This window comes from Pseudomonadota bacterium (assembly GCA_026390555.1).
Classification (GTDB): Bacteria; Bdellovibrionota_C; UBA2361; order UBA2361; family OMII01; genus OMII01.
On sequence record JAPLFS010000055.1, the window covers coordinates 1 to 53,504 of the forward strand.

The following is a 53,504-nucleotide window of genomic DNA, read 5'->3' on the forward strand; positions in this document are numbered from 1 at the left end:
AAAGTTAATCCCTATGACTGGCTCAAAAATATCTTCCAGGTCATGCGCGCACATTCCGTAAATAAAATCCACGAGCTTCTGCCGCATAATTGGGGCAACGTCTTAAGCGCCTAAATGAGATGGGGATGGGGGGACGGATACGTCTATACCAACGCCAGCTGGAGAACGTAGTAGCAATACCCTCACATCGAGCGCTGTTAGAAACGCATCCGGAATTCGCGCCTCATAGTGTGCAAGGAGTGTCTTAATGAAGCTCTCTTCTCCTCCGAATCCGGTCAGTAGGGTCAGGTCAATATCATTTGTGGTGCGAAGATCTCCCCATCGTTGCAGGGCGAGTCCTCCTATAAAACAGAGGGAGAAACCCTATTTAGTTAAAAGGCTTGAAGCGCCACTACTTCTTCAAAGATATTCTTCATGAAAAAAGGGTCTTACGAAACACTCGTTGTTGCTCGATAAGTCCCGAGGAATTAGAGGGCTGTCGCTGCTCAATGCAACGGGTAAACGCAGGAAGAAGCGACTGTAAGCCCTTAACTGTATAGATCTTGGGCAGCTCACGCGCGCGCAGATCCTCTAGCACCTGAGAGGCGCGCTTACAGGCAGATATACGTTTCTTAGCATCGTCTGCTTGATTACGCATAAGTTTAGTATATCAGAAGCGTGAGTGAGCGCTAACATTTTTCTTAGTAAGTAGTTCAGATTATCGCAGCTATTTACAGGGTCAGATTGCAGAGCAATCTGGGGTAAATAGTTAAATAAAATCAGGGAACTCATGGCCCTGATTCTTCTCGCGCACGTACTTCTTCTCCCAGTCTGCGCTTAATAGCAGCACAGTGCGATCACGCGCATCGAGCGCTAGAAATGAACCCATCGGAAGGACTAATGTCTTTACATCCCCAAGAACGTAGACGCTATGGCGGTAGGGGAGATAATCTATCGCCGAGGTAACCCCGTACTCCTCCTTTAACCTAAACTGCAACACCTCAAACTGAAGCTTTCCGACCGCAGCAACCAGGGGTGGATCCTTTGGATTCTTTAGCGAGCGTAAAATCTGTACAGCACCCTCATACGCCAGTTGATTGATGCCCTTGTCAAACGACTTATGGCGTAAGACATCAGTTGGACGGATCTGTGCTACGATCTCTGGGGGAAACTGCGGCATAGGCTTAAAATTAAAGCCCCCCTCAAGTGAAACTGTATCGCCGATAGCGAACGCACCTGGATTAATTACGCCGATAATATCGCCTGGAAAAGCCTCCTCAACGGTGCTTCTATCCTGCGCTACGAGGCTATACGAACGGGAGAGTCGAATATCTTTGGCAGAGCGGTGATGCTTTACCACCATGTCGCGTTCGAACCTCCCGGAACAGACCCTCAGATACGCCATACTATCCCGATGACGGGGATTCATATTGGCCTGAATCTTAAAAACATAGGCTGAAAAAGGGCGCTCAATCGGATTAATTCGTACTATCTCACCAGCGCCGTTTATCGCCTCATAGGGGTGCGGGGGCGGAGCAAGCTCTGAAAATCGGTCGAAGAACGGCTCCACTCCGAAATTAGTTAGGGCCGAACCAAAAAAGACCGGCGTGACCTCTCCGGCCAGGAATTTTTCGTTGGTGAATGGATTACCAGCCGTTGCAAGAAGCTCCAGCTCTTCATTGAGTTGCGCATACTCCTCCTGCATGAGTGCGCCACTAGCTAACGCTTGATCGAGGCTTAAAGATTGATAGCTCGCCCTGGCTGCGCCGCCCTGCTCTGATTTTGTAAAGAGCATCACCTCACGCGTAGCGGGATAAACAACCCCCTTAAATGAGCTGCCGCTACCGATCGGCCAACTAATAGGAGATGCCAGGATTCCAAGCACCTGCTCAACCTCCTCCAGCAGCTCTAAGGGATCTTTGCTAGATAGATCCATCTTATTGATAAAGGTTAGGATCGGGGTGCGCTGCATACGACAGACCGCGAAGAGCTTGCGGGTCTGCGCCTCGACGCCCTTGGCTGCATCGAGCACCATCACTGCGCTATCGGCAGCCGTGAGGGTTCTGTAGGTATCTTCGCTAAAGTCCTGGTGGCCCGGCGTATCGAGCACGTTAATAATAGAGCCCTTGTACGGGAACTGCATGGCCGAGGCTGAGACCGAGATTCCACGCTCCTGCTCAAGGGTCATCCAGTCGGAGCTTGTAGCGCGCCCACCCTTTCTGGCGCGTACCATTCCTGCCACGCCGATCTGACCAGAATAAAGCAACAGCTTCTCGGTCAGGGTTGTTTTCCCGGCATCAGGATGGCTGATGATAGCGAAGGTCCTGCGCTTGGCTGTATGAGCTGCTAGCTCTTTTGTGGAAACGTCACTACTCACCATATTTTATAGTCATAATCTCTAACATAGTCGGAGTTTTATCGCACCTTTTTGTGCCGATCTTCGCTAAATTTGCCCGCTTAAGGGGTATTTCCCTAGCCCTAGGGCCCTGTGCTAGCCTTTGTACATTAACTAGTCTGCCGTGCTGCTGATTAACTGTGGCATAGCCATCGATAGGAGCCCTTATGAAAGATCTGCTGCTAGTATCAAAGGACACCGTAGTGTCGTTTCATTACACGCTTAAGAATGGAGACGGCGAGGTACTTGACTCATCTCAGGGTGGAGATCCACTTTCATACCTACACGGCTACGAGCAGATCGTACTCGGCCTTGAGAAGGCGCTGGTCGGCAAGACCGTGGGCGCGACGTTAAATGTTGTAGTAGCTCCCGAAGAGGGTTACGGCCCACGCCGCGAAGATCTCGTGATAACCGTCCCGCGTGAGCAATGGACCCTTCCAGATACAGTTGGGATAGACGAGATAGTGGAGCTTCAATCTGATGAGGGACAGAGCCTCCCAGCTCGCATAGTCGATATGCAACCTGATTGTATTATGCTCGATGCAAATCATCCTTTAGCTGGTGTGGTGCTACACTTCGATGTTGAGCTAACAGAGGTACGACCTGCCAAAGACGAGGAGCTCTCACACGGGCATGTGCATGGTCCAGGTGGACACGAGCACTAAAAGCGCTGTGTGATTATCCCGTATTCACTCCTAAGCCCAGCCGTACTGCAGGGCGTAATTGAAGACTTCGTACTTCGGGAAGGAACCGACTACGGAGAGCACCCGGCCGGTGCTCCGACCCTTGAGAGTAAGGTTTATCAAGTAAGGCGACAGCTAGAGCAGGGTGATGTAGTAGTGGTGTTCGATCAGGCCTCAGAGAGCTGCGATATAGTAAGCAAGGGTAGCGCCCGCTATAAAGCGGCGCTGATCGTAGAAACAACGCAGCAGGAATAGGAATAAGCGGGGTATCTGCATGTTAGGAGACTCCAATCAACGCTTAACACAACCACACTGGGCCGAGCTCCCAGATGAAGAGCTGCTCAAGATCAATATGTGCGACCTTGAGCTCTCTATCGAGGGCACGCCACTCGAGCACCGTATTGCGCTTATTAGACAGGAGCTGCGAGATCGCAACATACTTTTTGAACCGCACTTCTGGCTCTCTGACGAGTGGTTCTGCGCTGATGGTATACCCGGCATAGCTATTCCTTTCTATCTGGCGCACCCACGACTCGAGAAACTTGAGCGAGCACAACTCCTGGAGGTTGAGGGGGGCGAGGAGGCTTGGTGTCTAAAGATTTTGCGCCACGAGGTTGGGCATGCTATCGAGAACGGTTTTCGTCTAAGGCTTCTAAAGCAACGCAAAAAAGTCTTTGGAAGATCGTCTCTTACATATCCTGAGTACTACACCCCCAAGCCGTACAGTAAGAGCTTCGTCCTACATCTAGATCCATGGTATGCGCAGAGTCATCCGGACGAGGATTTTGCAGAGACCTTTGCCGTATGGCTTACGCCAAATTCAGATTGGCGCGAACGCTATAAGGGCTGGCCGGCCATAAATAAGCTCCTCTACATGGAGCGGCTAATGGGTGAAATCGCTGAAAAAACAGCGCCCGTACAGAACAAAAAGCTGCTTGACCCGCTACGCTCCATTAAAAAGACCCTTGCAGAGCACTATGCTATTCGAAAGGAGAAGTACAGCAAAGAGACCCCATGCTTTTACGACAAGGAGCTACTCACCCTATTTTCTGATCAAGCAGCATTTTCCAAAAACCTGCCTGCCTCAAGCTTTATTAGACGAAAGAGGCGTTTGATTCGTTCAACCGTTTCTCGCTGGACGGGAACCTATCAATATACTATCGATAGGGTACTTGAGGCGATGCTACGACGAGCCTCGGAGCTTGGCTTGCGCTTGACCCTCTCAGAGGAGGAGACTATCAAACAGTTTACGGTGCTGGTTACAGTTCAGACCATGAACTACCTGCATAGCGGAAGACACAGGGTTGCCCTATGAAAAAGCTCCGCATCCTCTGCCTGGCACACGAAGACCTTACCCCTCCTGAGCATGTGTCGAGCGATGCTGACTTTCACAATGAAGATTGGCGTACCGAACAATACGTGATCTCAACGCTTAGAGGGCTAGGACACGAAGTGACGATGCTTGGCGTACGTTCCGATCTTGAGCCTATCCGCACGACGGTCAGGGAATTTAAGCCAGATATAGTATTTAACCTGCTAGAGGAATTTAACGACCAACCGCTCTACGATCAAAATGTTGTTAGCTTTCTTGAGCTAATTCAGATCCCGCATACCGGATGCAATCCGCGTGGCATGATGTTGGCCCGCGATAAGGCGTTAAGTAGAAAGGTCTTGAGCTACCACCGTATACCCGGCCCAGATTTTGCCGTATTCCCAAGGGGTCGCAAGGTGCGACGCCCGCGCAAGCTCACATTTCCGCTCTTTGTAAAATCTCTGCTTGAGGAGGCGTCGCTTGGAATATCAGCCGCATCCGTCGTTGATAACGACAAGGAGCTGACGGAGCGTGTTGCGTTTATGCACGATAAGCATAATACGGACGTCATCGTAGAGGAGTATATCGAGGGCCGCGAGCTGTACGTTGGCATTATCGGGGAGGCGCGTTTAACGGTCCTTCCAATCTGGGAGCTTATTTTTGAAAATATGCCCGAGGGCGCGCCGCTAATCGCGACACGTCGGGTTAAGTGGAACGCCAAGTATCAGCAGAAGCACGGTATAGTAAGCCGAGCCGCCACAGACCTTTCGCCAGAGCTGGTGCTTCGCATCGAAAACATCTGCAAACGCACCTATCGTGCGCTTGAGCTCTCCGGCTATGCGCGTATCGATCTGCGCCTTAAGCCAAGCGGCGAGGTCTTTATCCTCGAAGCAAATCCCAATCCAGAGATCGCGAGCGGCGAGGACTTTGCCGACTCAGCTAAACAGGCCGGCTACTCATACGAGGAGCTACTGCAGAAACTTGTAGCACTTGGACTTAGGCGTAGTGAATAGTTTCGGCATATAGATAGCCCTACAGTTAATCAGTATCTATCTCCAAGACCCGGCGCTTTAGCTGGCTACGGGGCACTATACGCAGATCCTGAAACGAATTCATAAAACGTGGCAGTAATTCGTTCAGCCAGATAAGCTCTACATCTAGTGTAAGCACCGGATAGCTGCGATCGAAGAGCGCAAATGGAAGATCATGAATACGACATTCAAGGCTTCTAAGATCCAGTACGAAGTCTCCATCCGGCGAGTCAGAGTAGCTCAGAGTTTTCGCTGTAACCAGCATCGGATCGTGCTCTGATACCGGGCCACCCTCGGATTTAAGATACAGATGCCATTTTAACGCATCAAGCAACGGCCCAAGCGATGCCTCGTTAGCAACTAGATCTCCCTCATTTTCTGCCGGGGCAGGGGCCTGCATTAAGATCGAAGAGTGGTAGATCTCTCCCTGCGCAGAATTATCCTGTCGAAGCGAGTAGTCGCAACCAAGGCCGTACTCACCTGCAAAGCCCTTGTGGACCACGGCATGCGCAAGCCGAAACAGATCAAACAAATTAAGTGTCTCCATCAGATACCCAGCTATCTCTTGACCAATGCCGGAGGCCATCGTTAGGGGTGAGCCAACATCGACCGCAATGATTTTATCGCTCCTATTCTGTGCAAGAACTTCCTCTGGCAGTAACCCCATCCCATTTATATCTTGAACAGAGGAATTAATTTTGGCAGGATTCCAGCTTGACTGCCAATCCTTAAGGCAGGGGGAGAGCCTCTTCAGTAACCATGCGGAATCAACAAGCAGGGCCTTAATTAGGGATGTATTGTGGTGGTGATCGTTAAAGATCATAAGGGAGTAGTGTTGCGCAGAACCCCGACCGATGGCGATAGTATGCTCTGCAGGCCCATGAATAATCATTACTCCTCGGCATAACACAAGCTTCAGCTTTGTGAGATCCTCTATCTTACTGGCGAGGGATGGCCAGGCTTTTTTGTAAGAGATAAATGGATCTGTTGGACTATTAGGATCCATAACGAAGATCTTTTCGGTGGCGAGATTACTAAGCACTATCCCACTTCCTGGAAATCCTTCGTTGCTACTAGCATGTACGAGTTGGAGAGCTCCCAGTTCAAGACCAAATCTACCCAGCGGGCTGACCGTCTCATACGGCAGGCGCTTAAGGTCAAAACGGAGCGAATTTGCATAACCACGGTGAAGATCAGCTAATCGTCTATGGATCTCGTGTCGGTATGTGTTTGTTTGGCTCTCAACTAAGCCACCTGTAAGATCCCCCAGCAGACTCCAGGATACCTGCTGAGACTCGCTACGTTCGTAGCAACTAGCGAGCAAGCGCGCAAAAAGCTGTCCGACATTAGCGGCTCCATCCTGCTTAAGTGTCTCAATAAAGCTGCGACATGCCTGTTCATTCGGAGGTGTAGTAATCCAAGCTTGCAGGGCGGCGCTCACCAGCTCCGCAGTGTTTTGACCCGCGCGCTCTTGTGTCAGTCGTGGGATCGCTATAAGAAACGCCTCAATAATTATGGGGTTTATCTTGCTCTCAATAAGCTTAATAAAGCACCCAAAGAGTATCCTTGGCGACTCGAACCCCGCGGCTAGTGAGCAACTAACGAACTCGCGGCAGCGCTGCCACAAATGCGGATTATCTGCTTTTAGGTGGCTCATACTGGCTGAGAAGGTTCCCAGCGTCTTTAAGCGATCACGTTGGCCTAATTCTTTCTCTCTACATAGAAGATCCCTTAAAAGTTCAATATCTTGTAGCTCAGTATCCCTATTAAGCATGGGAGATAGCGCAAGAAAGACCCGCTGCTGTTGGCGAACAGACACGCTACCTAGAATCTCTCCAATGGCAGAGATAAGCGCTCCATGCGCAACGTTACGTAGCTGTGGTTGATTAAGCGCAATTGCTACCAGAGACTGAAATTTGGCGCTACCTCCTCCATCAATTTCTCCCTCACTACCACAGAAGAAACGGCGCTCCGTATTGAATGTTGCCAAGAGATCTTGCAGCGAGAGCTGCGAGGCGTGGTGGCACTGCTCTCTCACATTGATAAATAGGGCAGGAAGCAACTCTAGCTGGCCACCCTCGACTATAACCTTATCGATCGCCCCCCGGAGCAGATTAACGTCATTACTCATTAGTTGATGAGCGCCTAGAGCTATAATCTCTCTAACGATAGCCTCGCTAGGTATTTTGCGCTCATGACAGCTCTGAGTAACGTTAGCAGCTAACTCTGCTAACTGATCGATCTGAAAAGAGCTCTCTAGCGGATTATCGGGCAAGACAAGTGATAGATCCCATGAAGGAACCTCGCCTACCAGAGCCCGATTGGGCTCTGGTAATTTAAACTCTCGGCTCTGTTCCAAGTTGTTCCAGGTTAGCTGCCCCTATGGACAGTAGCGTAACACTTTATAGATTTCAGCCCAGTAGTTTTTAGGGTTCCTCACCGATAGGTGTGGGTACATTAGATGGAAAACCCCTGCGCGGGAACGTGAACCGCTTCCCGTTACCTGCTCCCGCTCCGATACCGACTAACCATTGAAAACCAGCTTTGACAGCATGGCCGCCAAATGGAGGTTGCGGCGCGGCGCAACTGGTTGACAATATCGCTATTTCTATTCGGGAGGAGGCGAATAACAATAATAACCTATTCAGTAATTCTACCGCCTTTTGATAGACTTCGAGATTTTCATGACAAAATATATCTTCTATTAATCGGTTCTTTTCGAAATAAGTTTCCGCTACCGGTGCGGGAGCAGGTAACGGGAAGCGGTTCACGTTCCAGCGCAGGGATTCAGCATCCATTATCTTACATTATTCGACCGGCTTTTCCTCCAACTGCCGCGCATAGTTATGCCATCATCCAGTAGCCTCCCACCCACGCTTATTGGTGAGGAACCGTTTTTAGTACTACCATAGATCGCTATTCTTGCTTATCTTAGTCTCTATATGCGCAGCATACTTATTATTATCGGGATCATACTTATCCTTATCGGTGGACGCGACGCCTTTAAGCTCTATAGCTTTATAAATAAAGCCGAGTCCGTAGAGGCATTGGTGATGGTAATAGAAGAGCTACGTGGCTCACCCAAGCCCCGACAACGAACACCGCTACACGTTGAGTACAGATTAAAGAACGGCTCTCAATACCGATCGATCACCCACCTCCCACTTCTACAGAGGATAGAGCAGGGTGATACCATTAAGCTGTGGGTAGACCCCCTCAATCCACAGGACGTACGACTGCCACTACTCTCTGAGCACCTAGCGCGACCGCTAACGCTGATAGTGATAGGGCTTGTGCTAATGATAGGAGCAGGCTTCTACTCCTCGAAATCACCACCATCATCACCCATATCATCCAAAGCTCCGGCGGAGTCCTCCTCTACGTGAGGCACGATAGCCTGCAGGGTTTTGGTGTCATCTAGATCGTCTTCATCATCACCATCGTCGTTATCAACGTGTAGCTGAGCTGTTGCGGCAGCACTCGATGGTGGAACAAGTGGGATCTCGATTATATTGGGGTTAATAGGTGGCACCGCTAGATCCAGATGCTTGGCTGACTGGTTAACGGCGGTCTCGGCAAACACAGGAGCGCACTCCACCAGCACCATTGCAAGTCCGAGTACTATATATGTGTATGTCGCTTTCATGCAGTTTCCTTATTTATTACCCACTATAAATACGCCTATTGCCTCATCTTTGCTCGCTCTCGGGGTTAGATCAAGGGCTTACCTTAACCTTAATATTGTGCAGCTAATCGCGCCAGACTAGACTAAAGATCTATAATTTTGGAGAGGGTCACCATGAACCATATAAAGCTTATATCCCTTGTCGTACTTAGCCTGCTGAGCGCCTGTACGGGGGCTCAATACCACCGTGACGCAGTCTCTGCCGACAGAAAATCCGCCATCACCGTCGGACAGGTGCAACGTGAGGTGCGGGTCGGTATGTCGGGAGCTGATGTGGCAGGGGTGCTAGGCTCACCTAACGTAGTTACATCAGACGAGGATCGACGCGAGACCTGGATCTACGACAAGATCTCAACGGAGCGGGCCTACTCTAGCGATTCTGGTGGAATCTCGAGCCTTATCCTTGGGGGAGCGGAGGTCGGAGCTGGATTAGTTGGCGCGGGTCTTGGCTCATCGTACGCAGCGAACAGCGGCGCTTCCGCCACAACGCAAAAAACCCTAACTGTTATAATTAAGTTTGATCATAACAAGCGGGTCAGGGACTTCGCCTATCACTCATCACAGTTCTAGAAATAGTTATGCGTTTACCGTTTCTATTGCTAGCTACTATCGCCAGCACCGTACTCCCTGCTCTATCAGGGTGCTCGTACCATATTCCGAAGGAGGCCCTGACGCTACAACCTGAGGCGGCCTCGCTACGTCGCCTTCAGACCCGCCGCTTCGATACCTCAGACGAATCGGAGCTGCTGCAAGCCTCACTCTCGGTGCTTCAAGATCTCGGTTTTGAGCTCGATGAATCTGAGGCCAAGCTTGGGCTCCTTGTGGCATCAAAGAATAGGAACGCTACGGACGCCGTGCAGATTACCAACAAGATTATAGTCGGTGTTTTTGTGGGCACCAATATCCCTGTAGACGTTACACAACGTATCAGGATCTCTCTAGTAACTCGCGCCATGAGCCCAAGGGAGTCCACCGTTCGCATCACCTTTCAGCGTATGGTGTGGAACGACTTGGGCCAGATCTCACGGATTGAGAGCTTAGAGGACCCTGCACTCTACCAGGAGTTTTTTTCAAAGCTCTCTAAATCACTTTTTCTTGAGGCTCACAACATCTAATGAAAAACCTAATGTGCGCTACCTTCGTTCTCACCCTCTGTAGCGGCTGTGTGCCGATGAACTCCGGCATATTAGATTCGGAGCAATCTCAGGTTCAGCTTCGCCAGATCCAGTCACGTGGATTTGATACGCAGGATCGTGAAAAAACTCTGCGCGCCGTTATTGCAACTTTGCAGGACCTAAGTTTCGTTGTTGATAAGGCCGACCTTGAACTCGGAACCGTCAGCGCAACTAAGCTTGATGGCTACTCAATGCGCATGACCGTTTCGGTGCGGCAGCGTGGCAATCGCGAGATAATCGTGCGGGCTAACGCCCAGTTTAATGACCGTCCGGTGCTCGATCCACAGCCGTATCAGAGCTTCTTCGTGGCGCTCGAGCGCTCGATATTTCTAAGCTCTCACTCGGTCGACTAACGCATACCCTACTCAATTACGAAGGTCTCCTTCGGGCTGTACTTACTCTTAATAGCGGTTCCGCTCGATGTTTCTCCCGTTACGCGATAACGTACGGTATAGCTGCCAGGGGAGAGCTTGCGTGCTGTAATCTGGTTGCGAGTTGTATTTCTAATGATCCTAGTTTTGGGTCTCGCTAAGCGGATCTCTACGTTGTATTTCACACTCGTAGCGAAGGTGCCAACGCTTAATGATCCTATATTAGCATCCGAGAACTCCTGCAACGTGAAGGTTGCCTTTCTCGAGGTAATCGCGATATCTGGTGGAGCGCCTAGAATAACGCCGCTAGTAAGTGGGGGTGGTGGCACATCAATATCAGCTCGATAGATCGGTGTATTAGTGCCCCCAGCCCCAATACTATTTAAGTTAAAGGCCCGCGAGGTAAACGATGTCCTGACCGCAAGCGAATTAAATCCAGCTCCACCGATTGAGACCTGGGCACTTGTATCGTCACCAGCCACTCCGCCTGAGGTAACGCTAGTACGAAAAACCTCTCCAGTGATCACGTTCTTTATGTAACTCTGCGCAAAGTTGCCGGTCGGACCCTGGGCAAGGTTCGTACCGGTATCAGAGAACGCCACATAAAATCCGTTCGGTGATATCCTGGCGCTTGTTGCTCTACCGTTACTGAGAGCTCCGTTAATAGATGTGTTGATAACTGTCGGAACTTTATTCATGCTGTTACTAATAGTGGCAACGGCATTAGTTGTACTACCGCCCAGATTAGAAGCCTGGGTTAGAAAGGTGCGAATATCACCCCGAAACGATAGGCTTGGCAGAGATGAATCACCATTACCAAGGGTCCCATCTGCAGCCCTACTAAGAACAAAGGTTTGCTCATTCCCCATGCTGTTCAGAAAAACCTGCTTGAACCCTCCGGAAAAATCTTCATCCCGTACCAAATTTGTAGCTGCACTGGAAAACGCTAAGTAGCTACCGTTTCCACTTAATACAAGATCAAAGCAATCCGCATCGGGCCGAATCCTAGGTGTCCTAATATCTTCAACAACGGCGAGACCGTCACGTTGTATCTTTACGCTAGCACCAAACGGAACCATCAATGGTATTAACCCTCCTACAACATCAGCTGAGAGAGCGATATTTGTAGCTTGCGAAAGAAAGCCTATCATAAACTTGGGAGGATTTGATGGAACAACCGTTACCGAGGGGAATCTACTCTCACCGTTACCGCCAAGCAAAGGAACTGGGTTTCTGGAGGCATCTAATGCGCGCGAAATAAGGATAGTTTCGCCGCTAGGCTCTAACCTCATATATATCTGCGTAGGGTTTAGACTCCCGCTCGGTGGTGGTGGTTGGTATCCGCTAACTATATCTCGTGCGTTGGATGCAAATACGATCGCATACCCACCATCTGGAAGTATGGGGCTAATAGCCGGATCCTTCGAATCGCCACTAGGAAAGCCTCCTGAGCTGCCCCTGCTTACCAGGGAAATAACGCCCTTAACGCTCTTAAAAATATCAGCAAGTTGGTTATTGTCATCTGCAACTAGGTTGCTTGCCTCGGAGCTAAATACGATTATATCACCGTTCGGTGCGATGGCCGAATTCTGACTTGCCCCGCTAGGTGCCTGCCCATCTATCGTAGTAGAAACGATCTGCGCCCCTGTCGTCGTAAGCTGCGCCTCTGCTGTTTGAACTACACAATAGAGCACAACGAGCGCACTAAAAATTATCTTCATAGCGTTACCTCCCACTTTTAAAGCTTATCGGTAGAATACAACGAGTTACTTAACCTCAAAATCCAACTCTCCAGCCCAGCCTTGTGGAAGATTAACCGATCGAAGCTCTTCTGACTCACCTTTGTACAACGATAGTGTTTTAGCCAGACGTCCATCCTGCAGCGCTATCTTGGCAAACAGCTCACAGCATTCGGGAAATTTTGCAGCGCTGAATAAAGCCAGCGCCCCATTCCAGTCAGCAATAACCCCCGGCTCAAGTGGGGGGTCGAAGACAGTAAAGAGCCGAACTGGCTCCGTCCTACCCTTTACCCTAACGGTAGCGATCGGCACGGCCCCCGCAAAGCCACCAGCATCCTTTATAGTTGCATCGGTCAAAAGGATACTCGTGCCGAAGTACTTATTAAGTCCCTCGACACGGGATGCTAGATTAACAGAGTCCCCGATCGCTGTGTAATCAAAGCGCTTTTGCGAGCCTAGATTTCCGACCAGCATCGGCCCAGTGTGAATACCGATACGGGTCAAGAGAGCTGGGAAGCGTTGTGTGGCGTTAAACTTCGCTAGCTCCTTCTGGATTGAGATGGCGGCTTTAATCGCTAGCTCTGCATGGTTAGGGAGCTTTATCGGAGCTCCCCAGATCGCAAAGATCGCATCCCCAATAAACTTAAGCAGCGTACCCTGATTCTTAAATACAACCTCGACCACCTCGGTGAAGTAGGCGTTGAGCATCTCCGATGTCTTTTCGGCGGGCATGCCCTCACTTATGGTTGTAAAGTCAGCGATATCGGTAAAGAGCGCCGTAATCCATAACTTCTCCCCTCCTAGCTTAAGCGCTCCCCCCTCAGATTGAAGCTTCGGAACCATATCTGGCGAAACGTAAAGCGAAAAGGCGGAGCGCAGGCTCTCTGCTGATCTACGCGCAGAGAGGTAGGAATAAAGAGCGCTACAGAGCAGGATAACAGGGAGTTCAATCAGCACTATCGGTGCACCGGCAAGGAAGAATCCAGACTGGATAGCAATAAAAGCTGCTACGCTCCAGAGCACTATTAGCCCCCCAACCATTGAGCCAAACACAACAGGCGAGACCGATAATGATAAAAAGGTAGCGCCTACTGCCAGTAGCGCCCCTAGGAGCCGCTCTACTATCGGAGGGGGTCTTTGTATCCACGAGCCATTTATAAGGTTGGCAGCTATCGTGGCATGCACCTCAAGGCCAAAGACTAGCGGGGGGCCGTAGGGTGAGACGTAGCTATCCTTCTGAGAGCCGCCGGTATCGGAGCGCATTAAGAGCCCAACGAAAACCACTGAATCCTTAAAGATCTCCTTAGAGAGATCGGCGTCCGCGCTCAACAGCTCCCAATAGGAAAATATAGACAACGTTCGACCCGGGCCGTAGTAACGGATCAGATCGTAGGGCCCCGGAAGCCCCACTGCATTAGAGTTAAATAGTCCAGCTCCGGCGTAGGCAAGGAAGGGGAACTTACGCTCCTGGTCTGAGCGTGCTAGGGGAAAGCTTCTGATAACTCCCTGGCGCTCCCGTAGCCCGATCAGAGCCTCCTTGGCTGCCTTTCGAAAGGGCTCAAACGGCTGCTCAAGATCCTCTATCATATATCCGCCACCCTGCTTCTGGATGTAGCGCATACTCGCTTCAACACCGATTACGGAGGGTAGTAGAGCCAATGCCTCCGCTAGCTCCTGATCGCTTTGTGGATCTGCCCCTGGGCCAACAAAGAGCACGTCGAACACTACCCTCTTGGCACCAAGCTCATGTAGTTTATGTAGCAATTTAGCGTGCAACCCACGCGGCCACGGTGGGCCGTATGGAACGTTTAGCTCCCGATAGCTGGCCTCATCGATAGCGATGACTACGACCCCTGGTGGTGGGGCATCTGCTCCCCGTATCTGAAGCCAAAGATCCGAGACCCGATATTCTATGTCATCGACCAGGGTCGTAACGGACGCAACGAGCATCGTGACGATACCAACGGAGATGGCGATAACAGAACGGATCCAAAACTTCATGCCTATAGTTTTAACACCACTCGTGCTGGCTGGCGACCGTATTTGTGCAGGCTAGATCGTATCTTGGTAGAGCTTGCCCTTCGGGCTATCCTAGTGGCGTTCGATAATTTGCCCACTAGTCGAGGTCTAAAAAGTGAACCGTATTATACTAGCTGCTATAATCATCTGCGCCGTTACTGTAACGCCCCAAGGGGCTGTCGCTCAAGAATCGGTCGCTAAGGTGTTCTCCCTGCAGGGCAGTGCAACGATTGTGCGAAACGGGGCGCTACTGCCTGTTAGTGAGGGGTTTGCAATCATATCGGGAGATGAGGTTCGGGTTGGCGAACCAGGGCGTATCGCCATGGAGCTAACGGACGGCTCCTACGTTCGGCTTCCTTCGGGTAGCATGATGAGGTTCCCTGAGAAGGGGGACTCCCTTAATCTTCTCGAAGGAGCGTTGCAATTCTTTAGTCACTCCGAGCACCATCCGGAGGTGATTACCGAGCACGTTACTGCGGCTATTAGGGGAACTGAGTTCTCTGTAACGACCGACAAAAATCAAACCGCTATCTCGATGGTCTCTGGCTCCCTTGACGGTGTTAGCCCTATGGGTCGAGCAGCACTCGCTGCGGGGCAGGGGGCGCGTTTTGCCCGTAATAAGCCACCAGAGCTGTTTACCATAATATCATCACAGCATTCCGTTCAGTGGAGCCTCTTCGTGCCGTTCCTGCCTAGCACAGAACCGGGAGCTCTCCCGGAGCCTGGCCAAAAGGTTGTCAAAAGCAAAGATCCCTGCGCCCCAGATAATGTGCAAAGGGGCCGCATGTTGGTTTCAAGTGGAGATCCAGAGGGCGGCGCTGCGTTACTAGAGTCTTGCGTAGCGAGCTATTCTAGCACCCCTGCACACGCCCTTGCGACTGCGAGCCTAGCCCTTGTGCGGCTAGCACAGGGCGATAAAAACGCTGCTGAGGGGCTTTCCAGCCGAGCTATTCTAGCAACCCCTGATTCGGCTACGGCGAGGCTAGCGCGTTCCTTCGTTCTTCAGGAGCGTGGAGATCTAGAGGGTGCCCTAGCTCTTATAAAAGGGGGTGCTACGCTCAACGACGATAACCTTCGTGCGCGTGAGGCCGAGCTGCAATTTATGTTCGGCAACGTAAGTGCTGCGAAGCAGCTCCTTGAAGGCATACCTGATCGCTCCTGGTACGCCGAGGCCATCTACGGCTTCGTATTACTGGGTGATAGATCGTTTGATCAGGCCGAACGGGCCTTTAAGAGGGCTATTCAAGCCGAGCCTGGGGCTGCTCTACCTCACGCTGGTCTCGGTATAGTTTCATTCAATAAAGGAGAGCTCGCGGAAGCTCGCAAAGATTTTGAGCGTGCTACGGTATTAGAGCCAGCACGCGCCATGTACCGCAGCTACCTTGCAAAAGACTACTTTGAGGATAATAACTACTCAGCGGCTAATCCGGAGTATGAGCGCGCAATTCAACTAGATCCAAACGATCCGACCCCCTATCTTTACCGCAGCTTTATGCGCGTGGCAGAGAATAATCTGATCGGTGCCCTTGATGATCTAGGTAAAGTACGAGAGCTTTCAGACAAGCGGGACGTTTATCGCTCCAGCTTTTTACTCGACCAGGATAGCGCCGTACAGGCCGCCTCTATCGGGCGGGTTTATCAACAGTTAGGTTTTAAGGAGAGGGGGCGTGTAGAGGCCGTAACTGCTCTCACCGATAACTATCAGAACGCGAGTGCGCATCGACTTCTCTCCGAGACGCAGGAGGACCTCTTTGCTGCTGACACGATCCTATCAGAGCGACGCATGGCGAACCTCTTTGCGCCGCTCAGTATCAACGTAGTCGACTCGATCGGCACCGGGGTATCTCTCAATGAATATTCGCAACTTCTTGAGCGGGACGGCTGGAGAACCGCCGTTAACTCATTCTATGATTCGCAGAACGACACCATGAAGAGCGGAGTGTTGAGCGCCTACAAGAATGAAAATATGGTCCTAGGGCTAAGCGCTGACGGTGTTGGCCGAAACGGCATCACCGAGGACCCGCGTGCCTCTGCCGGCAATATCGGCTTTTCGCTACAGAGCCAACCTAGTTGGAGCGAGCGTTTCTTACTGGAGGGGCGCGGGATTATAACGAACGAGTCGGACTCCTTTGAGAGTCGCAATGCTCTGAACGGTCACCTGAGTGCTGCGTGGCTGCACCGCTTCTCGGCAACGACAACTGCTATACTTAATTCGACCTACGATCGGGAGCGAGCTCAGCGCCATCTTCCGATTAATCCGAGCAATCCAGAGGCGCAGGATAACTATTTAGTTACAACGATCTTCGACAACATCTCTGAAACCACCAATGAGCTGCTGCAATCGGATAAGCGCGACAATCGTTACGAAACAAACGTTGTGAACGAGGCGCAGCTCATCTCTGATCACGGAGATGTTTCTTCTATACTGACCTATCGAAATACGGCGACCGATATCGATGCCTACGATCAAACAAGCACACAGCTTGAGTTTGCCGATGGCACTAGCCTTGATATCCCCCTTGAGAGTGCGGGGCCGGTCAACTTAAATGGTAATTCGGTCTCGTATCTGGGCGATCTTACTATTCAGGATGGCCTTCACCTTAATTTCGGCGGCGAGTTTGAGTCGATAGAGTTTGCACAGGACCCGCGCCTTCCTCCATATATACCTAACTCCCTTAGCCAGTCTTTATGGAGCCCCAAGGCAGGTATCGTATACAAGCCGGACCAAACCCTGATCTTCAGAACCGGTTACGGCGAGTCGCTCGGTAAGGGCACCAACACAGACCTCACCAGTATCGAGCCGACATTAATCGGCGGCATTACGCAGCGCTACAACGACCTTCCCGGCACAAAGGCGCAAACGTTCGGTGTTGGGCTAGATCTTCATCCCCGTAAGAGCACCTTCTACGGGGCAGAATGGACTAAACGGTGGCTCGATCTCTTACAGCAGGATACGGAGTACGATATTACTATAGACTTTGATACCTCCGTTATTACGAGGGGGGTTTCGGCTGGCGATCCTTACTCTACTACTAGTGGGCAGGATTTTGTGTCGGCCTATATCTACGAGGTTCTTAGTGAGCATCTAGTAGCCGGGCTCGATTACCGCTTTGCGATGCAGGATATTGCGGGGGACGATAGGTATACGACCAACGATCACCGTGGTAAGGCCTTCTCACGCTACTTTTTCACGCACGGGGTATTCCTGCAGGGCTCCTCGACATACCGCTACCAGCGCGAGAATAGCTACGACCAGGGGGGCTCGAATAGCGATAACGCGATGTTATTCGGGGCCGGTATCGGGTATAGGCTTCCAACCAGGGGCGGTATTTTACTGCTAGATGTGCAGAACATCTTTGGGGAGAATATAGATATTAATCAGGCTTCATACTTTAATGAGCCTGTATTTAGCGAACCAACCGTAGCGTTAACGGCTAATTTCAACTTCTAACAATCTGTACCTGCCTGACAAAGGATAGCATGGCGATCGATCTCGATATCCCTACCGGGAGTAGTGTGCTTGTGACCGGAGCTTCTGGGTATACCGGACAGGTGTTGACCCGTAAGCTTGTAGCGCTCGGTTTTCGGGTGCGCGCCGTTGCGCGTACTAACTCAAACCTTAAGCCGCTAGAGGATCTACCGATTGAGTGGATACGGGGTGAGGTCTACGATCCTCAGGTCACCGAGCAAGCGGTAGCGGGCGTTGAGTACCTCTTTCACGTCGCTGCGGCTTACAGAGAGGCTAAGATCTCGGATGAAACCTACTACAAGGTGCACGTAGAGAGCACGAAGCTCTTGGCGCAGGCTCTTAATGGCTCGCCAAACTTTAAAAGGTTCGTGCACGTTTCAACTGTTGGGGTGCATGGTCATATCGAGGAGCCTCCGGCGGATGAATCGTATCGTTTCGATCCTGGCGATATCTATCAACGCACCAAAGCTGAAGGGGAGCTCTGGATAGCGGAGTATGCGCGCAGTACCGGATTGCCTATAACTATAGTTCGACCGGCTGCGATCTACGGCCCAGGTGACAGACGGCTTCTAAAGCTCTTTAAACTCGCAGGCAAGCCGATATTCCCACTCTTTGGCGCGAAACAGGGGTTCTATCACCTGATTCATGTAGAGGATCTGACGGATATCTTTATTACTGCGGCGCTGCATCCAGAAGCCCTTGGCCAAGCCTTTATCGCCGGTAATCCGAGTCCTACTCGACTAGAAGATATAGTGCGTACGATAGCATCGGAGCTTAATAATAAGCGCCTCTGCTTTCTTAGGCTACCAGCCTGGCCCCTTTTTCTAGCAGCCGATCTATGCGAGGCGCTCTGCAAGCCGTTTGGAATCGAGCCCCCGCTTTATCGTCGTCGTGTTGCCTTTTTTACCAAGGACCGAGCCTTCGACACCTCTAAGCTTCAGAAGCGCCTCGGCTATCGCTACACCGTTGATGTTGAAGCGGGGCTACGAAATACCTCGCGGTGGTACCGTGAGCAGGGCTGGTTATAGCTCGCAACACCCCGTTCTTTAAGCTACTTATACTAAAGGCATCCTTTTTCCTCCTAAAGATCTCCTATAGGTATCCGATATAAGGAGAGTTGGTATATAGGGAGGAGATTAATGCCCATTTCATTTTTCCTAAGTGTGGCTCTATTTGGCGCCCTTATCGGCGCAACCATAATGTGGCTTGTGATGCGCATGAAGCAAGTGGCGCAGGAGGCCTGCCTTACCGAGCGTCTTGCGCAACAGGAGCTGCGCTACCAGGAGCAGCTAGCGATATTTCAGGACGCCGAGGACAAACTAAGCGATTCCTTTAAAGCGCTCTCCGCCGAGGCTCTTAAAACCAACTCAGAGCAGTTCACAAGACAGTTTGGGGATACGGCGCGTGCGCTTTTAGAGCAGCTTGGTGGCTCCTCTAAGGCGCAGGTCGACACGGGCCATAAACTACTCGAGACGATCGGCAGATCTATCGCTGACAAGATTATTGAAGTCGATAGAAGTGTTAAGGAGATCCACAAAAACAGGATCTCAACCGATGCCCAGCTGCAGAAGCAACTAGAGAGCATCAGCAGCACTAGCGAGCGGGTTGGAAGCGAGACCGCAAAGCTCCATAATATACTGACTAACTCAAGGGTGCAGGGGGTCTGGGGACAGAACGAGCTGCGCAGCGTAGTTGAGAACGCCGGCATGCTGGAGCACTCTGATTTTTTTGAGCAAGAAACGGTCAGTGGCCTTGATGGTCAATACCGTCCAGATCTACGGGTCAGGCTTCCAAATGGCTTTAACGTTATTATAGACGCCAAGGCCCCGATGCAAGCCTACTACGATGCTGCAACGGCCACCGATGCGCAGCTTCGTAAGAGCAAGCTCAAGGAGCACGCTGCGGCTGTTAAGGCTCACATTAGGGAGATGGCGCGCAGGAACTATCCTGCGATAGCGGCCTTTGCGCCCGCCCTGGAGTACACCGTTATCTTTCTTCCGAGTGAGAGTCTTTTCTTTGGGGCGTTAGAGGGCGGCGATGACCTGCTACGCTTTGCAGAGCAACATAAGGTGGTAATTACAACCCCACTAAGCTTAATGGCCTTTCTGCGCGCGGTTGCCTGTGGCTGGACCCAGGTTGCGGTACAGGAGAACGCCCAGGAGATTCAACGGCTCGGCCAGGAGCTACATAAGCGCATAGGGCGCTTTATGGCGGGCTTTGCTAGGGTCGGAAGGGGGTTGGATACGGTCGTTAAAAGTTATAACGACACGGTCGGTATGCGCCGCAACCTAGACAGCTCCTTAAATCGATTTCAGGAGCTCGGTGCTGGGGATGGAAGCCTACTAGAGGCGGGCGCGGATATCCCAAGCGATGTGCGCATCTTTGAAGTGGAAGAGGAGTCCTTACGCGAGCTCCTCGGCCCCTAATAGTATAGCGCCAACTCAGCAGCTCTACAGCTTTCGCTACGGCAACTTACGCACAATATCCTCAAGATCCGTCAGATCTAGATATTCACGGAGATTCTTATAGTGCACTTTGCGCGCAGTTAGATCGAGCCCCATATCCTCATAGTGCAGGAGCGTCCTTTTAATATCCTTTACCTTTTGCTCAACAACCCCATAAGGCTCTCTGTAGCCTACAACTGTACGTTCTGGAAAGAGCTCTCGGGCCTCAACCACCTTAGCAAGCTCCCTAGCAACCTTAACAAGCTCTTTGAGGGGAACGGTCTGATGCTCTATCGTTCGCCTACGCAGCACCTCAAAGGCTGCGTTGGTCTGTTGTAGCTTACAGACAACTACCATCTTAACGATGGCGTCCCTTACTCCAGTACGAGTTTGGTTCACTATTGCCGTATGCAGCTCTTTGCTACAGCTACGCAGCTTCTCTGCAAACGCAATAAAGGGCCTGATCTTGATATTCGATGATAGAGATACAAAACCAAGGTTCATGCGACCGATAAGTTTATTGGCCTCCTTCGTTCGCTGCTCCCTTGAGAGTCCGCCTTGAGTAAAATAGTACTCATAATCGCGAAGTATCGCCGGAGTATCCAAGAGATCCATCTGCACTTTCTGGAATCGCTCCTCATGTTCCTTGATAGACCTGTTCAGAACTAGGCGATCGGCTTCGTTCCACTGCCCCTTCTGCGGAATCTCCCCTGAGCGAAGATCTAAGCGCGTAAACGCTGCAACCATTTGGGTAAGAATTGGGGCTATATTTTTAATAACTAGATCTGGATTTCTAGGCGTGATCGCGAGCTGCTCTTCGATCTTGAGAAGGAATTTAAACGCCTCACTCTTGGCTACGTTTGAATCTGCAGCGAGCTTTTCGTGAGTTTCTGCCGCAAGCTTACACAGTAGACCGTGCAGGTGTTGACGATGCTCGATGCTCGTAGCGGGTTTCCATTCAGAGTTGATGCGCTGATTGAGATCCTTCCATTCAATCGTGAGTTTGGCCAGCTCACTTATCTCAGCATCGTGGCCCTCTCGCTGATAGTGCGTCTTGCGTAGTAGGCTGTAAGCAGAGGCGTGGAAGTGTACGACACGTTGCAGGGGTAGGAACTCGCCACGTTTTTGGGCCCTCAATGCGGCGTGAGAGGAACCAGAAACATCCTCTCGCACATAAAGAAGTGACCCGATAAGATCTGACCGTATCGGATCGAGCGCTACTACATATGGATCAACGGCTGCCGCTGGAGCACCGTAAAAACTTAGCACCGCGTCAGTATGCGGCTTGACGATCATAATTCTACCGCTTTTAGAATCTATTTTTTCGGTCGACTCCCAAAGCGCCTTTAGCCCATTAACAACCTTAAGCGCCCCCTTGGTCTGCAGGACCTCAAGCTGAGTAATACGCTCCTCTGGCCACTGAACGAGTCCAAGATCCGAGAGTAATTTGCTCGGCATACTATCGGGACTAACAAGACAAGGCGCCAGATTGCATGTATTTAAGCTGCGAGGAATAGATTCACTCCTGAGCATCGGCACCGTAAAGTTCATCGGATCGCAGAATAACTCCTGGAAGCTCTTAAACCTCGACCTTTGGAGGTCCTCCCACAAGTCATTACGTATAGTAGCCAGATCCTTGGGGGTAATATTTCCAATACTTGGAAGCAACGGCGCGCTCATTGTCGCCGCACTAGAGTGCTCCTGGCTCGCCTCGGAGAAGAACTGTACTAGCTTCTGACGCACAGCCTCTGAAATTCGAAACCCCGATGAGCCTGGACATAGCGCTTCAGCACGCAGCATAAGGTGGAGATCCCGCATACGTATAAAGTTCGCCGTCCAGTCAGATCGCCCCTCGGTTACGCGGTCATAGAACTCTCGTTGTGTATGTGTAGATGCCAGCTCCTCAATCTGTTGACGATCCGTCAGTAGGCTTTCAAAACGCTCTATACGAGCAGGACGAGAGGGCCCATCAAGCAATTTGCCGCGTACGAGAGCATTATAATTAGCGTCACGAAGATCATTACAGCTTTTGTCTTGAGGTATAGGCATACGCCAATATTTAGCCCTTTCAACACCTTAGTCAAATAAAAGAGGTGTCTCGAATGCCCTAAAGGTGTTCCCTTTAGCTTCCAGTAGTTAGCCAGTTCGGATCTGCCTGGATCTGCCTAATTGGCTTTCTATGGGGATGAACTTTCCCCCTACCATAAGAGTAACTTCATGCTACAGTTGACCACAATGACTGATCAGCCTACGTCAGATCCGATTGCGCGCTTTGTTGATGCGTGCGAGGTCGAGGGCAGGGAGCATGCCCTTACAGGCCGCGAGTACAGACTATCTGGTGGTATCCGGGTAGGGGGTAACGCGGATCGATGCTCCGATCCCCTCGATCTATACTCCGTTCCCCTCGGGCGATACTCTGATTCCCCAGGTAGATTTCTGTATCGCTTCGATCTATTGCGCAAGATTCCACTTAAGGACGACTCTAACTTTACGATCTCAGTCGAGGGGAGATCTATTGATGGCTCAATTGTAGCGCAACAGGATAGGGCTGTAACGATAGCCCTTACAAGCGACTGCGGCGCTACGATTGAAACCGCGCTATTAACGATTAGCAGCGCCGATCTCATTCATGCTCTATCACAGAGACTCTCCGCACTGCGAGGAGCCGAACCGAGTGCGCACTTTAACTCACACCTGGCACACCGGGTGCTTAATATCTCACAGCTCTCAACGGCTCCGCTTCAAGATGCCCTTACTCCCCCGAGCGATCTGACAGAGGAGCAACGTGCTGCACTTGAAGGGATGACGGCCCATGAGATTTCGTACCTATGGGGACCTCCTGGCACGGGTAAGACCACAACGCTCGCCGCGACTGTATACAAGTTATTTGCCGAAAATATGCGGGTCCTGCTGGTTTCCAACACCAATCAGGCGGTGGATGGCATCCTTGAGGCGCTCTGTAAAAGGGTCTCAGGCAAAGCCAAGCTCGCCGTACCCGAGGGAAGCATCCTTCGTGTTGGCCCGATAGTTAGTGACACTCTAGCAACGAACTACGGAGAGCAGATTGAACTCGACTCGGTGCTGCGCCGCAACGAGAAGAAAACCGTTGAAAGACTTGTACCACTTAAGAACGATCGCGATGCACTCAAAGCCTCTATCTCGCAGCTAGAGACGGGTAAAACGCTGGCGCGTTCGCAGGCTGGTCTGAGGGAGAAGCTCTCCCAGATCGAGGCTCGCCGTCGAGCTCTGCGTCCAGGGCTTTTTGCCTCCATTCGTCGAATATTTTTTGCAAATGGTCTATCAAAGCCTGTCGTAGTAGACGAAACAGAGGATCTGGATAGTGAGATAAAGCTTATTTATTCCGGGCTAACTAAGATCACTGAATCCCTTAAGCAGATAGACCTTACGTCGCTCGAGGCAGATCTGGCCGAATCAAAGACTCGCTATCAAGAGCTTGGTGAGGCGATCGGTGGTCTTGAGGAGTTGCAACGTGAGATGAGAGCTAGCGTTCTTTCGCGCGCTAGGGTAGTGGCAACCTCAGCAACCAGGGCATTTCTACAACCCCAACAACTAACTGATTTCGATGTTGTAGTTATCGATGAAGCTTCCATGCTGCCACTTCCGGTGGTGTTTCTATTGGCGGGCATTGCGCGCCGTCAGGTTATCATTGCAGGAGATTTTCGGCAGTTGCCTCCGATAGCTCTCTCATCATTGCCGGTTGTAAAGCAGTGGTACAGTAAGGATATCTTCGAGGCTGCTGGAATAGTCGATCTAGTTGAAGCGGGGGGGCAGCACGCATGCCTCTTCACCCTAAGCACACAGTTTCGTAGTAAGCCGGAGATCGTAAGCCTGATTAACGGACATTTCTACGCAGGCAAGCTCTTAACTCAGTACAGCGGGGGTGAGCCTGTCGTCTATTCAGACCCATTAGCTGTGCTCAATACCCAGGCCGTAGTAATCGTTGATTCAAGCTCGCTCTCGCCGCTTGGGCAGAGCACTGCTAAATCGAAAGCGAATCTGCTGCATGCTTTACTTGTGCGCTCGATCGTAAAACAGCTACAGATCTGTTCTAGCCCTCAAATCCAGGATCAGCTCGGCGTTATCGCGCCTTATCGTCCGCAGGTTGATCTGATTCAGGATCTCCTTTCTGAGGAGCAGCTCAGCTCGGTAGCTGTTGGAACGGTGCACCGTTTTCAGGGGGATGAGCGCAAAATTATTATCCTTGACCTGACGGAGAGTCCACCCCACCGCTTAGGCGGGTTTTTAGCGGCGACCTCACCCCGCGAAACGGGCGCCAAGTTGCTTAATGTAGCGTTAACGCGGGCAAAGGAGCAGCTCCTAATCGTTGCCAACCTCGATCATCTTAGGGCTTATCTGCATGACCACCATATTCTCAAACAGATTATAGCTGATATAGAGGCCCGAGCAGCGGTGGTTAGTGCGAACCTCTTCTTGGATCTTGCTACTAGTGTTAATAATAATCTGGCGCCGCAGCTCTCGGAGCTCTCACAGACCTCGCAGGTCTCGCAGACCGGGGCGCGCGACGAACAGCGCTGATGGTATCGCCGCGAATCTCTAAATCACTAGTGAAGATAATCACAACGTTATTGGCGAACCGCCCAACTAGACTTGAGCTTGAGATCGTTGTGCCGCCGTTTAGTGCTGAGGTGGCGGAGTCCCTTGATGATTACAACTCATCACTTGAGATGTTTTCTAAGCTTGGTTGCCAGATCTCAGAACGTCACAACCTGAAATCTGGTCTAGTGATTGTAGATGATTCTGTAGCCTGGTTTGGCACTCTTCGTCCGCTAGCCTGTCTTGATAGCGACATAGGAACCATGACCCGCTGTACTAGCCTGGTTGCGGTGCAGGCGTTGCGTAAGTTTATAATTCCCCCTGCAACAAGCAACACTACCTCGCCGCTAGGCGTTGTTAACGGCTAACCACCCACTATAGATAAACATTGTCTGTTCAGCTAGTTAACAAGTAGGTAGAGAATTAAATCAATTGCTAAACGTATTCTAATAGTAAAAGTAGGGTGCTAAACGTGCCTAATAACACCCATTGGTATAGTATCGGGTACTTAGTAAGGAAGGGCAGTTTAGATGAACGTACGAATAGTGGGGCTCTCTCACCGCCTAGGTTCTACAATTATAGACGCCGAGTCTATTGAGAATCATTTCAAGCGCGAACCTGGCACGATTGCAAACCTCTCTGGGGTTTCGCGACTTCACAGGATCTCTGAGGGCGAGGATCTAGTTACCATGGCAAAGGATGCCTGCCTGGATGCCATTAAGAACGCCTCCGTTGAGCTTTCGCAGGTTACCGGTATCTTTTCCTCCTGCAATCCTACTACTGATTTCCTTATCCCAACCCTTGCTCCATTAGTTGCTGCTAAACTTGGCATTAGCCATGTACAGGCGTGCAATATCGGTATGGGGTGTGCTGGTGGGGTTCAGGCACTCCAGGCTGCTTATAACCAGTGCATGGTTGATTCGTTGCGTGGTGTGACGAGCTACTATCTAGTAGTTGCTGGCGACCATATAAGCCGCATGCTGGACAAGGAGAGCTGGAAAACAGCTATACTCTTTAGCGATGGAATCTCAGCGACCTTAATTACAAATGACCCTAAGAGTACCGCTGGCTTTATCATCGAGCACATAGCCTCAGAGACCTATGCGGGCGAGAGCGTGGATGTAATCAACCTTCCTAATGCGCTTGCGCAGAAGGGTGAGTACAACCGCACAGAGATAATGCTTCATATGCGTGGCCGGGGCGTGTTTGAGTTTGGAACCAGGATTGCACCGCGCCTACGCGTGCTCTCTGGGCTTGAAAGCTTTAAGGACTGCTACATTATTCCGCACCAGGCTAATATTAGAATGCTAAATGAGCTCCTTCCTACCATGGAGATCCGAGCGGATCAGCTCTATACAGATGGTATTACTAAGATCGGTAATATCTCAGGAGCTGCTTGCTTCCTTGGACTAGAGGATATGGTCAAGCGTAATTTGGATAACAACTGCGAGCGGGTGCTACTGTGCGCCTTTGGAGCAGAGCTTCAGGTTGCGGTTGCGGTTCTCAAACGGGGCTAGGAAGATTAGCTTTGCGCAGCACCTCACATGAATAACTACGACACATTTGCGCACCTCTATGATCAGGTAGTCGGGGACCGGGGCGAGGTTGCGCTATTTATTCGGCGCCTTATCCGCTCCTATACTCCCAAGGCCAAGCGCGTACTAGAGCTTGGGTGTGGTTCTGGCACGATGTTGCAGCACCTCTCAAAGCACTACGTAACGACCGGGATAGATAACTCACGCAAGATGCTGACCCTTGCGAAACGCAAAGCCCCACGCGCCAAACTTATCTTAGGCGATATTACAGATTTCTCGCTAGCAGAGAGCTTCGATGCCGTCGTATGCCCATTTGACACGATGAATCATATAACTAGCCTGGCAAAGTGGCGCAAGGTTTTTGAGAACGCGCATAAACACCTCTCTTCGAACGGCGTGTTTATATTTGACGTAAACACAGAGTTTAAGATGGAGATGTATAGAAAGGATCCTATCACAGTAGATCCCCATCAAGCCGCGTTCTCGACCGTTGATGTGCGGCGTATTCGCCGGTACAGATACATGGTCAACCTTACGCTCTACAGGGAGCAGCGCCGCGATATCTTTAAGCGCTATCAGATGAGCATCCCAGAGCTGGTCGTACCAACTCAGATTATTCTAAGGGAGCTCGCGACATATTTTCGCACTGTAATCATGATTGATCCCGATCGCCTCCGTCCTAGTAGCGGGACCGAGGAGCTGTTCTTTATCTGTCGGAGGCCCAGGTAAGGTAGGGGGGATCGAGCGCCAAGTCAGCTATATTTTCCGAATCAATTTCCTAATCAATCACTGAATTCCAAGCTATTTTTACGCAACACGCAACTTTCTGTAGTCGTTCTCCGATTACCCTTATAGCAACGCCCTATAGGAGGACTATCGTATGTGCGAAAACACACTCACCCTACGTTTCGAAGGAACAAAGAGGCTAGAACTAAGGGGCTCTATTGCAATGTCGATACCACAGATCAGCTACTTGCGGAAAGTGAATTGATCTTCCTATCCTTACGCTGCTGAAGACGCTGATAAGAAAGATAAGGTCAAATGACAGAAACACAGGAAGTTGAGCAGTTAGTAATTTCAAGACAGCGAGTTACTGACCACGGTGAGGTCTACACTAGCAAGCGTGAAGTGAACGCAATGCTAGATCTCGTGAATCAAGAAGCTGAAAGAATAGATTCTCGTTTTCTTGAACCTGCATGCGGAACGGGTAATTTTTTATCTGAGATCTTACAGAGAAAGCTAAACATCGTTAAAGCTCGTTACTGCAAAAGTCAATTAGAGTATGAGCGATACGCCATACTTACCATCTCAAGCATCTACGGAATTGATATCTTAGAAGACAATGTTCAGCAGTGTCGTTCACGTTTGCTTGAAATCTTCAAGAACGAATACAAAAGTCTCTACAAGCAAAACACTAACCCTGATTGCTTAAAATCTGCGAAATTTATTTTAGACCGAAATATTGAATGGGGAAATGCTTTAACGCTGATGACCGTATCAGCAAAACCTCAACCGATTGTTTTCTCTGAATGGTCAGCGGTTAATGGCAGCATGCTTAAAAGAAGAGACTTTTCTTTTAAGAATTTAATAGCACACGAAAGTATTCGTGAGCTGCCTTTGTTCTCTGATCTTGGTGATGATGTTTTTATTCCTACCCCATTAAAAGAGTATCCGCTCGTTCATTTTTTAAAGGTTGCAGATGGAGACAAATAGTAACTACAACCCAGATGTGTTGACTTGCCTTGCTAATCTCAGCAATGACGAGGTTTTTACGCCGCCTGCTTTAGTTAATCAGATCTTAGATCTGTTACCGAGTGAAATCTGGAAAGATAGGAATGTAACTTTTCTTGATCCAGCTTGCAAGTCAGGGGTTTTTCTTAGAGAGATTGCTAGAAGACTTAATGAAGGTTTGAAGCCAGTCATTCCTAATTTACAGAAACGGCTTAATCACATCTATCAAAAGCAATTATTTGGTTTGCCGATTACTGAACTGACCGCACTACTATCAAGAAGAAGCGTTTACTGCTCGAAGAATGCAAACGGGAAGTATTCAGTTTGCGATTGTTTCAACGATAGTCAAGGTAATATTCGATTTGAAAGAGTAGAGCATACTTGGAAATCGGGTCGCTGCTCTTTTTGTGGAGCTAATAAAGAAGAGTATGACCGAGGCGAAGAGTTAGAAACTCACGCCTATAAGTTTATACACACCGATCAACCTGAGGAGATCTTTAATATGAAATTTGATGTAATTATTGGAAATCCACCGTATCAACTTAAAACAGCCGGCGCACAGGCCCAGGCCTCGCCAATTTATGACAAGTTTGTGACGCAGGCAATTAAACTACGCCCTCGGTTTTTAGCCATGATCATTCCGTCTAAATGGTTTTCGGGCGGAATGGGTTTGAATGAATTTCGGCGCACTATGCTGAATGACAAGTCTATCAGGAAAATATTTGATTTTCCGAATTCCGTTGACTGCTTTCCAGGCGTAGATATTAGCGGAGGGGTCTGTTATTTTTTGTGGGATAGAGATCACAAAGGACAGTGTGAAGTCAGCACTTCTATTGAAGGAAGTGTGTCAACGATGATTAGACCACTTCTAGAAGATGGAATCGACTCATTCATAAGATATAACGAGGCCATATCTATTCTGCACAAGATTGCCCAATTAAAGGAGCTTTCCTTTTCTAATCTCGTCAGCTCACAAAAGCCGTTTGGACTTGCTACTAACTTCAGCGAATTCAAGAGCGAGCCGTTTGAAGGCAGCGTTATGTTTATAGCCTATAACCGGACTGGTTATATAAAGCGTGAACAAGTAGCACAAAACCTAGAACTAGTAGACAAGTTCAAGGTTTACTTATCGCAGGCTTACGGCGAAAGGATATCTAGCTCATATTGGGTAACAGGAAAGCCATTTATTGGTAATCCCGGAACATGTTGTTCCGAGGCGTATTTAGTTATTGGACCATGCAGTGATGGCAAAGAATGTGAAAACATAATGAGTTATATAAGGACACGATTTTTTCGCTTTCTAGTTTTGTTACTAAAAAACTCGCAGCACGCACCAAAAAAGGTTTACACTCTAGTTCCTGTCCAGGACTTTTCGTCGTCTTGGACTGACGAAAAACTCTACAAGAAATATAAATTAAGTAAGAAGGAAATATCTTTCATTGAATCCATGGTGCGCCCAATGGAGCTAGTGAATGACTAAAAAGGCTCCCAAAAAGCCCATCAAAAAACAAAAGGCTTTAGTGCCAATTAAATCATCTGCGCCCAGTGAAGCCGCTCTATTCAAACAAATATCAACGATCATTGAAAAACGTAGATACCGAGCTGGAGCCTACGCAAACCGAGAAGTCACCCTGATGTATTGGGAGATAGGCGGTTATGTCAATTCAAATATCCTTAAAAACAAGAGAGCAGAATACGGGAAAAACATTTTGACGACGCTATCGTCAAAATTATCAGGCCGATATGGAAGCAGCTTTTCAGAGCGTAATTTATACCGAATGAGCCTGTTTTCTGAGCGTTTTTCAGATTTAGAGATTTTGACGATGCTGTCGTCAAAATTAAGTTGGTCACATTTTACTGAACTTTTAAGACTTAAAACTGATGCAGCAAGACTTTATTATGCAAATGATGCTTCTGAAAGAAACTTAGGCGTGCATGAACTACGTCATCAAATATCTCGCAAAGCTTACGAGCGCCGTGAAATCGCCAACGCCCACATAACAGAAAAATCAGCAGTTCCATTTAATGTATTCAAAGATCCATACCTATTAGATGTCCTTGGCTTGAAAGAGAACTATCTTGAGGCTGATTTAGAAAAAGCCATTCTTGAGAGCATTGAGAGCTTCATCCTTGAATTTGGTCATGGGTTCACCTTTGTTGAAAGGCAGAAACGAATGATCATTGAGAATGATGAGATAGTTCTCGATCTTCTGTTCTTCCATAGAAAACTAAGAAGACTTGTTGCAATCGAGTTGAAGCTTGGTCAGTTCAAAGCTGCATACATGGGGCAAATGTCTCTCTATCTAAAATGGCTGAATCGCTATGAGAGACAGGAGGGTGAAGAAGCGCCAATCGGTATTATTCTATGCACTGAAGCAAACCGTGGGCAGATAGAACTCCTTGAATTGGATAAGGCAGGTATTGCAGTTGCGGAATACTGGACAGAGTTACCGCCAAAAAAACAATTTGAACGCAAGATTAAAGAGATTATGCAAGAAGCCAAGGAACGCTTAGAGCGCCGAAAGCTCTTTCCTAAAAGTAATGTCCAGAAGCAGATAGATTATTTCATCGAGCCAAAAGATGAGGATGATAAATGAAAGATAAGAACTTTTTCCCACCAAGACCAGACGCCAAGCCTACGATCTATGCTTATGAGGATACTAACCCTCAGTATAAAGGCTTGCTGAAAATTGGTTACACTACTGGAGTTGTTAAAGATCGTATCGCTCAACAATATCCAACAAAACGACCTGGCAAATTACCTTATCTGATAGTGCTTGAAGAACCAGCCATGCGAAATGATGGCAGTACATTTACTGATAGAGCTGTTCACCGTTATCTTAAAAAAGCAGGTATTAAGAACCCCGATGGCGAATGGTTTGAATGCAAAGTTGCAAGGGTAAAGGCAGCAATCATTGCACTCAAAAATGGAGAGTTAAATTCTGAAAACCGCTCACTTAACTTTGGCATGCGACCAGAGCAACAGCAGGCGGTAGATAAGACCGAGCAATATTTTAATAGCTTCCGCAAAGAACAGCCAAAGAAATCACCACACTTTCTATGGAACGCTAAGATGCGTTTCGGTAAAACCTTTGCCTCGTATCAGTTAGCGAAACAAATGAAGTGGACTAAAATCTTAGTTCTGACTTTTAAGCCCGCAGTTCAAAGTGCCTGGGAGGATGATCTAAACTCACACGTTGATTTTGAAGGCTGGCAGTTTATTTCACCTGATGGTCTGACCTATGACCAAGCGAATAAAAAGAAGCCAATCGTATGCTTTGGCTCATTTCAAGACTACTTAGGAAAGAACAAAAGCACTGGTGGCATTAAGACCAAGAACGAATGGGTTCACACCATGAATTGGGATTGCATCATCTTTGATGAATACCATTACGGTGCATGGCGTGAGAATGCCAAAGATTTGTTTGAAGCAGAGAGCCAGCAAGAGCAGGAATATGCTCAAGGAGTCGGTGTAAAAGATTTCGATGAAGATATTCTTCCCATCACCACTAATCACTATCTTTATCTTTCAGGCACACCCTTCAGGGCTCTGTCATCTGGTGAGTTCATTGAAGAGCAGATCTTTAACTGGACATATTCAGATGAGCAGCGAGCAAAATTAGAATGGCAAGGTGATAACAACCCCTATCGTGCACTTCCAAGAATGGTGCTGCTTACCTATCAGCTGCCTGATGCAATTCGTGAAGTCGCGATGCAGGGAGAATTTAATCAGTTTGATCTTAATGAATTCTTTTCAGCAGAAGGTGAAGGCGATGATGCTGAATATATCTATGAAGATGAAGTTCAGAAGTGGCTAGATCTCATAAGAGGTTCTTTTCTTGAAACTACAGTAGACAATCTAAAGCTTGGTGCAAAAAAACCACCGATGCCATTCTCTGATACTAGATTGTTAAATGTTCTCTCTCATACGCTTTGGTTTCTTCCAACCGTGGCATCGTGTCATGCAATGAAAAACCTACTGATACAGCGACAGAATAAGTTTTATCACGATTATAAGGTGATTGTAGCCGCTGGTATTGAGGCAGGTGTCGGTGCAAAAGCTCTACCACCTTTATTGAAGAAGATGGATAACCCTCTTGCAAGTAAAACCATCACTCTTACTTGTGGAAAGCTAACCACTGGTATTTCAGTTAAGCCTTGGGCTGGAATATTGATGCTTCGTAGCTGTTCATCACCTGAAACTTATTTTCAAGCTGCATTTAGAGTTCAAACACCTTGGACAATCACTAACCCTGATAGTTTGTCACCAAACAAGGAAGTGATTGTTAAAGAAGAGTGCTACGTCTTTGACTTTGCACCTGAACGAGCTTTGAGACAGATAGCTGACTATAGTTGTAGGCTGAATGTTGATGAGCAGAACCCTGAAAAGAGAGTTGAAGAATTCATCAGTTTCTTACCCGTGCTTGCATACGATGGTAGCTCAATGAAAGAGGTTGATGCCGCTGGTATTCTTGACATGGCAATGAGTGGAACAACTGCCACCTTACTAGCCCGCAGATGGGAGAGTGCATTACTTGTGAATGTTGATAACAGAACGCTTCAACGCTTGATGGACAGCGAAAAAGCTATGGAAGCTCTGATGAACATTGAAGGCTTTAGAAATTTGAATCAAGAGATTCAAACTATTATCAACAAGTCAGAAGCCGTTAATAAGACCAAGAAAGAAGCGAACGAAAAAGAACTATCGGAGAAGGAAAAGCGTGAACTCTCGGATGAAGAAAAGGAATACAAGAACCTAAGAAAGCAAATTCAAGAGAAGCTGATCAAGTTTGCAACAAGAATTCCAGTCTTCATGTATCTGACTGATTACCGTGAGCGTTCATTAAAGGATGTGATCACGCAGTTAGAGCCAGGGCTCTTTAAAAAAGTAACAGGTGTGACCGTCAAAGATTTTGACCTACTAGTAAGCCTTGGCGTCTTTAATAGTGCATTGATGAACGATGCTGTTTACAAGTTCAAACGCTATGAAGATGCAAGCCTAGTTTATGCTGGTGTTAATAAGCATGAGGGTGAAGATGTTGGGCTCTATGATACGGTGATTAGTGGAGAGGAGTTTATAGGTGTTTTTAAGGGAGCAGTGAAAGAATTTTGAGGATAAATTGAATGACGATTCCAGACTATGAAGCCATAATGTTACCGTTGATGTAGTTTGCCTCTGATGGCAAAGAGCATTCAATAAAATGGAGATCCTCACTGACGATGCCGTAGCGCAGATCCTCTCTCAAGATCATACCGGCTTTGGGGTCAGCTATATTTTCTGAATCAATCACCGAATTCCAAGCTATTTTTACGCAACACGCAACTTTCTGTAGTCGTTCTCCGATTACCCTTATAGCAACGCCCTATAGGAGGACTATCGTATGTGCGAAAACACACTCACCCTACGTTTCGAAGGAACAAAGAGGCTAGAACTACCCTTATAGCAACGCCCTATAGGAGGACTATCGTATGTGCGAAAACACACTCACCCTACGTTTCGAAGGAACAAAGAGGCTAGAACTAGTTTCCTCAGAGTTTTTTAGCTCTGCAACCAAAGAGACCCTTATGGCGATACGGGGCAAGAGCTCCGGGGCCTACATTCGGTACGGCTGCTTTCAGTGGACCTCGGGTGTGCGGGCCGTTTGTGCTGCATTTATCCGCTTTGCGCTCTCTGAGCGTAACGACAGGGTTGATTTCTGCCTGATCGGCGCCAAGGGCAGCCTTGCCGCGTCGCTAGATTATGCTATCAGCAAGGGCCCGGCCTGGCTCGGCGAGATGTTCGGTAGCACCTCCGGTGGTGCACCGTACGCCAAAAGGCTCTTTAGAGTTAGCAATCCGAACCGCAAGCGACCCGGCCCAGTGGCGCTCTCGGTAAACCGTAATCTGATTGCAACAAATGGATTAAAGCTTATCTGGAACGGTCGTGAGGTTAGCGAGATTGGCGAGCTACATACGATGCTAACGGCGATTGAGGATCAGAGCAGTGACGAATGCGAGCAGGGTGAGATTCGCAACATAGCTAATTTTTAGCTCTTAAAGCCCAGAGGACACCTCGGCCAAGGCTGCCTCGATCAGGCGCTCAATAAAGGTCTGCTGCACATAACCAGCGCCGAAAAGATACTCTGCGGGCTCCCATCGTTGCAGAACTTCAGTCTTATCCTTTCTAATCTCGACTTTTACCATCGAAGTTGCGAACTTCTTTACGGTAAAGATGTATCTAACCTCAAGCGCCTCGCCGTGGAAGCGGCAGGAGAGATTTAGCTCGTCTACGAATGAGAGGCGCCGCGATTCGGGTGGTTTGAGCTTAACAGAGGTCCAGCCGTTCTTGGAGGTTTCGCCCCTGTTTACAAAGTTAAAAACCGTACCCATCGTCTCGAAGATGGTTCTGATATGAGGATGCACAGTAACGGTCAGTGGGAGCTGGCCGAGTAGGGCGATCTGAGCTGAATTTCCATAGAGTAGATATGGGCTCTGAGCCTTATCTGAGATAGGAGAGTTAATATCTAGGGTAAAGGTGTGCGAGAAACTCAGTTCAGCATGTGGAGCTAGCTCTGTGGCATGCTCAAGCTCACCCTGTTTGGTAACCTCAAATGCGCCGTCCTGCTTGGCCTTGACCTTTTTAAGAGCTCCTAGGGCCAAGTTTAGGGCGAGTGCGTCCAGTAGAACGAGAACAGAGCCGTGGTTCTTAATAACCATGCGACATGGCACAGCGGCCCCCTGATTAAAGGTGTCACCACTTACCTCTAGACGGAGCTCTAACGGTTGTTGAAGGAATAAGCCTCGCATAACGAGGCGTTATAGCGCGAACGGCACGCCAATTAAAGGGTTGCCCTAGCTTGGGGCATCTGCCGAACATACACCTTACTTAACGAGAACTAGAAAACTAATAAGCTATAATAGTGGGTAAAGGCCGTTAAGTACTACCGCCAAACACCACACCACACTACTATTTAGCCATGCGCTCTGCCCATCCACCCGCTATTACCGCTGCTACGGCGACCGGCTCTCAACGGGTCTGGCTCCGTATCTCGGCGTTCCTATCGCTAAAGTCCCCCGCAACTCGCGTTACATACTCAGGGATAGTCAGTGAATGGTGCCGCTTTCTAGGCGCAGAGCCTGGCACAGCAAAGAGTGCTGCATTAATCGTTGCAGCCACAGATCTACACGCCATCGCATACCGCAAGTTCCTAGAGACCAAGCCGGGCGAAAAGCCCAGGTTTGACACCACTAGAGACCCCTCAAAGAGCTCCAGTGAGCTTACGCTGCAGTATCAATATGCTCGGGGCAAAAAGAAGGATGGCCTAGACGCGACTCAATCTAACGCTACGATCCATAAAAAGTTCGCTGCGCTGCGGCGCATCTACCGCATGCTTATAGCAAGCACGGTTGGAGTTATTGAGAACCCATTTGAGGCTGATAGGGTTCCCCCTCCCCCCAAAGACGCGGGGCGAAAGCGCCCTACTCAGATGATCGATTTTGATCTCGTTATGGAGATAATTAATCTCCCTGACGTTACAACGCCAAAGGGTCGCCGCGACCAAACTATCCTTGCAATTCTATTTGGTGGGGGCTTACGAAGAAGCGAGGTTATCGGGCTGCGAATCGGCGATGTTAAGCGCACCAGCTCCGGTACAACCTATCTTTACCTGCGTTATACCAAGGCCAAGAGGGATGCCGAGCAGGCGTTACCATCTTGGGCCGCCGAGCCGCTTTGGAATCTAATTAAGGAGCGAAAGAAGGAGCGGGCTGCAGATGGTGATTATCTCTTTCTTGGATTTACCGGTAAGGGGGGCAAAACGGTTAACACTAGGCCTATCTCCGATACCGGACTATATCTACTCTTTAAGCAGTACTGCATGGCGGCGGGAGCCGGCTCCTTTGCAACACCCCACTCCGCTCGCGCCACTGCTATTACAAAGCTACTGGCTGACGGCATTCCGCACCGCGAGGTGCAGGAGTTCTCGCGCCATTCCAGCATTCAGATGGTCGAATCGTACGACAAGCGCCGCTTTGACGTTGAGCAGAGCCCGGCCAAGGGCTTGGCGTTTGGAAAGAAGGGGAGCTAGGCGTCACTCTTCACCAGTTTTCCCTCTTTGTTGCCTAAAAAGGGAGGAAATCAGTAGAAAATTACATAATTTCAATCACTTAAATCTATCAAATTTCGAAAAGCATGCCGGCTTTTTAGAGCCCTGTGAACCTTAATCTCAGAGGATCTTAAGTTTTTCTGAGATCATGTCGACCAATGTAGTTACTAAGGGCATTGGATCTATGTGGCATAACATAGAGAATAGAATAAGGGGCGTGGGCGCATATATAACGCTGATGCTATCGGTTTGCCTTTTTACCGTCATCTCTTCACAGCATCTCTTAGCAGAAACTCCCGCAGAGTTTAAACCTGACGGCAACTGGCTAGCGACCGTTCAGAAAAATGCGGTAGGGAGCTCCGTATTTATCTGGAGTCACTGTATCGGCGGCGTCCTTCTGTGCCTGACGCTCATCGGAGTGCTTTTCGCCCCCTTCGATGCGAGCGCGCAAGGTAGTATCGGTACGGGAGCTTTATCTCAAACCGGTACGATAGCTACGGGGGCATGGCCTAGGGGCATGGCCATTTCTGCAGATGGTACTAATGTTTATGTTACAAATCATGACTCCAGAAATCTATCGATATTTACACGCAACACCAGTACGGGAGCGTTGTCCGGCACGAGTACAATAGCTACGGGGTACAACCCTAGGGGCATAGCCGTTTCTGCAGATGGTGCTAATGTGTATGTCGCAAATTATAGCGACAACAACCTATCGATATTTACACGCAACACCAGTACGGGAGCGTTGTCCGGCACGAGTACAATAGCTACGGGGAGTTCCCCTCTCCTTGTGGCCGTTTCTGCAGATGGTGCTAATGTGTATGTTACGAATAACTCCGGGACTATATCGATATTCACACGCAACACTAGTAATGGAGCGTTATCTGGTACTAGTACAATAGCTACGGTAAACTTTCCTTTTGGTATGATTGTTCCAGCAGACGGTAATAATGTTTATGTCGTAGGTTCTAACTCCATATCTCTATTCTTACGCAACACTAGTACTGGAGCATTATCCACTATATATACACTCGGTTCTGGGGGGGGATTTTCCTACGGGCATAGCCGTTTCCGCAGACGGTAATAATGTTTATGTCGTAAATGTTAACTCGAACAATTTGTATATGTTTACTCGCTATCATAATAATGAAGGTAACCGAACTATGGGAGAGTTGTCTCCTAGTAGTGTGATAACAATAAATCAAAATAATCCAAATGATACTAAAGCTATAATAATTCCAGCAGATGGTGCCAATGTTTATGTTGGGTCTTCTGATTTTAGTAGTCTATCAACATACACCCGCAACGCTAGTACTGGAACGTTATCTGGTACTAGCTACGGAGATGTATTTGGAGGAGGGCGTAGTCCGGTTGTTTCCCCAGATGGTACTAATGTTTATGGTTTAGGTGGCGGGAACACAGTCTCTATATTCACACGGACCTTGCCAACTCCAACGAGCACAGCAACCAATACTCCAACTCAAACTCCGACCAATACACCAACAAGTACCCCTACAGTAACGCAAACTAACACTCCTACAAGCACGCCTACTACTACTCCAACTAATACGCCCACAAACACTCCAACTAATACACCAACCAACACGCCAACTAATACTCCGACAAATACTCCTACTCGCACCCCGACAAACACACCAACTAATACACCAACAAACACACCTACTAATACGCCGACAAACACTCCAACTAATACACCAACCAATACGCCAACTAATACACCGATAGCAACTTCAACTAGTACCCCAACTAACACTCCAACGAATACACCCACAGCAACCCCAACTAACACTTCAACCAATACTCCAACCAGCACCCCACAGACTCCAACTCAGACTTCAACAAGCACGCCAACCATTACACCTACTAACACAGCGATTAACACTCCAACCACTACACCAACAAGCACACCAACTAATACTCCAACTCGCACACCAACAAGCACACCTACTAATACGCCCACTAACACTCCAACTATCACTCCAACCAACACTGCAACCGTTACACCGACTAGCACACAGGCCAATACACCGACAGTTACACCAACAAACACTCCAACAAACTCACCGACTGCAACCTCAACTAATACACCTTCTAAAACTCCAATCACTACACCAACAAGCACACCTACTAATACGCCCACTAACACTCCAACTATCACTCCAACCAACACTGCAACCGTTACAGCTACTAGCACACAGGCCAATACACCGACAGTTACACCAACAAACACTCCAACAATAACTCCAACAATAACTCCAACTATCACTGCAACAGCAACATCAACTTCGACACCAACAGCTACCCCAACTATCACACCAACCAATACACCAACGGCTACGCCAACGGCAACTCATACGCCAACAACTACACCAACCAACACAGTGACTCCAACCGCTACACGAACAAACACAACAACATCAACTCCCACAGCCACGCCAACTAATACGCCGACCTCAACACCAACGACAACCCCAACTGCAACACCAACCAATACACCAACATTGACTCCTACCGTTACGCCGACCAGTACTATCACACCGACAGCAACTGCTACCGCAACATTTACGGATACTCCGATTAACCGCGATGTTAACGTTTTCGGATCTGCGCGGATTGATTTAACCCCGCTAGCTTACATGCCGCTCGACTTTAACGGAGCCGTTGTAACAACCGACGAGCTTGGAGCCTTCGCTGTTATCCTAAAAGATAACAATGAGTACAAGATCTCCTCTGGTTTGCCAGCCAATTTAGGGGGAGTAGCCGCTATATCCTTTGCCGATATACTTGAATCTGGTGCGAGCCTTGCCGAACGTAGCCCTGTAATTATACCGATGCAGAGAAACGTTCGTCTTGACGGCCCCGTTTGTCGAGTTCTGCGAAACGATGCTATAGAGCTGGCGTTCTTCCCGTACGAGAATACAACTAGCTCGATTCCAGGCTTGCCGGATGGCGTTCAAATAGAGGTTCCTCTTATTTACAACAAACTCAATCAGATTTTCTCACCTATAGATAATCCTAATCCAGCCCCAGTACCTGAAACGCTCTTCGCCATCGGTATGCAGGGGTTTGCACGAGAGCTCTCAGCTTTTGCAACCAGCACAGGCACATATGCTGTCACATGGAACTTTCTTGGAGAGCAGGCTATTATCGACGGAGCACTTAAAATCTGTGCAGATCGAGGAATAAGCGAACCCTGCACTCCAACTGACGAGCAGGCGCTCAAAGAGATCTGGATCTATACGAGCAAGATAATCATCAATCAAATTATCAATTCCCACAAACTGGCAACAAACAAAACATGGCGGCCAGATCCAGCTAACCGTCTAGTTATCATCAACCGTGGATCAGCTGTCCTAGCCGCTCTTAGACAGCAAATCTCTACTTATTACAACACGTACACTTGCCAGGTTCTAACGGCGGAGTGCCGCACTATCAAGGTAGATAAAAAGAAGATAAACGCTCTATTTAATCGACTCTACAAAAAAACTCCTAAGGGGCTTGAGTCCCTGCATAACGATAAAGTCGAGCGCAAGAAGGGTCTTTTAGATCTACTCAATAAGCTTCCCAAAAATGTAGCGAGCTGCGATTAGTTACTATCCACAAGGCCTGTGGTCACATTGGTATGGTCACATTAGTACGGGGTTACTTTTGGTCCACAATGCGGCGAAGCCCTGGGACCGCTGTTCTCCAGAACGGCTTGGTATAAATTCAAGCGTGTGATTCCTTTCATGGCCGACACTAGAGTCCGATGCGCCCAGAACTCACGCCGCACCCAATAAGATAACTATGCTCCCGAATTGTAAGAGAGGGAGAAAGAACGCTCATGGCTCAATTATAGCAGATTAAGTGCTTAATTAGGGCTATCTGCTCACTAGAAAATACTAACTCAACACCAAAAGAAAAGGCGCCAAGCCCATCGGGTACTCACCCTCTGGACTTAGCGCCTCTTGCTTAATCTGAATCGCAACGCTTAATCGTAACGTGGAGTACGTGGTGTTCGCTCAGAGCGCTGGCCATCACGGGGCCCACTGCTACGGGGCCCGCTGCTACGAGGGCCACTGCTACGGGGTCCGCTGCTACGAGGGCCGCTGCTACGGGGCCCACTGCTACGAGGACCGCGTGGCGCCTCACTACGAGCTCCATCAGCATTACCGCTACCTCGGCGGAATCCACCGCCACCCACACCCCTACCGCCACGTGCAGCTTGTGGGCGATCAGTACGGGGCTCCGAACGATCTATAAAATGAGACTCCTTTGGACGAAACACGTGCTGACTGTCAGGTTGGATATCCTGCTGACCACGGAACTCCCGCTGCGGACGCTCGCTAGGTTGGCGATCTCCGCCGCGCCTATCGTTACGACCACGATCGCCACCAAAACCACGATCCGGACGTGCGAATCTCTCAGAGCTACCGCCATCCCTAGCAGGACGCTCGCGACGCTCGCCAACTGGCGCTCGGCTTCCAACACCCTCAGCACTACGCCCACGTGGACGGTCCGAGCTAAATGATGGCCGATCTGAGCTGGAACGCTCGCGACGCTCACCACCAAACGATGGAGCTGGACGCTCCGAGCGCTCATCGCGCCCTACGGCGCGGGGAGCACGGGGAGCACTGCGCTCACCACCACGACCAGCAGGACGTCCAGCACCACGACGATCGTCACTACGACCACCTGCGCCGCGACCACCAGCACCGCGCGGAGCACGACGCTCACGCGCCTCGCCCATATCGATAGAGGACTCATTGGTATCGGTATCATTTCCAACGGCTGCATTAAGGCGCGTAATCGGCGCCTTAAGCCAACGCTCAATCGAACGCACTAGCTGTAGATCATCACGAGTTACAAATGAAAGAGCATCGCCCGTTCTTGAGGCACGACCAGCTCTCCCAGTTCGGTGAATATAGGCATCAAGGGTGTCCGGCATATCGTAGTTAACTACGTGCGTAATGCCCTCAACGTCGATACCACGTGCTGCGATATCGGTTGCAATCATAACGCGGTAGTACCCATCCTTAAAACCTGCCAATGCGCGCGAGCGCTGGGCCTGCGAGAGGTTTCCGTGTAGCGATGTTGCCTTAACTCCGTTATCAGCGAGCTTCTCGCCTAGGCGCTTCGCCGTATGCTTCATCTTTGTAAATACTACAACCAACGCCTCAGAATTATCCCGTATCCATGCGCTAAGGGTTTCAGGCTTCTTTGTCTGTTGTACGGTGTACATAGAGTGCGAAACGGTTGCGAGCGCCGATTCCGTTTTTACACGCACGATGGTTGGATTGTTCAGGACCTCTTTTGTAAGAACCTGAATCTCATCGGGCATCGTAGCGGAAAAGAGCATCGTTTGACGCTTTGCAGGAAGCGCCTTAATTATGTGCTTAATGTCAGGAAGGAATCCCATGTCCAACATGCGATCTGCCTCGTCAAGAACGAGCATATCAACCTGAGATAGATCGACTGTGCGACCCTGCATGTGATCCTTAAGACGACCTGGGCATGCCACTACGATACCTGGCTTACCACGCAATGAGCCTATCTGATTACGGTGAGAAACTCCCCCGTAAACCGTACAGCTCTTAATACCGGTACGCCCAGCGAACATCTTAATTACATCGTTAATCTGCTCAGCAAGTTCACGCGTTGGCGCTAGGATCAGAGCGCGAGTCGCCTTCTCCTTTGAACCACTTAGTTTCTGTAGGATCGGAAGGATAAATGCTGCCGTTTTTCCAGTTCCGGTCTGCGCTAATCCGATTAAGTCACGCCCCTCAATTACAAGCGGAATAGCCTGCTCCTGAATCGGTGTAGGTGTAACGTATCCAACTGAACTAATCGTCTCTTTGAGAAACGGAGCAAGTGGAAGATCGTCAAAGGTTATGGAGCGGATCTCTGCCGCTGTTTGCGAAGCTGTCATGTAATGGGCCTTATCAAATGGAGACTGGCGATGCCCCGGCGCAACTCAGACTCAAGTATTGTTTATGTAGCAAAGGTCTGTGATTGCGATAGGGCGCCCGGTGGGCCATTAAGGCAGGCCCATCGATGTAGGCCAAGAGAACTTCACTAAGATGTTCGGAGCCTAGCACGTATTAACCGGTTAAGGAATACACGGCGCAGACCGTTAAAAAAGCCCATATTAAAAGGGCTATAACTACTCTTAACTAGCTACGACTATAGGCTTTTGATCTGGTAACGGCACCTCAGTCAGGACTATAGGAAGTTTTTTCTGCAGAGAATAAAACGCAGAGAAGTCCTGTGGCCCAACTAGCGAGAGCGCCTTTCCGGACCTTCCGGCGCGCCCCGTTCTACCAGTTCTATGAACATAGGTCTCAGGCAATTCATGAATTGCGTAATTAACAACGAGCTCAAGCTCCTGAACATCTATACCACGCGCAGCTACATCTGTAGCGATTAGAAGCTTAAGCTCACCTGAGCGAAAACGATCCATCGTACTCTCGCGGTCCTTCTGCGAAAGGTCTGAATTAAGACGCTCCGGCTCGAAGCCACGCCTACGAAGCAGGATCTCAACCAGCTCTGTATCCGATTTAGTATTACAGAAAACTATAGCGCTGCGCGGCTTAAACTCAGACAGAAAGCCCGCAAGTGCCGTAGCCTTGCTTGTAAGCCCGCCATCAACACGCGAGAACAGGTGCTCAATCTGCGGAAGCCTATCCTCAAGAACCTCAAACTCAATCCGCTTGGGATTCTTAAGGAACGAGTTTGCTAATATGCCTACACGGGGCGTTATAGTTGCGCTAAAGAACATCCCCTGACGATCCTTTGGCAACCTAGCTAGTATGGCGCGCACCTCCTCAACAAACCCCATTGAAAGCATCTCATCGGCTTCATCAAGCACAAACATGCGGCACTCTTTAAGTACGATCTCACCCTGCTGAATTAGATCCATCAGGCGGCCAGGAGTTCCAACAACTATGCGCGGATCGTTACGCAGATCGCGCACCTGGCTAGCTTGCTTTACCCCTCCGATAATACAGGCAGGCTGAACATCAGGCAGCATGGTGGTAACAACATTTCTCACCTGTACCGCCAGCTCGCGTGTCGGGGCAATAATAAGAGCAAAGGTTTCTTTGACATCTCCGGCATCAAGCAACTTAGAAAGAATTGGCAATACAAACGCCAAGGTCTTTCCACTCCCGGTCTGCGCCTGTGCGATAACATCATGCCCTTCCAGCACAACAGGTATCGAGCCGCGCTGCACAGGGGTTGGGATAACTATTGAGAGCTCTGTGAGCTTATCTCTAATTACCTGGTGCTTAACGAGGGAAAAAAAGGATTCATCTGAGGGGGGCGTATTAGGGCTCTGGTTTTCTGGGGTCATACACGTTTTAGTTGCGTCGCGCTGCTGTCACACCCCCGAGGTTAACGTGGGGTCCATGCGACTTAATCATTAATGCACCGTGGGTTCTCTATCGCTACTGGGCCCCTTGCTTTCCGGAACCCAAGTCATCTATCTCTCGCTAGCGGCGCCTTGTTATTTATCGGCTACGCTACGCATGTTGGCTATGCCAGCCCTCCCCCGGTATCGGTGCGTTTCTATCCAGGAGATCTCGGCAGGACTAGTGCGTATATACCTAAATACGCTAACAGTTTCCCCGATTATTACAATCAATTGAAAACTAGCTCTCCACTATCCTACCTTTATTATAACACAGATTGTTCAATTAAGATACCGACCCTCTTGAACGCTGCTGTATAGGGTAAGTAATTCACCCTTCAGTCTCTATCTGCTCCGATCTATCAGTATTAGATTTTACACGCTACTTATTTTAGGTGCTTTTATAGAACAATATGTTGGGTTGTTTCTTAATTTGCGTTACTCTGTGCTGTTCGTGTTCTTTAACAAGATCCATATGGGTAGTGCCTTAACGATATAAGGTTTTTTCATGCCGATATACCCCTTGCGTTCATAAGCAGTTGCGACTGACCCCTTAAGCTCTCTAGTAGAGAACTTGAGGGGTCAGTTGTTCCTATTTGCTCATGAATAAAGGAGTTCATCATGGCGGAGAATATTTGCGAACCACGGCTTTCTGTAAAGTCGGTGGAAGCGGGTCTGAAAAAAGTGCAGGCCCTTATAAAAAGGAACCACAAGGAAAAGAGCCTAGCGCGCCTTCCTCGCGGAAGTTTACGCTATGATCTTGCTGGCCAGATCCTTACGAGTATCGGTGCAAAACCGACTTTGCTCGCAAGAATGGTTCATGTATTACAGGACTATATCAGTGATAACGAGCCCTGCTATCTAGAACTTGAGACCATCCTTGCAACTCTCCTAATAAGAGAGGAGTTTAATTCGGTGCTCACTGATATCCTCCCTGTGGTAGATAATTGGGCGCAAGAAAGCGAGGATTCCACATGGCTAGCAGAAGGGGTCCTACAACGATTGCTCGATAATGTAGTAGTGCTCCCTAAAAGTTCTGCTATGTGTAAAGAACTAGAGGGGTTGTTGAAGAAAATTCAAAAACTTCTTCCACCTCTAGCGAATCCGTAGGTCAAAATAGGTTGTGGTCCAGGAAAGCTAATCACTTTCCTGGGTACCTAACGGTTTTGTGCTTTCGCATTAAATCTTAAGGCACTCCCAACCTATTTTTCCCATCTAATTTACGCGCTAACAGCTCTTGAAGCCTTGACCGTGGCTATAATCTCCGCAACAACGGTCGGATCAGCCAAGGTTGTTACATCCCCAACACTAGCGTACTCACCCTCTGCGATCTTTCTGAGGATACGACGCATAATTTTCCCGGAACGGGTCTTCGGTAATCCAGATACAAACCAGATCACATCAGGCACTGCTATCGGAGAGATCACCTCTCGAACCGTAGAAATAATCCCCTTTATAGTTTTCGAATCACCCTGCGCACTATCCTGCAAAACACAGAAGGCTCCGATCCCCTGCCCCTTAATATCGTGCGGAACTCCCACGACGGCAGCCTCTGCAACCAAACCCGATCTAACTATGGCGCTCTCTACCTCGGCTGTCCCAAGCCTGTGCCCAGCAACGTTTAGAACATCATCAACACGTCCCGTAATCCAATAGTAGCCATCCTCATCACGACGACACCCATCCCCGGTAAAGTATAGCCCTGGATAAAGCGAGAAGTATGTCTGGATAAAGCGCTCGTGATCACCGTAAACCGTTCGCATTATGCCGGGCCATGGATACTTAATGCAGAGCCGTCCCGTAACACCGTTGCCGGGAACCTCGCGCCCCTCCTCATCTACGACAATCGGTTGCACACCAAAGAAGGGCCTCGCCGCAGAGCCGGGCTTCGTAGCCGTAGCGCCAGGTAACGGGGTAATAAGTATCCCCCCTGTTTCGGTCTGCCACCAGGTATCTACGATCGGACAGCGCCCCTCACCCACTACGTTGTGGTACCACAGCCAAGCATCGGCGTTGATCGGCTCTCCAACCGTTCCGAGCAACCTAAGTGATGAGCGGTTATAACGTTTTACAAACGCCTCGCCCTCCTTCGCCAAAGCGCGAATAGCCGTAGGTGCGGTATAAAATATCGTGACCTTGTGGCGCTCAATAACGTCCCAATATCGCCCAGCATCAGGATAGGTCGGAAGCGACTCAAACATAACGGTCGTAGCGCCGTTACTAAGGGGGCCATAAACTAAGTAGGAGTGTCCAGTAACCCACCCCACATCGGCAGCGCAGAAGTAAATATCGTCCTCACGCAGATCAAACACATACTTATGTGTAATCGAAGCCTGCAGTAGGTATCCGGCGGTCGTGTGTAACACCCCCTTTGGCTTTCCGGTGGAACCGCTCGTATAAAGGATAAATAAGGGATGCTCAGCATCCATGCCCTCTGGGCGCCCTATCTCTGCATCATTTAACGATCTGATCTGTTCGTGATACCAGAGATCCCGCCCCTCGAGCATCGAGGTTTTAGCCTCGGTACGCTTTACGACGACTATATGCTTAACGGTCGGACACGCCGTTAGCGCCTGATTACAGGTCTCCTTTAACGGGATCTTTTTATCTCCCCGCAACCCCTCGTTCGCGGTAACAAGGAGCGAACAACCGCAGTCGTTAATTCGGTCGCGCAGAGCCTCGGCCGAGAATCCAGCAAACACAACGGTATGAATGGCTCCGATACGGGTACAGGCTAACATGGCGATAGCAGCCTCAGGGATCATCGGCAGATAGATTGCGACCCGATCTCCCTTGCCCACCCCAAGCATTTGCAACATCGCAGCACAACGACACACCTCGTTATGCAGCTCTCTGTACGTAATGGTGCGGGTCTCTCCCGGTTCGTTTCCCTCCCAGATAATCGCCGCCTTATCGCCGCGGCTCTCGAGGTGCCGGTCAAGACAGTTCTCGCTTACGTTAAGGCGCGCCCCCTCGAACCACCGGATCTCTGCCGTACTAAAATCCCACGATACAACACGCTCCCACGGCTTCTGCCAGGTAATAAACTTCTCGGCCTGTTTGGCCCAAAAGCCCTGCGGGTCTTCAATCGATTCTCGGTAGAGCTCCTGATAGTATTGCTCATTTATAAGGGTACGCTCTGCAAAGGGTGCTGGAACCGGAAAAAGGTCGTTACCTGACATACTTATTACTCCATAAGGTTGCTTGAATGATAATCCACACCGGCGAATTGGTGAACATACAAAACGCGTAACTAGTCAGCATATTCCAGAAATATTCGCATACGTTAATGACACTCAATAGCCCCTAAGGGGCCGATTTGCTCCGCAAATCGGGGGTGAAAACATTAACTGGTCACAAAATCTGTCGTCCCCGATCAGGGGACGATCAATCGAATTACCTATGAAACTTCGCCGTAATCTCAATAGCTTGAATCGCGACATTAAACTACGGTGACCAGTTACCAAAACGCACTATTCAATCGCACCAAAGAGGTGCTTTCCCCATGGGAGAATGGTACCCCAACATGTTATACTCAGGTTTATATGTCCCCTCACCGCACTATAATTGAGCCCTTTAAGATTAAGGTCGTAGAGCCTCTGAACTGCCTTACGCGCGCAGAACGTGAGCCGATTTTGGCCAACGCTGGATACAACCTCTTTCTGGTTGCTGCCAAGGATGTCACATTCGATTTCCTGACAGACTCGGGCACGACCGCAATGAGTGCTAATCAATGGGCCGCTATTATGGTTGCGGACGAGTCATACGCCGGATCGAGCAGCTTTTCTAAATTCGAAAAGGTCGTGCGGAATCTTACCGGCTATGAGTTTATTATCCCGACCCACCAGGGGCGTGCCGCCGAGAGGCTTATCTGCGAAACGATAGTTAAGCCAGGCATGAAGATCCCCTCTAATAACCACTTCGATACAACTCGCGCTAATATCGAGTTTGTCGGTGCGGAGGCGATCGATCTAGTTATCGACGAGGGGCGCGATCCAACATCTACTCATCCCTTTAAGGCTAATATAGACCTAGAGAAGCTTGAGAGCTTCTGCGCCGCAAACGCCAGCGCTCTACAAAAAATATGGCATCCCATTTATTATCGATGCCTGCCGATTTGCAGAGAACTCCTTCTTTATAAAGATGCGAGAGGCAGGTCAGGCGCATAGAACGGCGCGCGACATTGCACATGAGATCTTCTCCCTGGCTGATGGCTGCATTATGAGCGGCAAAAAAGATGGGCTCGTAAATATCGGCGGCTTTATTGCGCTACGAAACGAGGCCTGGGTGACAACCCTGCGCTCCCTACTAATCCTTACCGAGGGCTTTCCAACTTATGGTGGCCTCGCCGCACGCGACCTCGAAGCCTTCGCCGTTGGTCTTGATGAGGTGCTAGACGAGCGCTACCTTGAATACAGACTCGCCGTAACGCGCTACCTCGCTGAGCGTCTTAACGCCCTAGGAATACCAACCGTTCAGCCACCAGGAGGGCATGCAGTATACATAGATGCCAAGAGCTTCCTCCCACATATAGAACCACAGCATTTTCCTGGGCAGGCGCTCGCCTGTGAGCTCTACCTAGCCGAAGGTGTCAGATCGTGCGAGATAGGCTCCGTCATGTTCGGCAAGACCGATTCAACTGGGTGCTTTATCCCCTCTAAGCTAGAGCTGGTACGGCTCGCCTTCCCCCGTAGGGTCTATACCCAGAGCCACTTTGACTATATTATTGAGGGTATGCAGGAGCTCGTTGCTCGCAAGGAGGCCTTGCGGGGGCTCAAGCTTACATACGACCCAACTTTACTCAGACACTTTACCGCTCGCTTTGAGCCGCTGACATAGCTGTATGACTGATAACGCAGTGCAGAGTACTAATATTGATCCGCAGAGCGTTACCAAAGAGAGATTAGTCCTTCTGGCTGTGGTCACAACGTTCCTATCGCTGATACCAACGGCATACGCTGCCCTGATCTCTAACTCAACGACCCTAACAGCAGACCTGCTGCGCTGCTCGGCTGAGTTCTTTGCGATCCTGCTCTCTTGGATCATCCTAAAAAAGGTCTCTAGTAGTGATGACCAGCACTATAACTACGGCTTCGGAAAGCTTGAGCACCTTGCATGTATAGCGGTTGGAGCTGCGCTCTTCGTTACCTTTTTGGTCTCATTTTTTGCAGGGATGCAACGCCTCATAGCGCCGGAGCACCTTAAGAATACAAACTTTGGGCTTCTCTTTGCCATGCTATCGGTCCTAGGAAATGTTACCATGTGGGTTAGTAACTACCTCACAAACAGAAAGAGTCCCTCACTAGTAACTGATTCTCAATGTAGGCTATTTCGCGCCAAGACCTTCGCCACCATCATAGTTGTCGTGTCAATTGGCGCCAGCACCCTCTTTCCATTATATAGTTGGAGCATCTACCTGGATGGGCTTGGCTCACTCGGACTCTCGTTCTTTATGCTTTGGTCGGCCTATGCGCTCGTTTCAGCCTCAGTGCCAGACCTGATCGATTGCGCGCTTGAAGAGGCCATGCAGCTATCGATAGCCGAGCTACTTAAGCAAAACTACTCAGAGAGGTTCGTTGCCCTTAAGCGTATCCGCTCACGTCGCGCCGGAAAGCGCATCTTTGTAGAGCTCTCTATCTCATTCGATCCAGATCTAGCGCTTAGAGAGTTCTGTGCCACCTCGCTCGCCATCACTAAGACCTTAAAGGAGCACCTTCCTACAGCAGAGATCGTGCTTGTGCCGATAGATGCAGATGCCACACTATGACAAAGCACGATTATATTTTGACAGTTTTTATCGCTTACCTCTTAGTAAAGGCAGCAATCTTCCTGCCGCTGATATGGGCTGCCATCATCTTCTGGTGGAACAATCCTACGGATAGCAGTAGCAACCTGACCCCTACAAACTAATCACATAACTATTCACCCCAGTTTGCTCCGCAAAACCACCTCTTGATATGGGCTAACGCACACGGATCTGACCGGGTAAATAGTTACAAAATCCGTACTTAAGAGCTTGAACCAGCATCTAATTCTAAACAGCAAGATATCGAGGGTCACATTACTGGGGGCAGACCGTTACGCTCTTTGGAAGCTTCCTCAATAGTTCCTCAAGACGTTTTTTACGCCTCTCGTTATCATATCCTAGGGATTCAAGACCCTTCGGCACCCTAGTATAGAGGCCACTAAAGATAACCCTGATCTTAGCCTTATCTATCTTGATAGTGCTGCACTCTGCCGCTACAACCTCGCAGGAGTACGTATTATAGTAGGGAACAACCGCCTTCCTGATGGCCGCAAGGACCCTTGCCCCACGTGTAGGGATAAGGAGCCGGTTAGCTGGATTTGGTTTCCATGTCTTACCAGCGAGGGAGTTGGCCAGGTTGATTTGCGCGATGACTACCCTGCTTGTAAAGCGCCAGATCTCATCGAACACCTTCTCATCAGTTGGTGAGCAGGACTCGCCATCTCCTCGATTTTCACAGACTGGAGGCCGGCCCTCGAAACCTACCTGTTCGCCAAGGAAGTTCCATGTACCAGCATGAGTACCTGTAGTTGTTTCAAAGGCGGCTAGGTCTCGAGCAAATCCAAGCTTACCGATGGCGAAGAGGGTCTCAGGTGCTGGAGCTGGATTTGGATTACCGACCGGTGAGAACATCTGATTAAGGGCGCTGTAATCAAGCGGTACCTCTATAGGTACACCATCCAGCATGCCTGGAATCGAGCTCGTTGTGTTCTCGTATGGGAAGAAGGCCTTCTCTATACCGTCCTGGAGAATGCGACAGACAGGACCATCGATATGGACGTTTCTCTGCATCTCGATTTTAATCGGGCTCCGTGCATAGAGGCTTGCACCAGATTCGAATATATCATTGATGAAGGATATTGCAGCGACTCCCCCTGGATCGGTTGGTAGTCCAGACTTGATCTCGTAATTACCGTTCTCTTGTAGTGTAACGACAAATTCTCCATTTTCATCGGCTGTTACAATGGCTCCGTTAATGTCGACTGGCATGTAGGCGATCGGAGTTTCATTGATCTTAACAACTCCTGAAACGATTCGGTTAATTGGAGTGTCTGTAGGTGTTGGTGTAGATGTTTCGGTTGCCGTTGATGTTACAGTCGGAGTTAATGTTGGTGTATTAGTTGAGGTAGATGTTGGCGTTATAGTTGGTGTATTAGTTGGTGTATGTGTCGGTGTTGCTGTAGGGGTAGATGTTGGCGTGCTAGTAATCGTAGCTGTTGACGTCTGGGTCGGCGTATTAGTCGGTGTCTCAGTTGGTGTTCTTGTTGGAGTATCGGTTGGCGTGTTTGTTGGTGTACTAGTCGGAGTGTTTGTTGGCGTATTTGTTGGGGTATTAGTTGGAGTATCTGTTGGGGTATCTGTCGGTGTATTAGTCTGTGTATTGGTTGGTGTTACCGTAGGCGTATCTGTTGATGTGTTAGTCGGGGAGTTAGTTGGGGTTATCGTAGGTGTATTCGTTGACGTGCTTGTTTGTGTGACTGTTGGAGTATGAGTTGAAGTATTAGTTGGTGTTACGGTAGGAGTATTTGTAGGTGTCTCAGTTGGTGTATATGTTTGGGTGTTGGTCGGTGTATTGGTTGGCGTATTAGTTGGCGTATCCGTTGGGGTATCTGTCGGTGTATTAGTCTGAGTATTGGTTGGTGTTACCGTAGGCGTATCTGTTGATGTGTTGGTTGGAGTATTAGTTGGCGTATCGGTTGGCGTATTTGTCGGTGTATAGGTTGGTGTATCAGTTGGCGTATCTGTTGGGGTATCCGTTGGGGTATTTGTCGGGGTATTGGTTGCAGTATTAGTTGGAGTATCTGTTGGGGTATCTGTCGGTGTGCTAGTAGGCGTATTAGTTGGTGTAACTGTTGATGTGTTTGTAGGCGTATTTGTCGGTGTATCCGTTGGCGTATCCGTTGGCGTATCTGTTGGTGTGTTAGTTGGCGTGTTGGTTGGAGTATTTGTCGGTGTATCGGTTGGTGTACCTGTTGGTGTATTGGTAGGGGTGTCTGTTGGCGTATTAGACGGCGTATCGGTTGGAGTATCTGTTGGAGTATTCGTTGGAGTGTTTGTTGGTGTGCTAGTTAGCGTATCCGTCGGTGTGCTGGTTGGCGTATCTGTTGGTGTATCAGTTGGTGTGTTTGTCTGGGTATTGGTAGGAGTGTTTGTTGGGGTATTTGTTGGTGTGTTAGTAGGTGTATCGGTCGAGGTGTTAGTGGGAGTGTTAGTTGGAGTATCCGTAGGTGTATCTGTTGGAGTGTTGGTTGGCGTATCTGTTGGTGTATTCGTTGGGGTGTTTGTAGGTGTCTCAGTTGGGGTGTTAGTTGGAGTATCCGTAGGTGTATCGGTTGGCGTATCGGTCGGAGTGTTTGTTGGCGTATCTGTTGGTGTGTTAGTTGGGGTATTAGTTGGAGTATCTGTTGGTGTGTAGGTAGGTGTGTCTGTTGGCGTATACGTTGGAGTGTCGGTTGGTGTATTTGTAGGTGTATTTGTTGGTGTGTTAGTTGGCATATCCGTCGGTGTGTTGGTTGGCGTATCCGTTGGTGTATCTGTTGGCGTGTTTGTTGGCGTATCGGTCGGGGTATTAGTTGGAGTATCTGTTGGTGTGTTGGTTGGTGTTACTGTTGGCGTATTAGTTGGCGTGTTAGTTGGCGTATCGGTAGGTGTATCAGTTGGCGTGTTTGTTGGCGTGTTTGTTGGCGTGTCGGTAGGTGTGTTAGTTGGAGTATCTGTGGGAGTGTAAGTTGGCGTATTTGTTGGTGTGCTAGTTGGCGTATTAGTTGGAGTATCTGTTGATGTGTTTGTAGGCGTATTTGTGGGTGTGTCCGTTGGCGTATCTGTTGGTGTGTTAGTAGGCGTATCCGTCGGTGTGTTGGTTGGAGTATCTGTTGGCGTATTCGTTGGTGTGTTTGTAGGTGTATCGGTCGGTGTGTTGGTTGGAGTATCTGTTGGTGTGTTAGTTGGAGTATTAGTTGGGGTATCTGTTGGCGTATTAGTTGGTGTGTTTGTAGGTGTATCGGTCGGTGTGTTGGTTGGAGTATCTGTTGGTGTGTTAGTTGGAGTATTAGTTGGGGTATCTGTTGGCGTATTAGTTGGAGTGTTAGTTGGAGTATTAGTTGGGGTGTCGGTTGGTGTATCTGTTGGCGTATTTGTTGGTGTACTTGTAGGTGTGTCTGTTGGCGTATTAGTAGGTGTGTTGGTCGGAGTATCTGTTGGCGTGTTGGTTGGCGTGTTTGTCGGTGTATTCGATGGTGTGTTTGTAGGTGTATCTGTCGGTGTGTTAGTTGGAGTATCGGTTGGCGTATTAGTTGGTGTGTTGGTAGGTGTATCGGTCGGTGTATTGGTAGGTGTATCTATAGGCGTATTTGTTGCGGTGTTAGTTGGGGTATCGGTTGGGGTGTTAGTTGGCGTATCGGTCGGCGTATTAGTTGGTGTGTTGGTAGGTGTATCAGTTGGGGTGTTGGTTGGAGTATTAGTTGGTGTATCTGTTGGCGTATTTGTAGGAGTGTTGGTTGGAGTATCTGTTGGGGTATTAGTCGGTGTATCTGTTGGCGTATTTGTAGGAGTGTTAGATGGAGTATCTGTTGGGGTATTTGTTGGTGTGTTGGTAGGTGTATCGGTTGGGGTGTTAGTTGGCGTATCGGTCGGTGTGTTAGTTGGAGTATCTGTTGGCGTATTTGTAGGAGTGTTGGTTGGAGTATCTGTTGGCGTATTAGTAGGTGTGTTCGTTGGAGTGTTAGTTGGTGTATTTGTTGGTGTGTTCGTTGGGGTATTAGTTGGTGTATCTGTTGGAGTATTAGTCGGTGTATTTGTTGGCGTATTGGTAGGTGTGTTCGTTGGTGTGTTTGTTGGTGTG

Annotated in this window: 44 protein-coding genes and 1 pseudogene; 29 read left to right on the forward strand and 16 right to left on the reverse strand. The window is 49.3% G+C overall.

The genetic code is table 11. The features are described 5' to 3' along the window. Positions 1-412: 412 nt before the first annotated feature. On the reverse strand, positions 413-637 hold the full coding sequence (locus NTV65_07350) for a hypothetical protein (protein MCX6115012.1): 225 nt from the start codon (positions 635-637) through the stop codon (positions 413-415). A gap of 111 nt (positions 638-748) precedes the next feature. Then, positions 749-2,359 carry a peptide chain release factor 3 gene (locus tag NTV65_07355; GenBank protein MCX6115013.1) on the reverse strand — a complete coding sequence of 537 codons (1,611 nt, stop codon included), beginning with the start codon at positions 2,357-2,359 and terminating at the stop codon, positions 749-751. A 182-nt stretch (positions 2,360-2,541) separates the two neighbouring features. Here NTV65_07355 and NTV65_07360 point away from each other — a divergent pair, with 182 nt between their 5' ends. The 4 genes from NTV65_07360 to NTV65_07375 are packed head-to-tail and all read left to right on the forward strand — an operon-like array spanning position 2,542 to position 5,382. Next, entirely contained in the window at positions 2,542-3,039 is a 498-nt protein-coding gene (locus NTV65_07360; GenBank protein MCX6115014.1) for a peptidylprolyl isomerase, read from the forward strand. Between the two features lie 9 nt (positions 3,040-3,048). Continuing rightward, on the forward strand, positions 3,049-3,312 hold the full coding sequence (locus NTV65_07365) for a YheU family protein (protein ID MCX6115015.1): 264 nt from the start codon (positions 3,049-3,051) through the stop codon (positions 3,310-3,312). Between the two features lie 19 nt (positions 3,313-3,331). Beyond that, positions 3,332-4,372, forward strand: a complete 1,041-nt coding sequence (locus tag NTV65_07370; protein ID MCX6115016.1) for a putative zinc-binding metallopeptidase — start codon at positions 3,332-3,334, stop codon at positions 4,370-4,372. Then, positions 4,369-5,382, forward strand: a complete 1,014-nt coding sequence (locus tag NTV65_07375) for an ATP-grasp domain-containing protein (GenBank protein ID MCX6115017.1) — start codon at positions 4,369-4,371, stop codon at positions 5,380-5,382. The genes NTV65_07370 and NTV65_07375 overlap by 4 nt, the downstream gene beginning before the upstream one ends. Before the next feature lie 25 nt (positions 5,383-5,407). Here NTV65_07375 and NTV65_07380 read toward each other — a convergent pair whose 3' ends face one another. Beyond that, positions 5,408-7,759, reverse strand: coding sequence for a hypothetical protein (locus NTV65_07380; protein MCX6115018.1), 2,352 nt, complete (start codon positions 7,757-7,759; stop codon positions 5,408-5,410). A 583-nt stretch (positions 7,760-8,342) separates the two neighbouring features. On the opposite strand from NTV65_07380, the gene NTV65_07385 reads away from it, so the two are divergent. Beyond that, entirely contained in the window at positions 8,343-8,786 is a 444-nt protein-coding gene (locus tag NTV65_07385) for a DUF3592 domain-containing protein (protein ID MCX6115019.1), read from the forward strand. On the opposite strand, the gene NTV65_07390 is transcribed toward NTV65_07385, so the two are convergent. Next, the gene (locus NTV65_07390) at positions 8,717-9,046 is read right to left on the reverse strand and encodes a hypothetical protein (protein ID MCX6115020.1); all 330 of its coding nucleotides are present in this window, start codon (positions 9,044-9,046) and stop codon (positions 8,717-8,719) included. The two genes, NTV65_07385 and NTV65_07390, sit on opposite strands and share 70 nt — an antisense overlap. Positions 9,047-9,199: 153 nt before the next feature. On the opposite strand from NTV65_07390, the gene NTV65_07395 reads away from it, so the two are divergent. From NTV65_07395 to NTV65_07405, 3 genes are read left to right on the forward strand one after another with little or no spacing between them, the layout of a single operon-like run. Beyond that, positions 9,200-9,655: a hypothetical protein gene (locus tag NTV65_07395; GenBank protein MCX6115021.1), complete on the forward strand. Its 456-nt coding sequence runs from the start codon at positions 9,200-9,202 to the stop codon at positions 9,653-9,655. An 8-nt stretch (positions 9,656-9,663) separates the two neighbouring features. Continuing rightward, the gene (locus NTV65_07400; protein ID MCX6115022.1) at positions 9,664-10,200 is read left to right on the forward strand and encodes a hypothetical protein; all 537 of its coding nucleotides are present in this window, start codon (positions 9,664-9,666) and stop codon (positions 10,198-10,200) included. Beyond that, positions 10,200-10,613 carry a hypothetical protein gene (locus NTV65_07405; GenBank protein MCX6115023.1) on the forward strand — a complete coding sequence of 138 codons (414 nt, stop codon included), beginning with the start codon at positions 10,200-10,202 and terminating at the stop codon, positions 10,611-10,613. The genes NTV65_07400 and NTV65_07405 overlap by 1 nt, the downstream gene beginning before the upstream one ends. Positions 10,614-10,621: 8 nt before the next feature. Here the strand turns inward: NTV65_07405 and NTV65_07410 are convergent, their stop codons facing one another. After that, positions 10,622-12,352: a hypothetical protein gene (locus tag NTV65_07410; protein ID MCX6115024.1), complete on the reverse strand. Its 1,731-nt coding sequence runs from the start codon at positions 12,350-12,352 to the stop codon at positions 10,622-10,624. A 45-nt stretch (positions 12,353-12,397) separates the two neighbouring features. Beyond that, positions 12,398-14,371, reverse strand: coding sequence for an adenylate/guanylate cyclase domain-containing protein (locus tag NTV65_07415; GenBank protein MCX6115025.1), 1,974 nt, complete (start codon positions 14,369-14,371; stop codon positions 12,398-12,400). 133 nt (positions 14,372-14,504) lie between these two features. Here NTV65_07415 and NTV65_07420 point away from each other — a divergent pair, with 133 nt between their 5' ends. The 3 genes from NTV65_07420 (at position 14,505) to NTV65_07430 (ending at position 20,284) form a co-directional block, all read left to right on the forward strand. Further along, on the forward strand, positions 14,505-17,840 hold the full coding sequence (locus tag NTV65_07420; GenBank protein ID MCX6115026.1) for a tetratricopeptide repeat protein: 3,336 nt from the start codon (positions 14,505-14,507) through the stop codon (positions 17,838-17,840). A gap of 29 nt (positions 17,841-17,869) precedes the next feature. Then, on the forward strand, positions 17,870-18,886 hold the full coding sequence (locus NTV65_07425; GenBank protein ID MCX6115027.1) for an NAD-dependent epimerase/dehydratase family protein: 1,017 nt from the start codon (positions 17,870-17,872) through the stop codon (positions 18,884-18,886). Between the two features lie 111 nt (positions 18,887-18,997). Then, positions 18,998-20,284: a DNA recombination protein RmuC gene (locus NTV65_07430; GenBank protein MCX6115028.1), complete on the forward strand. Its 1,287-nt coding sequence runs from the start codon at positions 18,998-19,000 to the stop codon at positions 20,282-20,284. Between the two features lie 36 nt (positions 20,285-20,320). On the opposite strand, the gene NTV65_07435 is transcribed toward NTV65_07430, so the two are convergent. Next, positions 20,321-22,351: a hypothetical protein gene (locus NTV65_07435; protein MCX6115029.1), complete on the reverse strand. Its 2,031-nt coding sequence runs from the start codon at positions 22,349-22,351 to the stop codon at positions 20,321-20,323. Positions 22,352-22,537: 186 nt separating this feature from the next. On the opposite strand from NTV65_07435, the gene NTV65_07440 reads away from it, so the two are divergent. From NTV65_07440 to NTV65_07475, 8 genes are all read left to right on the forward strand, one after another. Then, positions 22,538-24,859: an ATP-binding protein gene (locus NTV65_07440; protein ID MCX6115030.1), complete on the forward strand. Its 2,322-nt coding sequence runs from the start codon at positions 22,538-22,540 to the stop codon at positions 24,857-24,859. Positions 24,860-24,888: 29 nt separating this feature from the next. Continuing rightward, complete coding sequence (locus tag NTV65_07445) at positions 24,889-25,245, forward strand: hypothetical protein (protein MCX6115031.1); 357 nt, start codon at positions 24,889-24,891, stop codon at positions 25,243-25,245. Between the two features lie 162 nt (positions 25,246-25,407). Beyond that, positions 25,408-26,394: a hypothetical protein gene (locus NTV65_07450; protein MCX6115032.1), complete on the forward strand. Its 987-nt coding sequence runs from the start codon at positions 25,408-25,410 to the stop codon at positions 26,392-26,394. Positions 26,395-26,421: 27 nt separating this feature from the next. Beyond that, positions 26,422-27,141, forward strand: coding sequence for a class I SAM-dependent methyltransferase (locus NTV65_07455; protein ID MCX6115033.1), 720 nt, complete (start codon positions 26,422-26,424; stop codon positions 27,139-27,141). A 312-nt stretch (positions 27,142-27,453) separates the two neighbouring features. Beyond that, positions 27,454-28,125: an SAM-dependent DNA methyltransferase gene (locus NTV65_07460; GenBank protein MCX6115034.1), complete on the forward strand. Its 672-nt coding sequence runs from the start codon at positions 27,454-27,456 to the stop codon at positions 28,123-28,125. After that, on the forward strand, positions 28,112-29,623 hold the full coding sequence (locus NTV65_07465; GenBank protein ID MCX6115035.1) for an Eco57I restriction-modification methylase domain-containing protein: 1,512 nt from the start codon (positions 28,112-28,114) through the stop codon (positions 29,621-29,623). The genes NTV65_07460 and NTV65_07465 overlap by 14 nt, the downstream gene beginning before the upstream one ends. Further along, positions 29,616-30,740 (forward strand): PDDEXK nuclease domain-containing protein, encoded by a 1,125-nt coding sequence (locus tag NTV65_07470; GenBank protein ID MCX6115036.1) that lies wholly within the window; start codon positions 29,616-29,618, stop codon positions 30,738-30,740. The genes NTV65_07465 and NTV65_07470 overlap by 8 nt, the downstream gene beginning before the upstream one ends. Then, entirely contained in the window at positions 30,737-33,256 is a 2,520-nt protein-coding gene (locus NTV65_07475; protein MCX6115037.1) for a GIY-YIG nuclease family protein, read from the forward strand. Before NTV65_07470 ends, NTV65_07475 begins: the two co-directional genes overlap by 4 nt. Positions 33,257-33,281: 25 nt before the next feature. On the opposite strand, the gene NTV65_07480 is transcribed toward NTV65_07475, so the two are convergent. After that, on the reverse strand, positions 33,282-33,434 hold the full coding sequence (locus tag NTV65_07480) for a hypothetical protein (protein ID MCX6115038.1): 153 nt from the start codon (positions 33,432-33,434) through the stop codon (positions 33,282-33,284). A gap of 178 nt (positions 33,435-33,612) precedes the next feature. On the opposite strand from NTV65_07480, the gene NTV65_07485 reads away from it, so the two are divergent. Further along, a complete protein-coding gene (locus tag NTV65_07485; GenBank protein ID MCX6115039.1) occupies positions 33,613-34,173 on the forward strand; it encodes a hypothetical protein in 561 nt (186 codons plus the stop codon). Positions 34,174-34,176: 3 nt separating this feature from the next. On the opposite strand, the gene NTV65_07490 is transcribed toward NTV65_07485, so the two are convergent. Then, the gene (locus NTV65_07490) at positions 34,177-34,929 is read right to left on the reverse strand and encodes a hypothetical protein (protein MCX6115040.1); all 753 of its coding nucleotides are present in this window, start codon (positions 34,927-34,929) and stop codon (positions 34,177-34,179) included. Between the two features lie 170 nt (positions 34,930-35,099). Here NTV65_07490 and NTV65_07495 point away from each other — a divergent pair, with 170 nt between their 5' ends. Beyond that, entirely contained in the window at positions 35,100-36,209 is a 1,110-nt protein-coding gene (locus NTV65_07495; protein MCX6115041.1) for a site-specific integrase, read from the forward strand. A gap of 1,501 nt (positions 36,210-37,710) precedes the next feature. On the opposite strand, the gene NTV65_07500 is transcribed toward NTV65_07495, so the two are convergent. From NTV65_07500 to NTV65_07510, 3 genes are read right to left on the reverse strand one after another with little or no spacing between them, the layout of a single operon-like run. Continuing rightward, complete coding sequence (locus NTV65_07500) at positions 37,711-38,064, reverse strand: hypothetical protein (GenBank protein ID MCX6115042.1); 354 nt, start codon at positions 38,062-38,064, stop codon at positions 37,711-37,713. A 15-nt stretch (positions 38,065-38,079) separates the two neighbouring features. Continuing rightward, a complete protein-coding gene (locus NTV65_07505) occupies positions 38,080-38,565 on the reverse strand; it encodes a hypothetical protein (protein ID MCX6115043.1) in 486 nt (161 codons plus the stop codon). 36 nt (positions 38,566-38,601) lie between these two features. Continuing rightward, positions 38,602-38,787 (reverse strand): hypothetical protein, encoded by a 186-nt coding sequence (locus tag NTV65_07510; protein ID MCX6115044.1) that lies wholly within the window; start codon positions 38,785-38,787, stop codon positions 38,602-38,604. 100 nt (positions 38,788-38,887) lie between these two features. On the opposite strand from NTV65_07510, the gene NTV65_07515 reads away from it, so the two are divergent. Further along, a complete protein-coding gene (locus tag NTV65_07515) occupies positions 38,888-39,841 on the forward strand; it encodes a hypothetical protein (protein MCX6115045.1) in 954 nt (317 codons plus the stop codon). Between the two features lie 380 nt (positions 39,842-40,221). On the opposite strand, the gene NTV65_07520 is transcribed toward NTV65_07515, so the two are convergent. Further along, positions 40,222-42,159: a DEAD/DEAH box helicase gene (locus NTV65_07520; protein ID MCX6115046.1), complete on the reverse strand. Its 1,938-nt coding sequence runs from the start codon at positions 42,157-42,159 to the stop codon at positions 40,222-40,224. Positions 42,160-42,399: 240 nt separating this feature from the next. Continuing rightward, entirely contained in the window at positions 42,400-43,581 is a 1,182-nt protein-coding gene (locus NTV65_07525) for a DEAD/DEAH box helicase (protein MCX6115047.1), read from the reverse strand. Between the two features lie 678 nt (positions 43,582-44,259). On the opposite strand from NTV65_07525, the gene NTV65_07530 reads away from it, so the two are divergent. Then, positions 44,260-44,748, forward strand: coding sequence for a hypothetical protein (locus NTV65_07530; protein ID MCX6115048.1), 489 nt, complete (start codon positions 44,260-44,262; stop codon positions 44,746-44,748). Positions 44,749-44,858: 110 nt separating this feature from the next. Here NTV65_07530 and acs read toward each other — a convergent pair whose 3' ends face one another. Next, entirely contained in the window at positions 44,859-46,820 is a 1,962-nt protein-coding gene (acs, locus tag NTV65_07535) for an acetate--CoA ligase (GenBank protein MCX6115049.1), read from the reverse strand. Positions 46,821-47,183: 363 nt separating this feature from the next. Here acs and NTV65_07540 point away from each other — a divergent pair. Further along, a pseudogene (locus NTV65_07540) lies at positions 47,184-48,477 on the forward strand (tryptophanase). A 4-nt stretch (positions 48,478-48,481) separates the two neighbouring features. After that, the gene (locus NTV65_07545) at positions 48,482-49,405 is read left to right on the forward strand and encodes a cation diffusion facilitator family transporter (protein MCX6115050.1); all 924 of its coding nucleotides are present in this window, start codon (positions 48,482-48,484) and stop codon (positions 49,403-49,405) included. Between the two features lie 294 nt (positions 49,406-49,699). On the opposite strand, the gene NTV65_07550 is transcribed toward NTV65_07545, so the two are convergent. After that, positions 49,700-50,653 carry a hypothetical protein gene (locus NTV65_07550; protein ID MCX6115051.1) on the reverse strand — a complete coding sequence of 318 codons (954 nt, stop codon included), beginning with the start codon at positions 50,651-50,653 and terminating at the stop codon, positions 49,700-49,702. Positions 50,654-50,672: 19 nt separating this feature from the next. On the opposite strand from NTV65_07550, the gene NTV65_07555 reads away from it, so the two are divergent. From NTV65_07555 to NTV65_07570, 4 genes are all read left to right on the forward strand, one after another. Continuing rightward, a complete protein-coding gene (locus NTV65_07555; protein MCX6115052.1) occupies positions 50,673-51,155 on the forward strand; it encodes a hypothetical protein in 483 nt (160 codons plus the stop codon). 285 nt (positions 51,156-51,440) lie between these two features. Next, positions 51,441-52,079 carry a hypothetical protein gene (locus tag NTV65_07560; GenBank protein MCX6115053.1) on the forward strand — a complete coding sequence of 213 codons (639 nt, stop codon included), beginning with the start codon at positions 51,441-51,443 and terminating at the stop codon, positions 52,077-52,079. A gap of 6 nt (positions 52,080-52,085) precedes the next feature. Next, the gene (locus NTV65_07565; GenBank protein MCX6115054.1) at positions 52,086-52,391 is read left to right on the forward strand and encodes a hypothetical protein; all 306 of its coding nucleotides are present in this window, start codon (positions 52,086-52,088) and stop codon (positions 52,389-52,391) included. An 18-nt stretch (positions 52,392-52,409) separates the two neighbouring features. After that, on the forward strand, positions 52,410-53,504 hold a 1,095-nt coding region (locus NTV65_07570; protein ID MCX6115055.1), incomplete at its 3' end, for a hypothetical protein.

Coding starts and splice junctions, on each gene's coding strand:
- NTV65_07350 (MCX6115012.1), bottom strand. CDS start 637: ATGCGTAATCAAGCAGACGATGCTAAGAAACGTATATCTGCCTGTAAG.
- NTV65_07355 (MCX6115013.1), bottom strand. CDS start 2,359: ATGGTGAGTAGTGACGTTTCCACAAAAGAGCTAGCAGCTCATACAGCC.
- NTV65_07360 (MCX6115014.1), top strand. CDS start 2,542: ATGAAAGATCTGCTGCTAGTATCAAAGGACACCGTAGTGTCGTTTCAT.
- NTV65_07370 (MCX6115016.1), top strand. CDS start 3,332: ATGTTAGGAGACTCCAATCAACGCTTAACACAACCACACTGGGCCGAG.
- NTV65_07375 (MCX6115017.1), top strand. CDS start 4,369: ATGAAAAAGCTCCGCATCCTCTGCCTGGCACACGAAGACCTTACCCCT.
- NTV65_07385 (MCX6115019.1), top strand. CDS start 8,343: ATGCGCAGCATACTTATTATTATCGGGATCATACTTATCCTTATCGGT.
- NTV65_07390 (MCX6115020.1), bottom strand. CDS start 9,046: ATGAAAGCGACATACACATATATAGTACTCGGACTTGCAATGGTGCTG.
- NTV65_07395 (MCX6115021.1), top strand. CDS start 9,200: ATGAACCATATAAAGCTTATATCCCTTGTCGTACTTAGCCTGCTGAGC.
- NTV65_07400 (MCX6115022.1), top strand. CDS start 9,664: ATGCGTTTACCGTTTCTATTGCTAGCTACTATCGCCAGCACCGTACTC.
- NTV65_07405 (MCX6115023.1), top strand. CDS start 10,200: ATGAAAAACCTAATGTGCGCTACCTTCGTTCTCACCCTCTGTAGCGGC.
- NTV65_07410 (MCX6115024.1), bottom strand. CDS start 12,352: ATGAAGATAATTTTTAGTGCGCTCGTTGTGCTCTATTGTGTAGTTCAA.
- NTV65_07415 (MCX6115025.1), bottom strand. CDS start 14,371: ATGAAGTTTTGGATCCGTTCTGTTATCGCCATCTCCGTTGGTATCGTC.
- NTV65_07425 (MCX6115027.1), top strand. CDS start 17,870: ATGGCGATCGATCTCGATATCCCTACCGGGAGTAGTGTGCTTGTGACC.
- NTV65_07430 (MCX6115028.1), top strand. CDS start 18,998: ATGCCCATTTCATTTTTCCTAAGTGTGGCTCTATTTGGCGCCCTTATC.
- NTV65_07435 (MCX6115029.1), bottom strand. CDS start 22,351: ATGCCTATACCTCAAGACAAAAGCTGTAATGATCTTCGTGACGCTAAT.
- NTV65_07440 (MCX6115030.1), top strand. CDS start 22,538: ATGACTGATCAGCCTACGTCAGATCCGATTGCGCGCTTTGTTGATGCG.
- NTV65_07450 (MCX6115032.1), top strand. CDS start 25,408: ATGAACGTACGAATAGTGGGGCTCTCTCACCGCCTAGGTTCTACAATT.
- NTV65_07455 (MCX6115033.1), top strand. CDS start 26,422: ATGAATAACTACGACACATTTGCGCACCTCTATGATCAGGTAGTCGGG.
- NTV65_07460 (MCX6115034.1), top strand. CDS start 27,454: ATGACAGAAACACAGGAAGTTGAGCAGTTAGTAATTTCAAGACAGCGA.
- NTV65_07465 (MCX6115035.1), top strand. CDS start 28,112: ATGGAGACAAATAGTAACTACAACCCAGATGTGTTGACTTGCCTTGCT.
- NTV65_07470 (MCX6115036.1), top strand. CDS start 29,616: ATGACTAAAAAGGCTCCCAAAAAGCCCATCAAAAAACAAAAGGCTTTA.
- NTV65_07475 (MCX6115037.1), top strand. CDS start 30,737: ATGAAAGATAAGAACTTTTTCCCACCAAGACCAGACGCCAAGCCTACG.
- NTV65_07485 (MCX6115039.1), top strand. CDS start 33,613: ATGTGCGAAAACACACTCACCCTACGTTTCGAAGGAACAAAGAGGCTA.
- NTV65_07490 (MCX6115040.1), bottom strand. CDS start 34,929: ATGCGAGGCTTATTCCTTCAACAACCGTTAGAGCTCCGTCTAGAGGTA.
- NTV65_07495 (MCX6115041.1), top strand. CDS start 35,100: ATGCGCTCTGCCCATCCACCCGCTATTACCGCTGCTACGGCGACCGGC.
- NTV65_07515 (MCX6115045.1), top strand. CDS start 38,888: ATGCCGCTCGACTTTAACGGAGCCGTTGTAACAACCGACGAGCTTGGA.
- NTV65_07520 (MCX6115046.1), bottom strand. CDS start 42,159: ATGACAGCTTCGCAAACAGCGGCAGAGATCCGCTCCATAACCTTTGAC.
- NTV65_07525 (MCX6115047.1), bottom strand. CDS start 43,581: ATGACCCCAGAAAACCAGAGCCCTAATACGCCCCCCTCAGATGAATCC.
- NTV65_07530 (MCX6115048.1), top strand. CDS start 44,260: ATGGCGGAGAATATTTGCGAACCACGGCTTTCTGTAAAGTCGGTGGAA.
- acs (MCX6115049.1), bottom strand. CDS start 46,820: ATGTCAGGTAACGACCTTTTTCCGGTTCCAGCACCCTTTGCAGAGCGT.
- NTV65_07545 (MCX6115050.1), top strand. CDS start 48,482: ATGACTGATAACGCAGTGCAGAGTACTAATATTGATCCGCAGAGCGTT.
- NTV65_07550 (MCX6115051.1), bottom strand. CDS start 50,653: ATGCCAGTCGACATTAACGGAGCCATTGTAACAGCCGATGAAAATGGA.